The sequence below is a fragment of the Bacillus sp. WC2507 genome (assembly GCF_052656125.1).
In genome coordinates, this window is the sequence record NZ_JBQXPN010000001.1 from 2,627,400 (window position 1) to 2,685,070 (window position 57,671).

At 35.0% G+C, this 57,671-nt stretch carries 58 protein-coding genes, 2 pseudogenes and 1 riboswitch (2 of these 61 cut by a window edge); of the genes and pseudogenes, 46 read left to right on the top strand and 14 right to left on the bottom strand.

The window, feature by feature from the left end; all coding sequences use genetic code 11:
• The 5 genes from ACUN28_RS14015 to ACUN28_RS14035 all read left to right on the top strand — a co-directional run.
• Nucleotides 1-1,538, top strand: partial view of a DUF2309 domain-containing protein gene (locus ACUN28_RS14015; RefSeq protein WP_016136767.1) — the 3' portion only. It extends 1,087 nt beyond the left edge of the window; 1,538 of the gene's 2,625 nt are visible here — the last part of the coding sequence; its start codon lies beyond the left edge, outside the window; the stop codon is at nucleotides 1,536-1,538.
• Between the two features lie 72 nt (nucleotides 1,539-1,610).
• Nucleotides 1,611-2,123 carry a carbonic anhydrase gene (locus ACUN28_RS14020; RefSeq protein WP_016087264.1) on the top strand — a complete coding sequence of 171 codons (513 nt, stop codon included), beginning with the start codon at nucleotides 1,611-1,613 and terminating at the stop codon, nucleotides 2,121-2,123.
• A gap of 85 nt (nucleotides 2,124-2,208) precedes the next feature.
• Complete coding sequence (locus ACUN28_RS14025) at nucleotides 2,209-3,639, top strand: cryptochrome/photolyase family protein (protein ID WP_016136766.1); 1,431 nt, start codon at nucleotides 2,209-2,211, stop codon at nucleotides 3,637-3,639.
• A gap of 131 nt (nucleotides 3,640-3,770) precedes the next feature.
• Entirely contained in the window at nucleotides 3,771-4,226 is a 456-nt protein-coding gene (locus tag ACUN28_RS14030; RefSeq protein ID WP_016087267.1) for a TspO/MBR family protein, read from the top strand.
• A 103-nt stretch (nucleotides 4,227-4,329) separates the two neighbouring features.
• Entirely contained in the window at nucleotides 4,330-5,040 is a 711-nt protein-coding gene (locus ACUN28_RS14035) for an alpha/beta hydrolase (protein ID WP_016136765.1), read from the top strand.
• Between the two features lie 119 nt (nucleotides 5,041-5,159).
• On the opposite strand, the gene ACUN28_RS14040 is transcribed toward ACUN28_RS14035, so the two are convergent.
• Nucleotides 5,160-6,517, bottom strand: a protein-coding gene (locus ACUN28_RS14040) for an IS3 family transposase (RefSeq protein ID WP_154214475.1) whose coding sequence is annotated in 2 segments (ribosomal slippage) — nucleotides 5,160-6,061 and nucleotides 6,061-6,517 — 1,359 coding nt in all. Because the reading frame shifts where the segments join, the coding sequence is not laid out codon by codon here.
• 70 nt (nucleotides 6,518-6,587) lie between these two features.
• Complete coding sequence (locus tag ACUN28_RS14045; RefSeq protein WP_016136763.1) at nucleotides 6,588-6,953, bottom strand: YxeA family protein; 366 nt, start codon at nucleotides 6,951-6,953, stop codon at nucleotides 6,588-6,590.
• A 195-nt stretch (nucleotides 6,954-7,148) separates the two neighbouring features.
• Between ACUN28_RS14045 and ACUN28_RS14050 the strand changes: the two genes are divergently transcribed.
• Together ACUN28_RS14050 and ACUN28_RS14055 are read left to right on the top strand one after the other, a co-directional pair.
• Nucleotides 7,149-8,414, top strand: coding sequence for a Y-family DNA polymerase (locus ACUN28_RS14050; RefSeq protein WP_016087273.1), 1,266 nt, complete (start codon nucleotides 7,149-7,151; stop codon nucleotides 8,412-8,414).
• A complete protein-coding gene (locus ACUN28_RS14055; protein WP_016136762.1) occupies nucleotides 8,411-8,752 on the top strand; it encodes a YolD-like family protein in 342 nt (113 codons plus the stop codon). The genes ACUN28_RS14050 and ACUN28_RS14055 overlap by 4 nt, the downstream gene beginning before the upstream one ends.
• A gap of 282 nt (nucleotides 8,753-9,034) precedes the next feature.
• On the opposite strand, the gene ACUN28_RS14060 is transcribed toward ACUN28_RS14055, so the two are convergent.
• Nucleotides 9,035-9,694 carry a DUF1796 family putative cysteine peptidase gene (locus ACUN28_RS14060; protein WP_033660090.1) on the bottom strand — a complete coding sequence of 220 codons (660 nt, stop codon included), beginning with the start codon at nucleotides 9,692-9,694 and terminating at the stop codon, nucleotides 9,035-9,037.
• Nucleotides 9,695-10,140: 446 nt separating this feature from the next.
• On the opposite strand from ACUN28_RS14060, the gene ppsA reads away from it, so the two are divergent.
• Together ppsA and ACUN28_RS14070 are read left to right on the top strand one after the other, a co-directional pair.
• Entirely contained in the window at nucleotides 10,141-12,747 is a 2,607-nt protein-coding gene (gene ppsA, locus ACUN28_RS14065) for a phosphoenolpyruvate synthase (RefSeq protein ID WP_016136760.1), read from the top strand.
• Nucleotides 12,748-12,971: 224 nt separating this feature from the next.
• Entirely contained in the window at nucleotides 12,972-15,356 is a 2,385-nt protein-coding gene (locus ACUN28_RS14070) for an immune inhibitor A domain-containing protein (protein ID WP_016136759.1), read from the top strand.
• A gap of 96 nt (nucleotides 15,357-15,452) precedes the next feature.
• Here ACUN28_RS14070 and ACUN28_RS14075 read toward each other — a convergent pair whose 3' ends face one another.
• Entirely contained in the window at nucleotides 15,453-16,070 is a 618-nt protein-coding gene (locus ACUN28_RS14075) for a TetR/AcrR family transcriptional regulator (protein ID WP_016087278.1), read from the bottom strand.
• 150 nt (nucleotides 16,071-16,220) lie between these two features.
• Here ACUN28_RS14075 and ACUN28_RS14080 point away from each other — a divergent pair, with 150 nt between their 5' ends.
• From ACUN28_RS14080 to ACUN28_RS14130, 11 genes and pseudogenes are all read left to right on the top strand, one after another.
• Entirely contained in the window at nucleotides 16,221-17,423 is a 1,203-nt protein-coding gene (locus ACUN28_RS14080) for a YhgE/Pip domain-containing protein (protein WP_176539388.1), read from the top strand.
• 159 nt (nucleotides 17,424-17,582) lie between these two features.
• Nucleotides 17,583-18,017: a ferritin-like domain-containing protein gene (locus tag ACUN28_RS14085; protein WP_016087280.1), complete on the top strand. Its 435-nt coding sequence runs from the start codon at nucleotides 17,583-17,585 to the stop codon at nucleotides 18,015-18,017.
• A gap of 165 nt (nucleotides 18,018-18,182) precedes the next feature.
• Nucleotides 18,183-18,695 (top strand): GNAT family N-acetyltransferase, encoded by a 513-nt coding sequence (locus ACUN28_RS14090; protein WP_016087281.1) that lies wholly within the window; start codon nucleotides 18,183-18,185, stop codon nucleotides 18,693-18,695.
• Between the two features lie 4 nt (nucleotides 18,696-18,699).
• Nucleotides 18,700-19,578, top strand: coding sequence for an aminoglycoside phosphotransferase family protein (locus ACUN28_RS14095; protein ID WP_016087282.1), 879 nt, complete (start codon nucleotides 18,700-18,702; stop codon nucleotides 19,576-19,578).
• 113 nt (nucleotides 19,579-19,691) lie between these two features.
• Complete coding sequence (locus ACUN28_RS14100; RefSeq protein ID WP_016087283.1) at nucleotides 19,692-21,020, top strand: YjiH family protein; 1,329 nt, start codon at nucleotides 19,692-19,694, stop codon at nucleotides 21,018-21,020.
• Nucleotides 21,021-21,736: 716 nt separating this feature from the next.
• On the top strand, nucleotides 21,737-22,324 hold the full coding sequence (locus tag ACUN28_RS14105; RefSeq protein ID WP_016087284.1) for a GNAT family N-acetyltransferase: 588 nt from the start codon (nucleotides 21,737-21,739) through the stop codon (nucleotides 22,322-22,324).
• Between the two features lie 329 nt (nucleotides 22,325-22,653).
• The gene (locus ACUN28_RS14110; RefSeq protein WP_000662227.1) at nucleotides 22,654-23,286 is read left to right on the top strand and encodes a YdcF family protein; all 633 of its coding nucleotides are present in this window, start codon (nucleotides 22,654-22,656) and stop codon (nucleotides 23,284-23,286) included.
• 152 nt (nucleotides 23,287-23,438) lie between these two features.
• Nucleotides 23,439-24,146: pseudogene (locus tag ACUN28_RS14115) on the top strand (acyl-CoA dehydrogenase family protein); the annotation flags it as partial.
• Between the two features lie 512 nt (nucleotides 24,147-24,658).
• Nucleotides 24,659-24,787, top strand: a complete 129-nt coding sequence (locus ACUN28_RS14120; protein WP_000672785.1) for a hypothetical protein — start codon at nucleotides 24,659-24,661, stop codon at nucleotides 24,785-24,787.
• Nucleotides 24,787-25,917 carry an RNA-guided endonuclease InsQ/TnpB family protein gene (locus ACUN28_RS14125; RefSeq protein ID WP_016136757.1) on the top strand — a complete coding sequence of 377 codons (1,131 nt, stop codon included), beginning with the start codon at nucleotides 24,787-24,789 and terminating at the stop codon, nucleotides 25,915-25,917. Before ACUN28_RS14120 ends, ACUN28_RS14125 begins: the two co-directional genes overlap by 1 nt.
• Before the next feature lie 141 nt (nucleotides 25,918-26,058).
• Nucleotides 26,059-26,502: pseudogene (locus ACUN28_RS14130) on the top strand (acyl-CoA dehydrogenase family protein); the annotation flags it as partial.
• Between the two features lie 197 nt (nucleotides 26,503-26,699).
• Here the strand turns inward: ACUN28_RS14130 and ACUN28_RS14135 are convergent.
• Nucleotides 26,700-27,170 (bottom strand): DinB family protein, encoded by a 471-nt coding sequence (locus tag ACUN28_RS14135; RefSeq protein WP_016136756.1) that lies wholly within the window; start codon nucleotides 27,168-27,170, stop codon nucleotides 26,700-26,702.
• A gap of 69 nt (nucleotides 27,171-27,239) precedes the next feature.
• Between ACUN28_RS14135 and ACUN28_RS14140 the strand changes: the two genes are divergently transcribed.
• The 5 genes from ACUN28_RS14140 (at nucleotide 27,240) to ACUN28_RS14160 (ending at nucleotide 31,776) form a co-directional block, all read left to right on the top strand.
• On the top strand, nucleotides 27,240-27,944 hold the full coding sequence (locus ACUN28_RS14140; RefSeq protein WP_016136755.1) for an ArsR/SmtB family transcription factor: 705 nt from the start codon (nucleotides 27,240-27,242) through the stop codon (nucleotides 27,942-27,944).
• Between the two features lie 202 nt (nucleotides 27,945-28,146).
• Nucleotides 28,147-29,277 (top strand): stage II sporulation protein P, encoded by a 1,131-nt coding sequence (spoIIP, locus tag ACUN28_RS14145; RefSeq protein WP_016136754.1) that lies wholly within the window; start codon nucleotides 28,147-28,149, stop codon nucleotides 29,275-29,277.
• Between the two features lie 116 nt (nucleotides 29,278-29,393).
• Nucleotides 29,394-30,071, top strand: a complete 678-nt coding sequence (locus ACUN28_RS14150) for a copper homeostasis protein CutC (protein ID WP_016087291.1) — start codon at nucleotides 29,394-29,396, stop codon at nucleotides 30,069-30,071.
• A 166-nt stretch (nucleotides 30,072-30,237) separates the two neighbouring features.
• Nucleotides 30,238-30,789, top strand: coding sequence for a signal peptidase I (lepB, locus tag ACUN28_RS14155; protein WP_000662489.1), 552 nt, complete (start codon nucleotides 30,238-30,240; stop codon nucleotides 30,787-30,789).
• A gap of 153 nt (nucleotides 30,790-30,942) precedes the next feature.
• Nucleotides 30,943-31,776 (top strand): DNA alkylation repair protein, encoded by an 834-nt coding sequence (locus tag ACUN28_RS14160; protein ID WP_016136753.1) that lies wholly within the window; start codon nucleotides 30,943-30,945, stop codon nucleotides 31,774-31,776.
• 196 nt (nucleotides 31,777-31,972) lie between these two features.
• On the opposite strand, the gene ACUN28_RS14165 is transcribed toward ACUN28_RS14160, so the two are convergent.
• On the bottom strand, nucleotides 31,973-32,383 hold the full coding sequence (locus ACUN28_RS14165) for a hypothetical protein (protein WP_000735607.1): 411 nt from the start codon (nucleotides 32,381-32,383) through the stop codon (nucleotides 31,973-31,975).
• Between the two features lie 250 nt (nucleotides 32,384-32,633).
• Between ACUN28_RS14165 and ACUN28_RS14170 the strand changes: the two genes are divergently transcribed.
• From ACUN28_RS14170 to ACUN28_RS14205, 8 genes are all read left to right on the top strand, one after another.
• Nucleotides 32,634-33,386 (top strand): IclR family transcriptional regulator, encoded by a 753-nt coding sequence (locus ACUN28_RS14170; protein WP_016134848.1) that lies wholly within the window; start codon nucleotides 32,634-32,636, stop codon nucleotides 33,384-33,386.
• Nucleotides 33,387-33,400: 14 nt separating this feature from the next.
• The gene (gene pxpB / locus ACUN28_RS14175; RefSeq protein ID WP_016134847.1) at nucleotides 33,401-34,114 is read left to right on the top strand and encodes a 5-oxoprolinase subunit PxpB; all 714 of its coding nucleotides are present in this window, start codon (nucleotides 33,401-33,403) and stop codon (nucleotides 34,112-34,114) included.
• The gene (locus ACUN28_RS14180) at nucleotides 34,105-35,094 is read left to right on the top strand and encodes a 5-oxoprolinase subunit C family protein (RefSeq protein ID WP_016136752.1); all 990 of its coding nucleotides are present in this window, start codon (nucleotides 34,105-34,107) and stop codon (nucleotides 35,092-35,094) included. The genes pxpB and ACUN28_RS14180 overlap by 10 nt, the downstream gene beginning before the upstream one ends.
• A gap of 17 nt (nucleotides 35,095-35,111) precedes the next feature.
• On the top strand, nucleotides 35,112-35,873 hold the full coding sequence (gene pxpA / locus ACUN28_RS14185; RefSeq protein ID WP_016136751.1) for a 5-oxoprolinase subunit PxpA: 762 nt from the start codon (nucleotides 35,112-35,114) through the stop codon (nucleotides 35,871-35,873).
• Nucleotides 35,874-35,894: 21 nt separating this feature from the next.
• Entirely contained in the window at nucleotides 35,895-36,590 is a 696-nt protein-coding gene (locus tag ACUN28_RS14190) for a DUF969 domain-containing protein (RefSeq protein WP_000593388.1), read from the top strand.
• Nucleotide 36,591: 1 nt separating this feature from the next.
• On the top strand, nucleotides 36,592-37,554 hold the full coding sequence (locus ACUN28_RS14195) for a DUF979 domain-containing protein (RefSeq protein ID WP_016087297.1): 963 nt from the start codon (nucleotides 36,592-36,594) through the stop codon (nucleotides 37,552-37,554).
• Between the two features lie 16 nt (nucleotides 37,555-37,570).
• A complete protein-coding gene (gene pcp / locus ACUN28_RS14200) occupies nucleotides 37,571-38,218 on the top strand; it encodes a pyroglutamyl-peptidase I (RefSeq protein ID WP_016136750.1) in 648 nt (215 codons plus the stop codon).
• A gap of 75 nt (nucleotides 38,219-38,293) precedes the next feature.
• Entirely contained in the window at nucleotides 38,294-39,022 is a 729-nt protein-coding gene (locus ACUN28_RS14205) for an NAD-dependent protein deacylase (protein WP_016087299.1), read from the top strand.
• A gap of 55 nt (nucleotides 39,023-39,077) precedes the next feature.
• Here ACUN28_RS14205 and ACUN28_RS14210 read toward each other — a convergent pair whose 3' ends face one another.
• Nucleotides 39,078-39,659 (bottom strand): hypothetical protein, encoded by a 582-nt coding sequence (locus ACUN28_RS14210; RefSeq protein WP_016136749.1) that lies wholly within the window; start codon nucleotides 39,657-39,659, stop codon nucleotides 39,078-39,080.
• A gap of 289 nt (nucleotides 39,660-39,948) precedes the next feature.
• On the opposite strand from ACUN28_RS14210, the gene ACUN28_RS14215 reads away from it, so the two are divergent.
• Complete coding sequence (locus tag ACUN28_RS14215; RefSeq protein WP_016136748.1) at nucleotides 39,949-42,102, top strand: peptidoglycan D,D-transpeptidase FtsI family protein; 2,154 nt, start codon at nucleotides 39,949-39,951, stop codon at nucleotides 42,100-42,102.
• Nucleotides 42,103-42,184: 82 nt separating this feature from the next.
• Entirely contained in the window at nucleotides 42,185-42,706 is a 522-nt protein-coding gene (lepB, locus tag ACUN28_RS14220) for a signal peptidase I (RefSeq protein ID WP_016087302.1), read from the top strand.
• Nucleotides 42,707-42,739: 33 nt separating this feature from the next.
• Here the strand turns inward: lepB (ACUN28_RS14220) and ACUN28_RS14225 are convergent, their stop codons facing one another.
• Entirely contained in the window at nucleotides 42,740-43,372 is a 633-nt protein-coding gene (locus ACUN28_RS14225) for a cephalosporin hydroxylase family protein (protein ID WP_033659717.1), read from the bottom strand.
• Between the two features lie 192 nt (nucleotides 43,373-43,564).
• Here ACUN28_RS14225 and ACUN28_RS14230 point away from each other — a divergent pair, with 192 nt between their 5' ends.
• Together ACUN28_RS14230 and ACUN28_RS14235 are read left to right on the top strand one after the other, a co-directional pair.
• Nucleotides 43,565-44,089 (top strand): NUDIX hydrolase, encoded by a 525-nt coding sequence (locus ACUN28_RS14230; RefSeq protein WP_016136747.1) that lies wholly within the window; start codon nucleotides 43,565-43,567, stop codon nucleotides 44,087-44,089.
• 140 nt (nucleotides 44,090-44,229) lie between these two features.
• Nucleotides 44,230-44,415 carry an antitoxin VbhA family protein gene (locus tag ACUN28_RS14235; RefSeq protein ID WP_016136746.1) on the top strand — a complete coding sequence of 62 codons (186 nt, stop codon included), beginning with the start codon at nucleotides 44,230-44,232 and terminating at the stop codon, nucleotides 44,413-44,415.
• 90 nt (nucleotides 44,416-44,505) lie between these two features.
• Here ACUN28_RS14235 and ACUN28_RS14240 read toward each other — a convergent pair whose 3' ends face one another.
• Complete coding sequence (locus ACUN28_RS14240) at nucleotides 44,506-45,267, bottom strand: class I SAM-dependent methyltransferase (RefSeq protein ID WP_016136745.1); 762 nt, start codon at nucleotides 45,265-45,267, stop codon at nucleotides 44,506-44,508.
• A gap of 467 nt (nucleotides 45,268-45,734) precedes the next feature.
• On the opposite strand from ACUN28_RS14240, the gene ACUN28_RS14245 reads away from it, so the two are divergent.
• Complete coding sequence (locus ACUN28_RS14245) at nucleotides 45,735-46,715, top strand: hypothetical protein (protein ID WP_016087307.1); 981 nt, start codon at nucleotides 45,735-45,737, stop codon at nucleotides 46,713-46,715.
• Between the two features lie 110 nt (nucleotides 46,716-46,825).
• Here ACUN28_RS14245 and ACUN28_RS14250 read toward each other — a convergent pair whose 3' ends face one another.
• From ACUN28_RS14250 to ACUN28_RS14260, 3 genes are all read right to left on the bottom strand, one after another.
• The gene (locus ACUN28_RS14250; RefSeq protein ID WP_016136744.1) at nucleotides 46,826-47,596 is read right to left on the bottom strand and encodes a DNA alkylation repair protein; all 771 of its coding nucleotides are present in this window, start codon (nucleotides 47,594-47,596) and stop codon (nucleotides 46,826-46,828) included.
• A 33-nt stretch (nucleotides 47,597-47,629) separates the two neighbouring features.
• On the bottom strand, nucleotides 47,630-47,935 hold the full coding sequence (locus tag ACUN28_RS14255; protein ID WP_016134839.1) for an iron-sulfur cluster biosynthesis family protein: 306 nt from the start codon (nucleotides 47,933-47,935) through the stop codon (nucleotides 47,630-47,632).
• A gap of 113 nt (nucleotides 47,936-48,048) precedes the next feature.
• Entirely contained in the window at nucleotides 48,049-49,515 is a 1,467-nt protein-coding gene (locus tag ACUN28_RS14260; protein WP_016087310.1) for an amino acid permease, read from the bottom strand.
• A gap of 112 nt (nucleotides 49,516-49,627) precedes the next feature.
• Nucleotides 49,628-49,820, bottom strand: a riboswitch (Lysine riboswitch).
• A gap of 386 nt (nucleotides 49,821-50,206) precedes the next feature.
• Between ACUN28_RS14260 and ACUN28_RS14265 the strand changes: the two genes are divergently transcribed.
• Nucleotides 50,207-50,656 carry a GNAT family N-acetyltransferase gene (locus ACUN28_RS14265; protein ID WP_000764612.1) on the top strand — a complete coding sequence of 150 codons (450 nt, stop codon included), beginning with the start codon at nucleotides 50,207-50,209 and terminating at the stop codon, nucleotides 50,654-50,656.
• Nucleotides 50,657-50,695: 39 nt separating this feature from the next.
• Here the strand turns inward: ACUN28_RS14265 and ACUN28_RS14270 are convergent, their stop codons facing one another.
• Nucleotides 50,696-51,598: a sulfite exporter TauE/SafE family protein gene (locus ACUN28_RS14270; RefSeq protein WP_016136743.1), complete on the bottom strand. Its 903-nt coding sequence runs from the start codon at nucleotides 51,596-51,598 to the stop codon at nucleotides 50,696-50,698.
• Nucleotides 51,599-51,804: 206 nt separating this feature from the next.
• Between ACUN28_RS14270 and ACUN28_RS14275 the strand changes: the two genes are divergently transcribed.
• The 6 genes from ACUN28_RS14275 (at nucleotide 51,805) to ACUN28_RS14300 (ending at nucleotide 56,382) form a co-directional block, all read left to right on the top strand.
• Nucleotides 51,805-52,602, top strand: coding sequence for a VOC family protein (locus ACUN28_RS14275; RefSeq protein ID WP_016134836.1), 798 nt, complete (start codon nucleotides 51,805-51,807; stop codon nucleotides 52,600-52,602).
• Between the two features lie 14 nt (nucleotides 52,603-52,616).
• Complete coding sequence (locus tag ACUN28_RS14280; RefSeq protein WP_016136742.1) at nucleotides 52,617-53,555, top strand: aminoglycoside phosphotransferase family protein; 939 nt, start codon at nucleotides 52,617-52,619, stop codon at nucleotides 53,553-53,555.
• Nucleotides 53,556-53,568: 13 nt separating this feature from the next.
• Nucleotides 53,569-54,312, top strand: a complete 744-nt coding sequence (locus ACUN28_RS14285) for a metallophosphoesterase family protein (RefSeq protein WP_016136741.1) — start codon at nucleotides 53,569-53,571, stop codon at nucleotides 54,310-54,312.
• Between the two features lie 174 nt (nucleotides 54,313-54,486).
• Nucleotides 54,487-54,612, top strand: a complete 126-nt coding sequence (locus ACUN28_RS14290; RefSeq protein ID WP_016087316.1) for a hypothetical protein — start codon at nucleotides 54,487-54,489, stop codon at nucleotides 54,610-54,612.
• Nucleotides 54,613-54,738: 126 nt separating this feature from the next.
• Complete coding sequence (locus ACUN28_RS14295) at nucleotides 54,739-55,281, top strand: GrpB family protein (RefSeq protein WP_000358205.1); 543 nt, start codon at nucleotides 54,739-54,741, stop codon at nucleotides 55,279-55,281.
• Between the two features lie 276 nt (nucleotides 55,282-55,557).
• Nucleotides 55,558-56,382 (top strand): DUF2785 domain-containing protein, encoded by an 825-nt coding sequence (locus ACUN28_RS14300; RefSeq protein WP_016087317.1) that lies wholly within the window; start codon nucleotides 55,558-55,560, stop codon nucleotides 56,380-56,382.
• 136 nt (nucleotides 56,383-56,518) lie between these two features.
• Here ACUN28_RS14300 and ACUN28_RS14305 read toward each other — a convergent pair whose 3' ends face one another.
• Nucleotides 56,519-57,391, bottom strand: a complete 873-nt coding sequence (locus ACUN28_RS14305) for a hypothetical protein (RefSeq protein WP_016087318.1) — start codon at nucleotides 57,389-57,391, stop codon at nucleotides 56,519-56,521.
• 244 nt (nucleotides 57,392-57,635) lie between these two features.
• Here ACUN28_RS14305 and ACUN28_RS14310 point away from each other — a divergent pair, with 244 nt between their 5' ends.
• A protein-coding gene (locus ACUN28_RS14310; RefSeq protein ID WP_016087319.1) for a DUF3892 domain-containing protein crosses the window boundary here: on the top strand, nucleotides 57,636-57,671 show its start. 279 nt of this gene lie beyond the right edge of the window; the window shows 36 of its 315 coding nt (coding positions 1-36); its start codon is at nucleotides 57,636-57,638; the stop codon falls past the right edge of the window.

Sequence of the window (57,671 nt, forward strand, 5' to 3'; positions counted from 1 at the left end):
TGGAAGCTTGGGAACAGACGCATGCAGAGCAATTAAAGAAGAAGATTTCTTCTAAACAACGTGCAACTAATGATAAAAAGCGTGTAGTAGCTCAATTAGCATTTTGTATTGATGTACGTTCAGAACCGTTTCGTCGCCACCTTGAAAAATTAGGTCCGTTTGAAACATTTGGAATAGCTGGTTTCTTTGGGTTACCAATTGCGACTAGTGAACTAGGCAGTAATAACAGCCACCCTTCTTTGCCAGTTATACTAAAACCGAAACATCAAATAAAAGAGCTCACAAATGAAAGTGAACTTAAATCTTATGAGCAACGTAAGAGGGTAGGTAGTTCGGTGCGTTATACATTTAAAACGATGAAACAGAACGTACTGACAAGTATGGCGCTACCTGAGTTAAGTGGTCCTTTACTTGGTCTACAGATGGTGACAAGAAGCTTTGTCCCAAGAGGAGTTGGTGGTTTCATTCGTAACCTTCGCAAAACGATGTTACAAAAACCGGATACAACATTCTCGCTTAATCATGTTCATGACACAAAAGGTGAGATACCTATCGGTTTTACGAAAGAAGAAAAAGTGAACTATGTGCGTCAAGCTTTAAAAATGGTGGGACTGACAGAAAAATTTGCTCCTTTAGTTGTAATGTGCGGACACAGTAGTCAAAGTACGAACAATCCTTATGCTGCAGCACTTGAGTGTGGTGCGTGTGGGGGAGCAGCGGGAGGATTCAATGCAAGAGTTTTCGCTACTTTATGTAACCTTCCAGAAGTAAGAGAGGCGTTGTCTGCTGAAGGAATTAAAATTCCTGAGGACACCATTTTTGCAGCAGCTGAACATAAAACAACCGTGGATGAATTGGAATGGATTTACGTCCCAGAACTTTCGGAAGCTGCGCAAGAAGCATTTGATTGTATTGAGTCGATTATGCCAAATGTGAGCCAAGAGGCAAATAGAGAGCGTTTAACGCAATTACCAAATTTTAAAACGAAAATAAAAAATGCGAGTAAAGAGGCACATCGATTTGCAGAAGATTGGAGTGAAATACGTCCGGAATGGGGATTAGCTTGTAATGCATCTTTTATTATCGGGCAGCGTGAATTGACTCAGGATTGTGACTTAGAAGGTAGGGCTTTCCTTCATAATTATGATTGGAAACAGGATGAAAGTGGTGATATATTAGCTAACATTATAGCGGGACCAGGAACAGTAGCGCAGTGGATAAATCTACAATATTACGCTTCAACTGTAGCTCCTCATTATTATGGTAGTGGAAACAAAACAACCCAAACCGTTACGGCAGGTCTCGGTGTTATGCAGGGAAATGCAAGTGATTTGTTATCAGGCTTACCTTGGCAATCCGTTATGCAGTCAGATAGTGAGACGTATCACTCACCACTTCGTTTACTAATTGTAATTCAAGCGCCTATTGAATATATAGAACGCTTGCTAAATAATGATTTCACATTTCGAGAAAAAGTTCAAAATGGATGGGTCAGACTTGCAAGTGTTGATCCAGAGGGACGTTGGAAAAACTGGTAACAATCATGTAATGAATCATTGTTACTAGCTTAAAAGTTTTATAAATACAATCATGAAGAAGGAGTGCTATATATGAATGCAAAGAATAAAAAGGTTTTATTGTTAACAGACATTGAACACGGAATAGAGCCTATTATCCAACAAGTAACTAACATTCAACAAGAAAACATGTTGACTATACACAGCTACGATTCTGTAATTGTACATCCTTATGGAGATATAATGAGATCTATCATTATTGCTATTTATCAAGAAAATGTGGAAGAAATTTTTATTGTCGGAATAGAGGATAAAGAAACTGATGCAGTTAATCTACAAATTCAACGTGATTCCATAAAAAATAACAGGGAACTAGACTATCTCTTTGAAAATTGCATGCCTGAATTTTCAAGTGGTAGCCTTGAGGAATGGCTAAGTGGAAAAGAAAATGTTAGTGAAAATATTGAAAAGAGTATAGATATGATTCGTCATCATCCACTAGTACCTTCTAATGTTAAAGTTCATGGCTTCATGATTGATAAAACAGGTGGAAAAGAAACGGTTATTAAAATTCCTACTAATAAAATAGTTGAAAAAGTTAACTAATTTATTAAGGACAAATAAATTCTTATCTATGAATTGCTGTTGTATAATAAAATTTATTATGTTTTAAGAATCAGAAGGGGTAGCCATGCAAAATAAAATTATCGTTATGTTTCAAAAAGATTTTCGTTTATATGATAACCCAGCTCTATTTGAGGCTGCTCAGTCTGGTGAGGTCCTTCCAGTATATGTACAAGATGAAGCTTTTTCAATGGGGGAGGCATCAAAGTGGTGGTTACACCATGCAATAATAGATGTAAAGAAGCAACTTGAGGCATTTGGCTCTACTTTAATAATTCGTAAAGGAAATACGCAGGAAGAAATACTTTCTCTCATAGAGCAATTAAATATAACGGCTGTATATTGGAATATTTGTTATGATCCGGACAGATTACAATCTAATCAAAAAATGAAAATGATGTTAGAAGATAAAGGTATGATCTGTAAGGAATTTAATTCACATTTATTATTAGAGCCTTGGATTATTAAAAAGAAAGATAACACTGAATATAAGGTTTTTACGCCCTTTTATAATGCATTTCAAAAGCAGGTAATACCTAAACCTACTAGTAAAGTGCAGAGTATAAAGGGGGTAAGCACTTTACCAGTGAACTTACCTGTTTCAGCGCTGCACTTGCTGCCGACTATACCGTGGACATCTCATATGGAATCAATATGGGAGCCTACAGAAGAAGGGGCATACAAAACATGTAAGAAATTTTTCTCTAGCAAATTAGTCTCTTATAGTGAAGGAAGGGATTTTCCAAATCAAAATGCTCATTCGATGTTGGCACCGTATCTTTCATTTGGTCAAATATCAGTAAAGCTAATGTATCATTACTTAATAAATAAAAGTAACGAAAAACAATGTAGTCTTTTTGAACAAAAAGTGAATAGCTTTATACGTCAATTAATTTGGCGAGAGTTTTCTTATTATTTGCTATATCATTATCCATTTACAGTATATAAACCTCTTAATAAGAACTTTGAACATTTTCCGTGGAATAATGAAGAGGAGTTATTAAGAGTATGGCAGAAAGGTGAAACTGGTTATCCGTTTATTGATGCGGGGATGAGGGAATTATGGCAAACAGGTTTTATGCATAACCGAGCAAGAATGGCTGTAGCCTCTTTTCTTGTAAAGCATTTGTTAATTCCGTGGCAAGAAGGAGCAAAATGGTTTATGGATACACTATTAGATGCTGATATTGCAAATAATACAATGGGGTGGCAATGGGTTGCTGGAAGTGGGGCAGATGCATCACCGTACTTTCGTATTTTTAACCCAATCACACAAGGGGAAAAGTTTGATAAAGATGGGGAGTATATAAGAAAATGGGTACCAGAATTAAGAGATATACCGAATAAATATATACATAAACCGTGGGAAGCACCTGAGCATATTTTACAAAAAGCCAATATAAAGCTAGGAGATACATACCCTTTGCCAGTTGTTGATCATAAGGCAGCACGAGAGAGAGCCCTTTGTGCATATAAAAGTATGAAAGAATTTATATAAAATACACGAGTCAATATGAATTTGATATGTAAAGGTTATAATGTCTATTTATGTATTAAAGTTGTATTCATTGAAAGAGCATACGAATCATATAGAGTTTCTAAAACCTTCTATTAAAAAGGAGAATGTTTATGAAAAAATCTAGTATTATAGTATTTTTACTAACATATGGTTTGTTTTATGTTTCTAGTATTGTATTTCCTATTGATCGCACTTGGTACGATGCGCTAGAAAAGCCGTCTTGGACGCCTTCTGGCATGACAATCGGAATGATTTGGGCTGTATTATATGGACTCATTGCATTATCCGTTGCAATTATTTACAACAAATATGGATGTAAGCCAAAAACATTTTGGTTTATATTCCTTTTAAATTATATGTGCAATCAAGCGTTCAGCTACTTTCAATTCAGTCAAAAAGATTTATTTTTAGCAACAGTAGATTGTTTACTAGTCGCTATTACTACGTTGATTCTTATTGTGTTTTCTTCTAATTTATCTAAAGTATCGGCATGGTTGCTAATCCCATATTTTTTATGGGCTGCATTTGCTACATATTTATCTTGGACAATTTACAGTATAAATTAAAGAAGTAAATAAAAACTTGAGCATAATAAAAATGCTCGAGTTTTTATGTTTATTAATGATAATCTAAAATATAGAATATATACATCTTAGGGAGGTCGTCTTTGTGAAGAAATGGATAAAAATTACGCTGTACTCTTTACTTGGTATTTTACTTATAGGAAGTATTAGTTTTTTTGTTTGGTCTCAGTTTAGTTACAAACCGACGAAAGAGGCTTTGTCGTTAGTGGAGGATAAAAAAGATGAAGATCATATAGTTTTTGGAGAGAAAGATGCTAAAATAGGGGTTATTTTTTATCAAGGAGCTAAAGTAGAAGCTGAGGCTTATAGTTACTTAGGGGAAGCACTTGCAAAAGATGGATATTTTGTAGTAATGCCTAAGTTACCATTAAACTTAGCGATACTTGGAATCGATGAGGTAGACAGTGTAATTGAAAAGTATCCTGAAGTTCAAAAATGGTATGTTGCTGGGCATTCAATGGGAGGAGCTATGATTTCTAAGTATGCCTTTCAACATGAAGAAAAAGTAGGCGGAATCATTCTCTTAGGTTCTTATCCCGCAGATGATTTCTCTACGAAATCGATTCCGATGCTATCTATTTATGGAGAAGTAGATGCTTTAGCAACTGTAGAAAAAATAGAGAACAATAAAAAGTTCATGTCAAAGAATACAACTATGCATATGATAAAAGGGGGAAACCATGCTAATTTTGGCATGTATGGTGAGCAAAAGGGTGATAATGCGAGTTTAATTACTTCAAAAGCACAACGAGATGAAACAGTGAGAGTAATTGAAGAATGGTTATTAAAACAATGAATTTGATAAATTTATCAAAAGAATGCTTCACCCTTAAGTTAACACAGTGATAGACGGGAGAGGTAATAAAAAGCCAACTCATATGAAGTGACCCCTAAAAGTTAGGCACGGTTAGTTCATTAGGCAGCTTGATAAAAGTGAGTCCGGTATTGTACCGGACTCACTTTTAATTTTGCCTTTATCCGTTTGGTATTATAATAATCTATATATTTTTCTAATCCTATTTCGAAATGCTCTACACTTTCAAACTCTTTTATGTAGAGAAATTCAGACTTCATGATTCCAAAGAAATTCTCCATTACTGCGTTGTCATAACAGTTGCCTTTACGAGACATACTTTGTACGATACCTCTTTCTTGTAATGCGTGACGGTACTGTTTCATTTGATAATGCCAACCTTGATCTGAATGCATCAATAGTTGGTGACTTTCAGGTAAACATTCTAATGCTGTCTCTAACATTTCTGAAACAAGTGAGTATGTTGGTCTAGAGCCAATTGTATAAGTAATGATTTCACCATTATACAAGTCCAATACAGGGGATACATAAAGTTTCTCACCGAATAATTTAAATTCCGTAATATCGGTTACCCATTTTTCATTTGGCGCATCTGCCGTAAAATTACGCTCTAAAATATGGGGTGCAATTTTACCAACCGTTCCTTTATAAGATTTATATTTTTTCATACGTACAAGGCATTTTAAACCTAACTCTTTCATAATTCGTTGCACCTTTTTATGATTCACTATTTGATTACGGTTGGCTAATTCATCACGAATACGACGATATCCATAACGACCTTCGTGTTCATCATAAATCGCTTTAATTTCTACTTTTAAATCCGCATCTGGATCGATTCTATCCATTTGTTTTACATAAAAGTAATATGTGCTTCGAGGGATACCCGCTAACTTTACTAATTCTTTCACTTGAAACTCATGCCTTAATTCATAGACTACTTGTGCCTTATCTTGTTTGGTGATTTTTCCTTGTTTTGAACTAAGGCATTCAACTTTTTTAAATACGCGTTTTCCATACGTAAGCGTTCTAATTCAGCTTGTAACGCTTCAACTGAACCTTCTGCCGGAATTTTTTTCGTATCCTGTTTTGTGTTTTTATTTTTCATGGATGGACGCCCCTTTTTCTTTGGTTCAAGGGCATCTAAGCCACCTAATTCAAATTGCTTCTTCCATTGATAAACCGTTGTAAAAGAAGGAATCATGAATATAGCCGCTGTATCCATTAACGATATACCCGATTGAGCCATAAAATTTAGTACGTTTAGTTTAAACTCTACGGTGTAATTTGTATAGACCTCGTGTAAACCTTCTTCTCCATGGAGTTCGTATAAGCGCAACCAGTATTGAAATTGCGCCTTTGTAATATGCATCTGTTTTGCATATTCTGCTTGAGAAATTGTTTTTGGATTAAATCCTTGAACGAGCTTTAACCTTGAATCCTTCGTAAATTTTGTCATAAAAAAACTGCACCCCAATTGTTAGACTGTGTCTAACAATTGGGGTGCAGTTCAATACGAGTAGGCTTTTTTATTTATCTGCTATTTCCAATCGCCCTCGAATTTTCTCCGGAATATCCTCTTCAGTGATAATGTCGTAAGAATACACATACTTTCCTTTTACATGAATTTTTAAGTAAGTTTTTCTTATAAAATCATTAGGGGTGTTCGTCCCCACTTTATATTCTCTCTCATTCCTTAATTCATCAACACCGTTTAGCGAGTACATAGCTCTTCCTTTATGATGGTAATCCGGAACGCCATGTCCTTTCGCAATGGCGTATACATTTTTTTCTTCAGCAATCGGATTAAATCTGTCTAAATCCCCGCGTAATATGAAGGGTAGTAAGTATATAGGAAGACCTATTCCTACTATGCAAATTACAAATTTCTTCATGATCGTTTCTCCTCTTGTTCATTTACATGCTTCAGTATAGAAAAAAATTCTTATGAATAAAGGGAGATTTTCTTAAGTTTTTCTTAAAAAGAGTTGTAAGGTTATTTTAACCAAAATTTTCATAGAAATACCTTTAAAAAGAACGTAAGTTCGTATATAATAAGAACAAATGTTCTTTTGTGAGGAGTGATAACCTTGTATGATTATTCTCTTTTACCGAATCGTATTATTTTATGTGTAGATCTTCGTAGCTTTTATGCAAGCGTGTCATGTATTAAAAAAGGACTTGATCCACGATATACAAAATTGGCTGTCGTAGGAGATGTAAACCGGAGTGGATCAATTGTATTAGCGGCAACACCACCATTAAAAGCGTTAGGAATTAAGAAGATGGCACGGTTGTACGAAATACCGAAGCGGCCGGATATTATTATTGTGAATCCGATTATGCATACGTATATGAAGTGTTCAACTTATATAACAGGCTTAGCTTTACAGTATGTTGCGCCGGAAGATTTTCATCAATATAGTATCGATGAGTTTTTCATGGATATGACCGCAAGTATTCATTTGTTTGCGAGTAATCCGCGTGAGTTTGCATTAAAATTTAAGAGAGAAATATATGAACGTACGCGAATTGAAAGTACGATTGGTATTGGTCCGAATTTATTATTGAGTAAAGTAGCGATGGATGTGGAAGCAAAAAAGAATCGGGATGGAATAGTGCAGTGGACATATGACGATATACCCGAGAAGTTATGGGGTATTAGACCGCTCAGTAAATTTTGGGGTATATCGTATAAAACGGAAATGAAATTAAATCGAAAAGGTATACATACGATTGGGGATTTAGCAGAGTACCCATTGAAGTATTTAAAACAATCATTTGGTGTAATAGGAGAAGAATTACATTTACATAGTAATGGGATTGATTTTAGCAGAATAGCAGAGAAATATGTTCCAGCGACAACATCTATAGCAAAAAGCCAAATATTATTTCGTGATTATGCGATAGAAGAGTTCACCGTTATTTTATTAGAGCATATAGAGGAAGTTTGTTACAGGTTGAGACGAGAAAAGAAATGCGCGCAAACGATCCATTTTTCAGTCGGATATAGTAAGGAATACGGAGGAGGAATAAAAAAAGCACATACGTTAAACAGAGCAACAAATGTAACGATGGATATATATAATGTTTGTACCTATTTTTTATACGAGAGACATACAGGAGAACCGATACGATCAATAAGTATTTCGCTAACTAATTTAATAAATGAAGGAGAAGAGCAAATTTCACTTTTCGATAACATTATACAAAGAGAAAAAGAAATGCGATTAACGAAGGTCATGGACGAAATTCGAACACGATTTGGTAAGAACAGTATTTTACGTGGGATTTCCTACACAAGCGTCGCAACAGCAAGATATAGAAACACATTATTAGGAGGGCACAAATCGTGAAGAATGCTAATATGCCAAAAGGAAGAGGTATGGTAAAGTGGCAACCGTTTGCTAGTATGCCAGAGCAGTTCGCCTGTATTAAAGAAATGATACAGGAGCAAACAAAGGTTTCGCGTCCAATCTTAACACAAGATGCAAAAGAAAGAATTGAAAATAAACTGTTAATTTCATATTTAGGTGAGGAAGAGGTTTTACTTACATATTATAAAAATGGCTATCTATATAAAAATTACATAACAGTAGCTGATATAAATCCATTAAATGAGACGATTATTTGTACTGATGCTTTTCATAATCAAAGAATATTTAAGTTTGGTGATGTAATTGGGGTTGATTAAAGTATGTTTCTAGGCAATAGGCTCATTTTTAAACTTATTGCCTAGAACGATTCGTTCATCTACCAATCATTCTGAAGGGGAAAATCTGGAACGTTTAGCATTTGTATTTTCTAAGAGAAAGGTTAATAATCTTATCTTTAACGAATGTACCGAAAGAAATTTTTTCCTCAAGCATGTGAAAGATGATAGCCCAATGGTGGGGCGGAGACGAAAAGTTACTTTCGTCGTGGAACTGAGAAGCCCCACTGTTCATGATTTAAATTGCATAGTATTAGCTACTTATTATTTTGAGTGTAAGTGTATATCTTTTAAGAGGATATACCAAGTTCTTTTATTTAGATAATTACTTGAAACTTGAATGGGAAAAACATGATCAAGCCCCCATTCTAATTCGTTTATTTCATTCTCAAGTCCTGTTGGATAGAGTAAAAGGATCTTAAAATTATTTTTAACAATATTTGATAAAATTGTTTGTAATTTTAGCGCTTCAGTCAAGCTTCCACCCCATCTAACAAATAAAATAGATTGAGAATTATGAAGTTTTTCGTAAAAATTATCAATTCTTCGATCTAATTTTTGTTTAAAATCATGGTATGTGATGAACCAATCTTCATTTGGAATAACAGGGAAATCGTGATAAGATGTTACGTTATATTTTGTGTCTTTTATAATATGAGAAAAAACAGGTTGTATCACGCCATCATTAAACACAACATTTTGATCCGGCATTGCGTGCATGTTTTTTAAATCCATAAAGTCTACAAAATTATTTTTCAATAATTTGTTGATAGAAGAAAGATTCGGTGATACAAACCAATCTAGAGGACCTGAAAATTTCCGCAGCTTATATTTTTTTAGATGGATAGCAGTATAACAATTTTCCCCTAAACTAATAACATCATCATACATTCCTTGAAGCCCATTCATTTCCAATACAATCATCCTTTTTTAGAAAAATTAGAAGGTATATATAAATTCTAAAAAGCGTTATTATGACACAGAATATGCTTCTGAAAAATAGGAGAAATGATTCATTATAAATAATATATGTATGAATAAAAGCTCCTGTGAAAAGGCTCACAGGAGGATAAAATAAAGCATATTTCGGGTTGTATACCATTTGTTGAGGTAAGAATTGTGTGTGACAATTCATGGCGTTTCTATAATAAAGCGGGAAAACAGAAATACATTGAAGTTAGTTGTGAGTAAATAATAATTTAAAATTAAACGGAAATAAGAAGCCCCAGTTGCTTCATTATGCAACTGGGGCATTTTTTAATCTCTTCCTAACTTAATTATACCACGTAAATAAAGTTCGAAATAGACTGTTTCTTCTCATGTACTACTGCTACAATCAAGAACACATGCATAGTAAGGAGAGGTGCCAAATGAGTTCTTTCGTTCTCGATTTTCAGGAAATAGAAAAAACACAGCTTTCACTTGTTGGTGGAAAAGGATTGAATTTAGGAGAGTTATCCAACATGCATGGTATACAAGTGCCAGAAGGATTTTGTGTTACAACGGTAGGATATGAAAAGGCCATCGAGCAAAATGAAGAGCTTCAAACTTTGTTGCAGCAGCTAACAAAGTTGAAACGTGAAGACCGAGCTCAAATTGGTGAAAGTAGTAAGAAGATTAGAGAAGTTATTATGGCAGTAGAAATCCCTTCTGATGTAGTGGAAGCGGTAGCTCATTATCTCTCACGTTTTGGAAATGAACATGCGTATGCCGTGCGTTCTAGTGCTACGGCTGAAGATTTACCGTATGCCTCGTTCGCTGGTCAACAAGATACGTATTTAAATATTATCGGGAAAGAAGCGATTTTGCAGTATGTAAGAAAGTGCTGGGCTTCTTTATTTACAGAGCGAGCAGTCATGTACCGTATGCAAAATGGTTTTGAACATAACCAAGTTTCTATAAGTGTTGTCGTTCAAAAAATGGTATTCCCACAGGCCTCGGGCATTTTATTTACTGCTGATCCGATTACTTCTAACCGGAAGGTGTTATCAATCGATGCCAGTTTTGGACTTGGTGAAGCGTTAGTATCAGGACTCGTCTCTGCCGATAATTATAAAGTAAAAGAAGGCGAAATCGTCGATAAGGTGATTTCAACTAAAAAAGTAGCTATCTATGCCTTAAAAGAGGGCGGAACAGAAACGAAACAGATTGATCCAGCTCAGCAAAAACTTCAAACATTGTCTGAACAACAAATTTTACAACTAGCACGGATCGGAAGACAGATTGAAGCTTATTTTGGCTGTCCGCAAGATATCGAATGGTGTTTAGCTGGGGATACATTTTATATTGTCCAAAGTCGCCCAATCACGACTTTATATCCAATACCAGAAGCAAATGATGGGGAAAATCATGTGTATGTATCGGTTGGTCACCAGCAAATGATGACCGATCCTTTGAAGCCATTAGGAATGTCCTTATTCCAGTTAACATCTTTTGGACAGAGGTTTCATGCTGGGGGAAGGTTGTTTGTTGACGTTGCACAAAGATTGGCTTCGCCTACTAGTAGAGAACTTTTATTAAATACGATAGGGAATTCGGAACCACTTATTAAAGATGCATTAACGACTGTAGTCGAGCGAGATGATTTTATTACATTGTTACCGGATGGTGAAACAGGAAAGAGTGTTGGTAAAAGTGGGTCACCTGTAAGCTCGCAACCAGAAATCGAAAATGATCCGGCAATCGTTACGAATTTAATACAGACTAGTCAATCGTCAATCGAAGAGTTAAAACAAAACATGCAAACGAAATCAGGGGTGGATGTACTTGATTTTATTTTGGAAGATATTCAGCAATTAAAGAAAATACTATTTCATCCGCAAAGTATGGCTGTCATTATGGCAGGTATGAATGCTTCAACATGGATCAATGAAAAAATGGAGCAATGGCTAGGTGAAAAGAATGCAGCAGACACGCTTTCTCAATCGGTACAAAATAATATTACGTCTGAAATGGGGCTAGCATTACTCGATGTTGCTGATGTGATTCGGCCTTATCCAGAAGTCATTGCGTATTTACAATGTATAGAAGATGATAGCTTTTTAGATGAATTAGTTCAATTTAAAGGCGGGGAAAAAGCTCGAGAGGCAATCGATGCTTTTCTAAATAAATACGGAATGAGATGTAGCGGAGAAATTGACATTACGAAAACGCGCTGGAGTGAAAAGCCAACTACAATTATCCCGATGATTGTAAATAATATAAGAGACTTTGAATATGGTGCGAGTAAGCGGAAGTTTGAAGAAGGACTACAGGAAGCTTTGAAAAAAGAAGAAGAATTATTAGATCGATTGCAGCAATTGCCGGATGGAAAACAAAAAGTAGAAGAAACGAAGCGAATGATTCGTAATATCCGTAATTTTATCGGTTATCGTGAATATCCAAAATACGGCATGATTAATCGTTATTTCATATATAAGCAGGCGTTACTGAAAGAAGCTGAGCAACTTGTGAAAAATAAGGTTGTTAATGAAATAGAAGATATATACTATCTAACTTTTGAAGAGCTTCACGAAGTTGTCCGCACAAATAAACTAAATTACGAGCTTATTCATAAACAAAAAAATGATTACAAATTATATGAAAAACTAACGCCTCCGCGTGTAATGACGTCTGATGGAGAAATCATTACAGGTAAATATAAACGAGAACACCTCCCAGCTGATGCGATTGTAGGTTTGCCTGTTTCTTCAGGAGTTATAGAGGGAAGAGCACGCGTTATTTTAAACATGGAAGATGCGAATTTAGAAGAGGGCGATATATTAGTTACTGCTTTTACTGATCCGGGCTGGACACCGTTATTTGTGTCTATAAAAGGGTTAGTCACTGAAGTTGGTGGACTCATGACACATGGAGCAGTGATTGCACGTGAATATGGATTACCAGCAGTTGTTGGGGTAGAGAATGCTACAAAATTAATAAAAGATGGGCAACGAATTCGGGTACATGGAACAGAAGGGTATATTGAAGTGTTGTAGTTGTGTTTAAAATGAAAGATCATCCGCTATATGTAGTGGATGATCTTTTTATGTTTTTAAACCAGTTGTTACTACGTGAAACATTGATGAATCAGAATGTATGTGAATTTAAAACAAAGAATATTTTCAAAAATATTACAAATTCAGACAACACCTTGTAAATTATCTGAATTTTCATTATTATATAAACGTTATAACGTATTTAATATTGGGGAGGAATAGGGATGAAGAAAAAGCCTTTTAAGGTGCTGTCTACGCTGGCGGCGACAGCTGTGCTTAGTTGCACATTTGGATTTGGTAGTCAATCTGTTTATGCGGCAACGCCGTCTAATACAGGAACTGTAAGTCCAATTGATGAAAATGTAGTTCAAGAGGATCGTTTAGCAGATGCGCTCAAGAAACGTGGGGTAATTAGTGAATCTGCATCGAAAGAAGACACATTAAAAGCTGTTGAAAAATACGTAGAGAAGAAAAAAGGTGAAAATGCTGGAAAAGAACCAGCAGGGGATAGTGTCTCAAGAGAAGCTTTTGACTTTTTGAAAAAAGTTAAAGATGCAAAAGCAGATGCGAAAGAAAAAGTTGATCAACCTGCTAGTGGCCCAGTAGTAGGACAAGCGCCGGTTAAAGGGGGATTAAACGGCAAAGTACCAACTACTCCAGCGAAGCAAAAACAATATAATGGTGATGTTCGTAAAGATAAAGTTCTAGTATTGCTAGTAGAGTTTGCTGACTTTAAGCATAACAATATTGATCAAGTACCAGGTTATATGTATTCAAATGATTTTAATCCAGAACATTATCAAAAAATGTTATTTGGGAATGAGCCGTTTACACTATTTGATGGTTCAAAAGTTCCAACATTTAAACAATATTATGAAGAGCAATCTGGTGGCAGTTATACAGTCGATGGGACAGTAACAAAGTGGTTGACAGTTCCTGGTAATGCGGCGGATTATGGGGCAGATGCTGGAGATGGTGGTCATGATAATAAAGGACCAAAAGGACCACGTGATTTTGTAAAAGAAGCATTAAATGCAGCTGTAGAAAGTGGCATTGATTTATCTGAATTTGACCAATACGACCAATATGACAATAATGGTGATGGCAATAAAAACGAACCAGATGGTTTGATTGATCATTTAATGGTCATTCACGCTGGAGTTGGACAAGATGGAGGCGGTGGTAGACTAGGTGATGATGCAATTTGGTCACATCGCTGGAACCTTGGAACACCATATCCAATTGAAGGAACAAAAGCAAAGGTTGATAACTGGGGCGGTAAAATGGCGGCATACGACTACACAATTGAGCCGGAAGATGGAGCAGTTGGTGTATTCGCACATGAATTTGGTCATGATTTAGGCCTTCCAGATGAGTATGATACGAAGTACTCAGGAGCAGGTGAGCCAATTAACTCTTGGTCTGTTATGAGCGGCGGTAGTTGGGCTGGTAAAATTGCAGGTACAACGCCACCGAGTTTCTCTCCGCAAAACAAAGAGTATTTTCAAAAAAACATGGGTGGGAACTGGGCAAATATTGTAGAGGTTGACTATGATAAATTAAATCGCGGTATCGGTTTGGCGACGTACTTAGATCAAAGTGTAACGAAATCAAATCGTCCTGGCCTGATTCGGGTTAACTTACCAGATAAAGATGTGAAGGGTATTCAACCTGCATTCGGTAAGAAATATTACTATAGTACAAAAGGCGATAATCTTCATACAACATTAGAAACACCAATGTTTGATTTAACAAATGCAACACAGGCGAAATTTGATTACAAAACATTGTATGAAATTGAAACAGAATATGACTTCCTTGAAGTACATGCAGTGACAGAAGATGATAAGAAAACGTTAGTGGATCGCATTGGTGAAAAGAATGTGAAAAATGGTCTAGACACAACGGATGGTAAATGGGTAGATAAGTCATATAACTTAAGCCAATTTAAAGGTCAAAAAATAAAACTAGTATTCGAATACATTACAGATGGTGGTTTAGCACCGAACGGTTTTACGCTTGATAACGCTACATTAACTGTAGATGGAAATGTCGTCTTCTCTGATGATACAGAAGGCGAAGCGAAATTAAAATTAAATGGTTTCGTTGTATCAAATGGTTTTGATAAGAAGAAACATAACTACTATTTAGAGTGGAGAAACTACGCTGGCGCTGATCAAGCGTTAAAATATAGTAGCGGTGTACCATATAATACAGGTCTTGTAGTATGGTATGCAGACTCAAGCTTTACAGATAATTGGGTTGGTATGCATCCAGGCGAAGGTTTCTTAGGAGTTGTTGACTCTCACCCAGAGGCAATTGTTGGAACGCTAAACGGCAAACCAACTGTAAAAAATAGTACACGATACCAAATCGCAGATGCTGCGTTCTCCTTTAACCAAGCGCCAGCATGGAAAGTTGTATCTCCAACACGTGGAACATATGATTACAAAGGATTACCAGGTGTAACGAAGTTTGATGACTCTAAATCGTATATGAATGATTTAATCCCAGATGCAGGACGTAAAGTACCGAAGCTGGGACTGAAATTTGAAGTAGTTGGACAAGCAGATGATAATTCTGCAGGTGCAGTTCGTTTATATCGTTAATAATGGAGAAGCTGTTGAAGGGGATATCTTTCAACAGCTTTTTTCATATGGCAATTTGTTCAGATTTATTAAAACATGTTTCCGTGCAGGCTTGGCTTATTTCTTTAAACCAGCCGCATAAAAAGGTCCATGAACTGCGATTGTTGATAAAATATGAGCAATTTCCTCCGGTGTTTCTTTTTGCCCGTTATTTAACCATTGCTGAATGACACCTATATGAGCAGATGCCATATAGGAAGCTAAGTATTGGCTTGGAACAAGTAAATTTTCCTTATTAATGAGAGCACCATTTGTATCCTCAAATAATGTTTTCCACATAAACTCTTTCAGTTTTGTTTGGAATGATAAATCTCCTTTCGGGCTAAGTACAGCTTTTATAAAACCACTATTTTCATTTAGAAATTCAAGAATAGAAGTGATAAGTAGAAATGGCATTGTTGGGGAAGGGTTTGATCCAAGATCCGCAATCACTTCTGGAAATTTCTTTTTTGCAATGCTAGACATCTCATGCATAATTTCTTCTTGGCATTTTGTCATTAAATCAAATTTATCTTGATAATGCGTATAAAACGTACCACGATTGATGTTTGCTTTCGTTGTAATATCTTTCACTGTAATGGCGTCAAAACCTTTTTCTTCAATTAACTCAACCAATGCGTTTCGTATGGCAGTTTTCGTACGAACAACACGTAAATCTAAATTACTATCGCGCAAAGCATGTACCTCCTTAATTTTTTTCAACACTTTTTAAGAATGTGTCTTATAACCGACACATTCACGATTTTTGATTATTGTATAAGGTTCAACTCAAACATATAATTCAAAATATAAATAAACAACACGTTGTTGGTTATTATAAATCAAATGATAGGAGGAGAAAAGAAAATGTTTAAAAATAAACTTTTATTGTTATCACCAGTTATTGCACTACTTGTTGTTTTTATTTTTTCATTAACATTATTTCCAACCGTTCAACCTAAGCCGAAAAACTTGCCAATCGCAATTGTAAATGAGGATCAAGGAGTAGAAATTCCGAATCAACCGAAAACGAATATGGGGCAAACGATTGTTGATAATATGAAAAAGACATCAAAAGCAGAGGAAGAACCTGCGGTGAAGTGGGTAGAAGTAAAAAATAAGGAATCCGTGCAAAAAGGTTTAAATAATCAAGAGTATTATGCAGCATTAGTCATTCCGAAAGACTTTAGCACAAAACAAGCATCATTACGAACACCACAGCCATCTTCGCCAGAGGTAGAAATATTCATCAATCAAGGAATGAATACAGCGGCATCAACTATGGCAGGACAAATGTTAAATGCGATCGTTGATAATATGAACAATACTGTTCGTACACAACTATTAGATGGATTGAAAGCGAAAGGTGCTACTTTAACAGCAGACCAAGTTTCGAATGTAGTAACACCGATTATGAAGAAAGTGACAAATGTAAATGAAATCGGAAAAAATAGTGCGAACGGTAACTCACCAATTTCTTTATTCCAGCCGTTATGGATTGCAAGTTTAGCGAGCGCAGCGCTTATCTTTATTGCGATAAGTAAAATGCCGCTTCGTACAAGAAACGAAAACTTTGTATTAAAACTAAAGCAAATCGGAACAGGCGCCATTGCCGCGCTTGTCATTGGGTTCGGTCTTACATGGAGTGCAGATGGTATGGTAGGACTAAACATTTCAAATTTCACTGATACGGCCTTATTTTTATCCATTACATCGTTTAGTTTCTTCTTCATGATATCGGCGGTACTTTCATTAGTTGGACTAAAGGGAATCAGTGTATTTGCTCTCTTACTATTCTTCGGGGCACCGTTATTATCGTTAGCACCTGAAATGTTGTCGCCATTTTATCAAGATTGGGTGTATGCATGGTTGCCAATGCGATTTATGATTGAGGGGCTTAGAGAAATATTCTTCTTCGGAAAAGGGTTAAGCTGGAGTACACCTCTTACTGTACTCGTTTGGATTGGCGTAGTAAGTATGATTATTATTTTAGCGACTGCTTTCAAACGTAGTATAGTAAAGGAACATAAAACGGAAGTGAATGCATAAGAGATAAAAACGTTTCACTAAGAGTGAAGCGTTTTTATTTCTTATTAACTTATAGGTTAAAGAGAATAGAAGCGTTCGAATTTGCGGTTCCTTATTTTATACATGCTCCTGTTATTTCAAATTGCATAAAATGTTATGCGGAATAACGGAGGGGATAGGATGTATAATTCGAATTATTATGATTGGTATAGGCAAAATGATAAGCTGATTCGTGATATTGAGAAAGCAATTAATGGAGAGTTTAGTGCTATAAATTGCTATGCGAAATTAGCTAACATGGCTCCAAATGCGGCGGAACGAAATCAAATTCTTGAAATTCGTAACGATGAAATAAAGCATTTTCATCAGTTTGTACAGATCTATACAAATTTAACTGGTCAGCAGCCGAAACCACAAATTTCAGAAGAATGCCCGAATACGTACTTACAAGGATTAGAATTCGCTATACAAGATGAACAGAAGACAGTAGATTTTTACTTGGAAATTTCAGATGAAACATCGGATGCACATCTGAAAGAGTTGTTGCGCAGAATAGCTGCCGATGAACAAAATCATGCGGTGTGGTTTTTATATTATTTTGTGAAGATGAAGTGAATATTGAAGGAATTAAAACCGTTTCACTAGTAGTGGGACGGTTTTTTGATGGAATACAAGTTGTAAAATAGATATCTTGAAGGTGTAGTGAGTAATCTTGGTATATAATGTATAAAACGTAAATTAATAAAGAGAGAGGTAAGTATATGAAAGGGGAACGGCAATATGGAGAGAAACACAGTTGAAGAATACACAATTCGAACTGCTACGGAAGAGGAAAGTGATAGCATTATCACTCTATTAAAAGAAGTAGCAGAGTGGCTACAGCATAAAGAAGTGAATCAATGGCAGTATCTGTTAGGGGGAGAGGCTACGGCTGAAATATTAGAAGGTATAAGAGAGAAATATACATATGTGGTTATGAAAGAAGATGAAATTATCGGTACGGTTACCGTATCTCCTAAACAAAATGAATGGGATGAGCGTATTTTTGGTAAGGAGGAAGTTTCTAATTCTTTATACATTCATAGATTTGCAGTGAAACGGAAGTATAAGGGGAATGGAATCGGAGAATGGATTTTACAGTGGGTAGAAGAGAATGTACAACATGAAAAAGAGTTTTTGAAACTAGATTGTGTAGGGCATAATCGTACGTTGAATGATTTTTATAAGAAAAATGGTTTTGAATATGTCGGGAGTACAGATGGACTTAGTAAGTTTCAAAAAAGAAGGGGGTAAGTGAATGAATCAAATTCATACGGATTTAGTTAAAAGGTTGATAGGGGAACAGTTTCCTAAATGGGCACATTTAGAAGTGAAACCTGTAAAGTTTAGTGGGCATGATAATAGAACGTTTCATCTAGGGGATGAGATGAGTGTAAGATTGCCAAGTGATGCAGCATATGCACCACAAGTAGAGAAGGAAAATAAGTGGTTACCTATATTAAGTAAGGAACTTTCTTTACCGATTTCTACACCACTTGCGAAAGGAAATCCATCTGAATCGTATCCGTGGCCATGGTCTATCAATAAGTGGATAGAGGGAGAAACAGTTACGAAACAAAATGTCCGTGACTTAAATGAATTTGCGGCGGACTTAGGATCGTTTTTAGTAGAATTGCAATCCATTGATGCGAGTAATGGACCGGTAGCTGGAGCACATAATTTTTACCGAGGCGGGCTTATAACTGTATATGATGAAGAGGCGAGAGGTGCTATCGAAAATAATAAGGACGTTTTTGATGAAACAGTAATAAAGCATCTTTGGGATTTAGCACTTCAGTCAACGTGGGAGCGTAAGCCAGTTTGGGTTCATGGGGATGTTGCACCAGGAAACTTACTCGTTAAGGACGGGAAGCTTTGTGCCATAATTGATTTTGGTATTTTAGGAGTGGGAGATCCGGCTTGTGATGCAGCGATGGCATGGACATTTTTTGATAAAAGTAGTAGAAATGTTTTTAAAGAAGTATTACGCATAGATGAAGAAACGTGGAATAGAGCAAGAGGATGGGCACTTTGGAAAGCGTTCATTACATATGATGCGAATAAGACTAGTAATAAGAAAATGGCAGAAGAATCGTATCGTGTCATTCAAGTGATTGTTGATGATTATAAGAGGTAGTAGAAAAAGCCTATTTTAAAATAGGCTTTTTCATATGATTAAATATTAGAAATGGAAAGAAGGAATGTAACATTATTATACAGAATATTTAGATAAATAGGAGGTGTCGAATTTTGAGTGAAATTGAATTAAAAAGGAATGTAATTAAGACAGGGAGTGAGAAGAGGATCATTCTTCGGTTTATACTCGCTAGTCTAGTTGGAGTGTTTATGTTTTTCGTACCAGTTACGATAAATGGTGCTTCGTCCATTATGATTGATCATATCGTATCATGGATTCGTACTTCAGTTCCGAGCGTAGTACCTTATTACGCACTACTTGTTATGGTAATGGGTGCGATTTATCCATTTTATACGAAAAAATGGAATGCATCTATCGTAGACATTTGTTTTTCTATTTTAAAGGTAGTTGGCGTCGTTTTTGGTGTATTATATTGTTTGAAAGTAGGGCCAGCTTGGTTCTTTGCACAAGATGTAGGGCCATTTTTGTATGAAAAATTAGTAATATCAGTAAGTTTACTCGTTCCAATTGGCTCGGCTTTTTTAGCGTTATTAGTTGGATACGGATTACTTGAATTTATCGGTACATTTTGCCGTCCAATTATGAGACCTTTATGGAATACACCAGGACGATCAGCAATCGATGCGGTTGCCTCCTTTGTGGGGAGTTATTCGCTTGCACTTCTTATTACGAATCGCGTGTATAAAGAAGGAAAGTATACGACAAAAGAAGCAGCCATTATCGCTACAGGTTTTTCTACAGTATCCGCAACATTTATGATCATCATCGCAAAAACATTAGACATTATGCATTTATGGAATGTTTATTTTTGGACTACTCTCGTTGTAACATTCATCGTAACTGCTATCACCGTAAGAATCCCACCACTTAGCAGAAAACCAGATACATATGTAACAGAAGAAGGGTTCCCAGAGCCAGTTTATAAAGAGAAAATGTTAGAACGCGCTTGGGAAGATGCGTTAGAAGTATCGAAAACTGCACCGAGTATTATGAAAAATATCGTAGTAAATTTAAAAGATGGCTTTATTATGACGATGGGGATTTTACCATCTATTATGTCTGTAGGATTAATTGGTATCGTCTTAGCGAAATTCACGCCAATATTTGATTGGATCAGTTATATCTTCTATCCTTTTACATGGCTATTACAATTACCAGAAGCAGATTTAGCTGCTAAAGCGGCATCTGTTGGTATTGCGGAAATGTTTTTACCTTCACTTTTAGTTGTAGGTGCACCGCTCGTAACAAAGTTTGTCATTGCGGTTGTTTCGGTATCATCTATATTGTTTTTCTCAGCTTCCATTCCTTGTATATTATCGACAGATATTCCGTTAAAAGTATCGGAACTTATTATTCTGTATGTACAGAGAACGATATTAACGTTGCTTATAATTACGCCGATTGCTTATTTGTTGCTTTAAAAGGAAAGGCGGGAATAGTTACTTTAAAGTTTTAAAAAGATACAATTATAAAAAAGAATCCTTCCATTTACAGAAGGATTCTTTTGTTTGGTATTTTTATCAAGTAGATACTCTAAAACGAAAAAGGTGTACACTTTCAGGTGAAAATGTACACCTTTTTGATGTTTTATTTATTTTTCGTATATGATGTAATACTTCTTAAGAAAATTCCTAATCCTGCAAAAAAGAATCCTAAGCATAATAAGCTGCCAGGTGTTCCCCAGGTAATTTGATCTAGCATTTTTATATCCTCCCATTTATCCCATATTAATTAACCATAAAACGTTCATCGATTAAAGTTTCACTTCATTATCATATAGTATTTTTCGGTTTTCATCCATATTTATCCAAACTATCAAACTGAAAAATTGATCCATAAATGAAAAAACAATAATCTTTTATAGAAATAATAGCGCTTTTTATATGCAAAACTTTAAAGAACGTACACTAGACCTTTAGAAAAAGAAAGATCTTACATGAAATGAAACCAATATAAATTTAGCTTGATGCAATGGGATTTACACGGTATTTGTTAGAGAGTTTTGCGGATGATTATGTGAGAAGGTATCAAAAATTAAATTAAGTGTAAGGGCATATACAAATGGGTTTTAATATTTTATTATTTATATAATGGAATATTGTTTTGTGTGATATAGTAAGAAAAAGGGGGCTTACAAATGGAAATCATTCACGAAAGAGCAAAGTTACGGTTAATAGATAGTGATGATGTCGAAAGTTTGTTTTCGATTGTAGAAGGAAATCGGGATATTTGGGCGTATTTAATCTCTAAAATGGATACTGCGCAAGATATGCAGCAATATGTGCAAAAAGCGATACAGGGTTATGGGAAGGGGACTCAAATACCTTTCGTTGTAGTGGATCAACAGACGAATACGATTGTAGGAAGTACACGTCTATATAATATTTCAGTAGAAGATAAAACAGTCGAGTTAGGCCAAACGTGGTATCATCCAAGTGTGCAACGTACGAGTATAAATACTGAGTGTAAGTATTTGCTTCTCCAGTATGCTTTTGAAAAATTGCATATGCTGAGGGTACAAATTAAGACAGATGTAAGAAATGAAAAAGCACAGCGAGCAATTGAAAGGTTAGGTGCAGTTAAAGAGGGTGTGCTTAGAAATGAAAGAAAATTGCCGAATGGCTATGTGAGAGATGCGGTTGTGTATAGTATCATCTCGAGTGAATGGCCAGGCGTAAAAGAACAATTGTTAGAAAAATTAGAGTTGTATAAAGAAAAGTTATAATTCGTGTTTTGAAAGGTATATTGTTCGTGAGGTATGAAAAATATACCTTTTTTCTTACAAAATGCTACTTTATTTTAATTCCTTTTGTTTCATCGTTCCCTTCTGAGAAAAAATTCGTTACAATGTAGTTGTATGGTAATAAACTTATGAATTTTAAAATGTAATGAAAACCGCAAATGAAAATGAATTGATAATCCTCAATTTTAAATGAAAACCCTTTTATATATAAATAACAAGTAAAGTTCCTTCTTTTAAATAAATTCAAACAAAACGATTTGATATAAATGTTTTTTTATAGAAGTATGGATGATGTACGGAGGCAATTACAAATGAAAGAAAATAAGAAGAGTAAGAAAAGACGAATCTTTCAAGTATTTTTACTAATGATTTGTTCTGCTATTTTATATGTAAGTTACGCAGCTTACGATATTTGGAGCTATCGTTTTAAAACAGATGATAGCGTGAGAACAGATGCTGGTATCGTACTAGGAGCAGCTTCATGGAATGGAAAGCCATCTCCTGTATTTAAAGAAAGAATTAATCATGCGATTTCTTTATATAAGAACGGAAATATTAAAAAGATTATTTTTACAGGTGGTACAAAGTTTGAGGCAGAGCTTGAGGAAGCGCGTACTGCAAGAGTATATGCAATGAAACAAGGTGTAAAAGAGGAAGATATTTTAATTGAAACAAAATCACTTTTCACTGAAGAAAATTTAAAGAATGCGAAGGAAGTTGGAATAGAGAACGGAATACGCACATACACGATTGTAAGTGATCCACTTCATATGAAACGCGCAATGAGAATCGCAAAACATATTAATATTGAAGCGTATGCTTCACCAACGCCGACATCAGCATATAAAACGTTAGATACAGAAATACCATTCTTCTTTAAAGAATTATTCTCGTATATTGGATATGTAACCTCTTTGCCGTTAAAGGCATTGAAGGGAGACTAATAAGAAAAGAACCTATCTTTCAATAGGAACTTTTCTTATTAGTCAAAAACATTGTATTTTTATCGGAATAGTGAAACAATAGAGAGGTAGCTTCATATAATCATAATGACAAAATGAACGGTTTATGAATCGAACATAAAGGAGATTATAGTATGGCACTCTCATTTGTTGAAACAGAAGAACAATCTTTCATTATTGAACAAATAAATACATTGATTCCGAAGTTCATGGAAAGAGAGCATCAATTAAGTGAATTAGGATCATTTCCGTATGAAAATATAAATGATTTGAAAGATATCGGATATACGAAATTAACGTTACCGAAGGAATTTGGTGGTAGTGCGATTTCTTTATATGACTTCGTTTTATTTCAAGAGAAAATCGCGGAAGGCTGCGGAGCTACTGCATTATCGATTGGCTGGCATCTTGGCATTGTGAAAGAGCTAGCGGAAAATCGCTCTTGGAATGATGAGATGTTCAAATGGTTTTGCGAAGAAGTACGTAACGGGGCGCTCTTTAACAGGGCAGCAACAGAGCCGAAAACAGGGAGTCCGACGCGTGGTGGAAAACCAGAAACAATAGCGGTTCAACAAGGCGAGAAGTGGGTAATAAATGGAAGGAAAACTTTTACAACGATGGCGCCAATACTTGATTATTTTATTATTTCAGCGAGTATGGAAGGCCGAGATGAAGTTGGTGAGTTTGTTATTCCAAAGAATACACAAGGCGTAACGATTGAAGAGACATGGGATAGTATCGCAATGCGAGGAACTGCGAGCCATGATCTCGTTTTGCAAAATGTAGAGATTGAGGACTGCTTTTTTACGGACATAAAAGGAGGGAAAGTGAAACAAAAGGGTAACTAACTGTTACGATTTATTTAACCAATTATAACGAAAGTTAATTAAATATATCAGTAAGCCCTGCTAGTCAAGTGATTGGCTAGTAGTGAGGGTTAACTGCGGGCAATCCCTAAAGCTGGTTGAACTACAACGTGGCTAGAAATGGCGAGCGTGAATGTTGCGAAAGCAGAAAAAATCAATCAGATGGTGCAAGGTTAAATCCTAAACATTAGAACAATGGGTCTTCCGCATCGAATCATCTAAGTTAAAATGGATAAGATGAACGTTCAACGACTATCTCGTATAACTGACGAGAGTACACCACAAGCCTATGGTGGTGGAAAAATCCTCTATCTCTAAGGAGATAAACATATAGTCTGCGCTCATGTGAAAACATGAGAAGTTCATAAGAGAACTGGCTAAGGAATTGCGCCCTTAGTTGAACAAGATAAATTTTATTAAATCTATCAAACTTCATTGAAAATATCGAACGTACGTGCTATGTTGGATTCAATGAGGTGAGAATAATAATGAAATTTTCACGAGTTAGTCAAGTATCAGAATTAACAGGTTTGCATCCGAGTAGTCTAAGGAGAATGCTGGTGGAACACGCTACGATTCAGAAGAACAAATCTTTCATTAAAGGAGTTACATTCTGATGATATTGGCGAAGAAAGTCAGACTGATTCCAACGCCTGAACAAGAACAAGTGCTTAGAAACCATGCTGGAGCTGCAAGATTCGCTTATAACTATTGTAAAAGAATGAGTGATAGATACTATAAGCTATTTGGAAAATCTGTTTCACAGTTAGCTTTACAGAAACGATTTACAAAGATCAAGAAGCGAAAGAAATATGAGTGGTTAAAAGACATCAATGCACAAGTTCCTAAACAGGCTTCAAAAGATTTTGATACGGCGAGAAAATATGCGTTCAAAAAGTACAAAAATGGTTCTCACACTTCTTATAAATCCAAAAAAGATTTAATCCAAGGATTTTATGCCAATTATGAAAGACTGACTATAGGAAAGAAAGTAGTTCATATTCAGTCCATTGGAGAAGTGAAAACAAGCCAACAACTACCAAGAAACAAAAAACCATCCAATCCAAGAGTTACCTTTGATGGTCGTCACTGGTGGATTAGTGTAGGATTCCAAGAAGACTTTGAATTACAAGAACTAACGAATGAGTCGATTGGTGTGGATGTTGGTTTAAAAGAGCTTTTTGTAGCTTCTAATGGTATGAAAGAACGAAATATAAACAAAGATGCCAAGGTTAAAAAACTTTTGAAAAGGAAAAAGTCAGCACAAAGAGATATGTCTAGGAGATTTAAAAAAGGTGCAAAAATTCAATCTGCCGGATATGAAAAAGCGAAAGCTGAGCACCTGCGGTTATCTAGGAAAATTACGAATATCCGAAATAACCATATCCATCAAGCAACAGCTAAATTGGTGAAAACCAAACCAATGAGGATTGTTGTGGAAGACTTATCTATCTCAAACCTGTTAAAAAACAAAAAGCTATCGAAAGCATTTTCATTCCAAAAATTAAACTTCTTCTTTCAATGTTTATCATACAAGTGCGAGAAGTATGGCATTGCGTATGTAAAAGCTGATAAATGGTTCGCCTCAAGCAAGATTTGTTCATGTTGCGGAGTGAAATACGACCATTCAGTTCAACCAGAAGGACAGTGGAGTTTAAAAATACGTGAGTGGCGTTGTGCTTCATGCAATAGCCATCACGATAGGGATGTAAATGCGTCGACAAATTTATCAAGATGGGTAAAATAAATGCTTGATAATAGGAGGTAACGATACTGCCTCGTGTGGAGTGTTATACCCCTCGTCCCTTCGGGGTTGCGAGAACACGATGAAGCACTAACTTGTGTAAATTTGATTGAATTGTATAGATTTAGTTAAGTTTATCGTATCGGTATTGGCTGGTTGCTACATATACCAGCATGTTATTTAGGAATTGCACAAGCAGCAAGAAATTATGCAGTTCAATTTGCGGGATCATACAAACCAAATAGTTTAAATCATTCTATTAGTTTATTGCCGAATGTTAGAAGATTAGTTGGAGAATTAGAACTTGAGCTTATGCAAGCTCGCGTCTTTTTATATCAAATTGCGAAAAAGTACGATGAGGCAGAGGATAAACTATCATTACAAGCTGAACTAGCAGCAGTAAAATATGCCGTAACGAATGCGGCAATATCTATTGTAGATAAAGCAATGCGCATCGTAGGAGCAAAAAGTTTATCAGAAAAAAATCCACTTCATCGCTACTATTTAAACGTCAGAGCAGGATTGCACAATCCGCCGATGGATGATGCAACACTGTCTATATTAGCGGATGCGGCGTTTCGGTCGTAGGTTTTTAGCTTGAATTTTATTATTTATGTGCAATATAGTTGTTTTGAAAGCACGTGTTTGATTAATAATCGAACACGTGCTTTTTATGTGTGAGAACTTACCAAGTTGAGATGTAGGTTTTTAATATAAATGGTTATCATAATTTTGGAAGTGTTCCTGACTAAAAAATATTTATTACAATGTTAGTTTGGCAGCTTTTAATCCCAAATTAAAGGTCTTTCCAAATCTACCATTCGCAAATATTGTAAAAATTGACCCGCATGGACCGCATCATGATAGGCAATTCGTAATAGCATGTCGCCTAAATACCGTTGATAGCCAACATCGCTTCGATCAATAAGTCTTGAATCTAGCTCTGCTATGCTTATTGATTGAACATATTCTATGAAATCGGCAAAACATGATTGCGCTGATTCAATCTCTTTTTTAACACAAGTAATTGGCTCGTCATCATACGGGATATGTATGTCGTTTATTGAGCCGTTGTTTTTTAAAATCATATGATAGTAAAAAGTTGAGCTCCATACGTGACGAATCATTTCACCAAAGGACATAGCCTCATGATCAGGCTTCCAATTAAGAAAATTATCGGGAAGAGAATTCCATAATTTTTCTGAGCGCCTTCTCGTTTCTTTCAAATTTAATATACTAAGATCAATTGCATTCATAATACATTCTCCTTTACTATTAAACTTAAAATAATTGTATCAATTTAATAGTTAGGGTATCATCGAAATATGAATGTATATCCGAATATCTCATATATAGCTAAACTAATTGCTGAACCTACAAGAGCAATCATCTTAGATTGTCTAATGAATAATCAGGCACTACCTGCTAGCCAATTGGCTTATATGGCAAGAGTGTCACATCCAACAATTAGTTCTCATCTTTCTAAATTAGTAGAGGGGAATTTACTTACAGTTGAACAACATGGTAGACATCGTTACTATCGACTTGCTAATCAAGAGGTAGCAGAAGTTATTGAAAAGTTAGGAACAATCGCACCAACAGTCCAAGTTCGTTCTTTAAAACAATCGGATCAACTAAAACAAGTTCGTTATGCTCGAACTTGCTATGATCATCTTGCAGGCAAACTCGGTGTAGAGATAACTGAAAAATTACTAGATAGGAAATTTATAATTTTAGAGGAAGGAGAATACATTGTAACGGAACAAGGTAAGCAATGGTTTTTGAATTTTGGAATAAATATTGAAGTGGCAGAAATAAAGAGGAGGGTATTTGCAAAACCTTGTCTTGATTGGAGTGAAAGACGCTACCATATTTCTGGTTGGTTAGGATCTGCAATAGCAACACTATTTTTTGAACAGGAATGGATTACAAAAACGGATAAGAATCGGGCTGTCCATCTTACCAAAAAAGGTATAAAGTTATTGAAAGACCAATTAGGCATTGACATGGAAAATAAAGAAATTAAATAACCTGGGTCTATACAATTATAGACTCAGGTTATTTAATTTCTTTTAAAATCTTTGGTGATATTTACGCGCGGCAAATGAATCTCGTTTGCTTTACGGAAAGAGGTTAACTGAAAAAATAGTAGTTGAGGCGATTCTATTAAATTATTAATCATATTACTTAAAAATTAAGCGTAAGAATATAGTAAATGAAGGGAGATATAAAATGAATAAAGTGAAACTGAAAGTATTTAATATAAAGTATGTAGTGATATGTATTTTATTCACGATTATATGTATCCTCACTTCATTCTTCATTTCTAGTAATTCAAACGTATTCAAATCGTATTATGTTAATCAATTATTAGGAAGTAATTCTACTAAAGGCCTTATGTATATGATAGGAAGTGAGAATCGATATTTTGCAGAAGAATTTCATAAAGAAAAAGGAAGAGCGTCTTTGGAATCTTTTTTACTTTCACTTTCTACAAATATTAATGTCAATGATCTCCGAAGTTTATTAACTCGAGAACTTCCAAATATGAATCAATTTTATTCGGAAATATTAATTGCTGGGGAAGGAACAGATTATACGAACATTCCTGAAGAATCCAGCATTCCTTTAGAGAATATTAAAGATAAAGGTTCTGCTATTGAACACCCAAAGAGTGAGAAAGAAAACAATTCAAATACACAAAATAACGGTGAAAATAAAGTTTTTATTTATCATACACATAGTTGGGAATCGTTTATTCCTCTTATTCCAGGTGCTACTATACCCGATGATGCTTCCAGTACAAATAATGAAGTGAATATTACGTTTGTTGGAAATTATTTAAAACAAAAGTTAGAAGAAAAAGGAATAGGTGTCTCACATGATACGACAAATATGAGGGATTTTCTGCGAAATAAAAATTTGAATTGGGCCCAATCTTACAAAGGATCCCGTCAAGTATTACAAGATAAATTAGCACAAGATAAAAATATTATGTTTCCAATGGATCTTCATAGAGATGATGCACGAAAAAATATCACAACAAAAAATATTAATGGAAAGAATTATGCTCGGCTTTATTTTATTTTAGGACGAGAGAATCCTAACTATGAAAAAAATAAAAAAATAGTAACGGCAATAAATTCATATTTAGATGAGAAGTATTACGGTTTAAGCCGGGGGATTTTTATTAAAGATCGTAAAAGCGGGAATGGAGTATACAATCAAGATCTTTCTCCAAATGCATTACTTATTGAAATGGGAGGCGTAGATAATACACCAGAAGAATTATATGCTTCCGTTGATGCATTAGTAGACGCATTTAGCCACTATTATAATGAAGTAACTAAGAAAAATAACTAAATATAATTGAAAAAATCTTTCTTTTCATTCTTCTTTTTATCGTTTTATTGGAGAATGCTATGCTTCTTATTTCACCTACTGTATAATAAGAAAAAAGCACGAAAAGAGGTTATCTCATGCTAGAGGTTATTGCAACATGTTTAGAAGATGTGAAACGAATTGAACGAGCTGGCGGGAAGCGAATTGAATTAATTTCATCTTATACAGAAGGCGGTTTAACGCCGAGTTATGCATTTATAAAAAAAGCGGTAGAAGCAGTACATATTCCAATTCACGTTATGATTCGTCCGCATGCGAAGTCTTTTACATATACGGAAGAAGAAATTGAAATGATGAAAGAAGATATTATAGTTGCGCAGGAATTAGGAGCAGCTGGTGTTGTATTAGGTGTACTAAACGAACAAAATGAAGTGGATGAAGAGAAACTAGCAGATTTATTGTCTGTTGTAGATGGAATAAATGTAACGTATCACCGTGCGATAGATGATATAGAAAATCCAGTGGAAGCGATGAAAACTTTAAAGAAATTTCATAAAGTGACTCACGTTTTAACTTCAGGTGGACAAGGAGATATAGTTGATAATATTCCGGTGCTTACAGAGATGCAAAAGGTAAGCGATGGTCAAATTCAACTTGTTGCTGGAGCTGGCGTGACGAAAGAAAATATAAAGCAATTGCTAGATGAAACTGGAATCACGCAAGCTCATGTCGGTACAGCGGTAAGAGAAGGGAAATCATGTTTTGCTGAAATTGATCTTAATATAGTACAAGAATTAGTTCGAATGATAAAGTGAAACTTTAATCAGTGGGGGCATCCCCCATTGATTATTAGTTGAACCAATCGGGCTTTTACGGGCAGTTGATCCCCACCTAGCTTCTTTGTTTTCGCTGAATTTTGAGGTGGGGTCTTACTGCCCGTTAATACGGGATAAAATAAACACGTAAGAAAGAGGAGAAACGATGAAGGAAAATACGAAGAAAGAATTATTCTCATGGGCTAAAACGATAGGATTTACCCTTGTATTAATCGCAATTATTCGTGGTGTTTTATTTACACCGTCATTAGTACAAGGCGAATCAATGATGCCCACTTTAGAAAATAACGAACGAGTTCTTGTGAATAAGATTGGTTATAGTATAAGTGGATTAGATCGCTTTGATATTATCGTCTTCCACGGAAAAGAAGGATACGATTTAGTAAAACGAGTAATTGGTTTACCAGGTGATACAGTTGAGTATAAAAATGATGTTTTATATGTAAACGGAAAAGCAATGGAAGAACCATATTTAAAAGAGTTTAAAGAAAAAGCAGCAGGCCGTGTATTAACTCCAGACTTTACGTTAGAACAAATCACAGGAAAAACGAAAGTGCCAGAAGGCCAAGTGTTTGTTTTAGGGGATAATCGTGAAGTTTCTAAAGACGGTCGTATGTTTGGATTTATTTCAGAAGATGAAATTGTCGGAAAAGGACAAGCTGTTTTCTGGCCGTTGAAACAAGTAAGAGCGTTATAAAGCAAGTATGGGAGAAATATTCTTCCGGCGGATTTAAATCACATTTTTTGTGAAACTGAATGTTCAGTTAAGAAAGACAGAGGTCATTTTGATTATTATTTTTCAAAATGGCCTCTGTTTATTTGAAGATAATATTGAAAGGAGGGAATTAAGATGACAACGAAAGAATCAAAAGTTATCTTAAACAGGAAAGGAGCCAGGAAAGTAAACGAAATTCCTAAAGAGGTCTTACAGTTACTACAGCAAGGGAAAATAGAAAGTGTTAATCTAACAGAATGGCTAGCTATAAATCATATTGAACTACTTAAAAATGTCTTACCTTCAATAGGACTCAAGAATAGTTTGGAATATATAGTAGGTGAATTGGAAAAACAGAACGTTGAAACAGGAATGAAAGTCATACGAATAACAGGCACTTTACTAGATGAAATTATAATCAAAGAGAATGAAGGAAACAAGGAAGACGTACTGTTAAAATTATCTAAGCATATTTCAGATAGTGTACGATGTTGGGCAGCGTTTATGAATAAAAAATCAAATAACACATTAAAAGATACATTAACGTATATTCGACCTTTTGCGGCGGATCATCATTTTGGTGTTCGAGAAATTGCTTGGATGTCAATTAGAGAAGATCTTTCACAAAATATAGAAGAAAGTGTGGAATTGTTAGTAGAATGGGCAAAAAGTGAAGATGAGAATATTCGCAGGTTCTCTGTAGAATCTATTCGTCCTCGAGGTGTATGGAGTAAACATATTGAAATATTAAAACAAGAACCAGAAAAAGCACTTCCCATTCTTAATTTACTTAAATCAGATCCATCAAAATATGTACAAGATTCGGTTGGAAACTGGTTAAATGATGCAAGTAAAACGAAACCGGATTGGGTAATGAACCTGTGTGAAGAATGGGAAAAGGATACTGACATAAAATCAACTAGTAGAATGATTAAAAAAGCTAAAAGAACGATTTTGAAAAATAAGTAATATGTAACTAATAGACTTGTTAGTTCTACGAAGGAACAATCAATCATGTTAAAAAAAGAATACTTTGAATAACTATGAGAAGAGCATGTATTGAACAATACATGCTCTTTATATTTTCTTTTATATCAGTGTTATTAATGAAAGGTGATCAAATTTTATTTCAAATCTAAACTTCCGTACTTTTTTATTGTAACTTTTATTCAAATAGTTTTGTAGCAACATGTACTTTGGAAAGTGAACCGTCTCTATTTCTAAAAATAATTTTATATTCACCGTCAGGAAGCCAATCACTCCAATTTATACTAAATTCACTTATCGCTTGTTCCCCTGGTTTTAAAGTTCCGTCAATCATCCAAGCACCTTTAGCGTTATATAAAGTATAACTAAAAGGAGAATCACCAGTATTTTGTACAAGAACGCTTAAGTTATCTCCATTAAAATAGTTGAAATTATAAGTGGTTGATCCGAAAAATGCAACGTCTTCGTTAGTTATGGCACGTTGTTCAATTTGAGAGTCTAGCTTAGTATCTTCGTTTGTAGCAAATGTCACATTATAACCTATACAAAAAGATAGCATAATAGCAGGAATCACTAGCAACTTTTTCAAAAGAAACACTCCTTATATTTCGTATTATGTATATGATAATTGAAAAATATTGAAATGTAATAGTTTAATGTGAAAATTTACAAATGTATATAATTATTTACGCTTATTTTAAATTACTGACAAAACATAAAGATTAAGTAATTGAAAAAAATATTGATAGAATTGAAAGAATATTTTATAATTTTAAATTATATGTTTGTTTCGAAAAACGGAATTCAAGTTCCGAAATTCGGAACAAGAGGGAGATAGAATGAGTATAAATAAAACGGCAGTTAAGACAATGGATATTTTGGAATTGTTTTATGAGCATGAAGAACTAAGTTTAACAGAGATGGTTCAGCTTACGAGTATGCCGAAAACATCTGTTTATCGTTTAATCGGCTCGTTAGAAGAAATGGAGTTTTTACAAAAAAACGAGAAGGGAAGATATCGTCTAGGAGTCGTTTTTTTACGATTTGGTCAACTTGTTTCACAAAGGTTATCAGTAAGAAATATTGCGATTCCATATATGAAAGAGCTTAGGGATAGTTTAGGGCAGGCAGTTAATTTAATTATTCAAGATGGTAATGACGCGATTTATGTGGAAAAGATGGAAGGAGTTCAGCCGGTACGTGTGTATACGGCGGTTGGAAGACGAGCTCCACTTTATGCCGGTGCTTGTCCAAGAATTTTACTATCGTATTTCTCTGAGGAAGAGAAACGAAAATACATAGAGGAAACGGATTTAAAGCAGTTTGCAGATGGAACAATCGTGGATAAGAAGCAATTGCTAGAAGTGTTACAAATGGCGAAAAAGGAAGGACATACCATTAGCTACTCTGAGTTAGAAAATCATACTGCGGCTATAGCAGCGCCTATTTTTGCAAGCGATGGAACGGTTGTAGCAGGTATTAGTATTTCGGGATTAGCAATTGAGTATAGCGAAAGTAATATTTCATATTTTATCGCGAAGGTGAAAGAAACAGCACATCGCATTTCGAAAGAACTCGGCTTTTTGGCATAGAAAGAGGGAGTAGGATGAAATTTTCTGCATTAGGGGATCAAGCAATTATTGTTACATTTGGTGAAGAAATGGGGATGGATGTATACGAAAAAGTGCAACGACTATTTCAAGCACTACAGCAACATCCGTTTACAGGAATGATTGAATGCGTTCCGTCGTTTACTTCCTTAGCGGTCTACTACAATGTATACGAAGTATGGAAGCGAAATGAGAGAAGTGAAGGGTTATATAATTACGTTTGCCAATATATAAAAGAGCTGTGTGATTCGTATAAAGAAGAATTGAACCGAGATGTGAAACAGATTTCTATACCAGTTTGTTACGGGGAAGAATATGGACCTGATTTAGAAGAGGTTGCACATTATCACGGTTTGCAAGTAGAAGATGTGATTCGAATACATAGTGAAACAACATATTTTGTGTATATGCTAGGTTTTACACCAGGGTTCCCGTATCTAGGAGGACTATCAAAAGAACTAGAAACACCTAGAAAAGAAACACCACGGCTGCAAATCTCTCCTGGTTCAGTAGGTATTGGCGGTAATCAAACAGGTATTTATCCGCTTGAAACACCAGGTGGATGGAATATTATTGGCCGAACACCAATCTCCTTATTTAATCCGGAAGAAGAAACACCAACTTATATTCAAAGCGGTATGTATTTACGATTTATTCCAATAACGAAAGAAGAGTACGTATCACTTGAGGGGGCTAAGGAATGGATGTAGAGGTTTTGCATGCAGGAATGTTTACAACAGTCCAAGATTTAGGGCGATCTCATTATCAACAATACGGCGTACCTGTTGGCGGGGCTATGGATCAAAGTGCACTTCGGATGATCAATATGTTAGTTGGTAATGAAGAGAATGAAGCGGGATTCGAAATGACGATTATGGGACCGAAAATGTTAATAAAGAAAACGACGTTACTTGCGATTGGTGGTGCGGATATGGAACCGCTACTAAATGGGGAGCGTATTCCATTATGGTGTCCTATTTTAGCGGAAGAAGGTAGCATGCTTTGCTTTGGAAAAGTGAAAAGCGGTTGCAGAACGTATGTGACTTTTGCAGGTGGTATACATATTGATCGTACAATGGGAAGCAAAAGTACTTACATACGTGCTGCGATTGGTGGTATTGAAGGAAGAATGCTGAAAAAAGGGGATTATTTTCAACTTGGTACGCACTCAGAAATGGCGAATCGTTTCATTCAAGACTTACAAAAGGATGAGCGAATGAAAACGAAATGGGCAATTAGCAGCAGCGTACGACCAAAGTATAAGAAACATCCTAAGCTTCGTGTCATCACTGATTTTGAATATGATCAATTTACAGAAGAAAGTATACAGGCATTTTTTACGAAAGAGTATAAAGTATCTAATTACGCTGACCGTATGGGCTATAGAGTTGAGGGAGAAGTTTTAAATAGGATGGAAGAAAAAGAGATTTTATCGAGTCCGGTTACATTTGGGACCATTCAAGTTCCAAACGGTGGACAGCCTATTATATTAATGGCAGATAGGCAAACGACAGGTGGCTATCCGAGAATGGGAAATATCATTTCAGTAGATTTACCTCTTCTTGCCCAGCTAAAACCGGGGGACTATGTTTCTTTTGAGAAAATTAAGCTTGAAGAAGCGGAACAATTGTACATAGAAAAAGAAATAAATATGAATCTATTAAAGAAATTCATCGCTTTACGAAGCTGAAATTAGGAGGAAACATTGTGACTACAATCGATTTAAACTGTGATTTAGGAGAAAGTTTTGGAGCTTATAAAATGGGGAATGATGATGAAATTCTTCCGTTCGTTTCCTCTATAAATATTGCTTGTGGTTTTCATGCGGGTGATCCAACTGTAATGAGAAAAACGGTTGAGAAAGCACTGCAGCATAATGTAGCAATAGGGGCACATCCTGGTTTTCCTGATTTAATTGGATTTGGGAGAAGGAACATGAACGTTTCAGCAAATGAAGTATACGATTATGTTTTATATCAAATTGGTGCATTAGACGCTTTTGTGAAAGCAGCTGGCGGGAAAATGCAGCATGTAAAACCGCACGGTGCTCTATATAATATGGCGGCGACTGATTCGGAAATTGCAGATGCGATTGCAAAGGCAATTTATCATATGAACCCCAATCTATTACTTTACGGATTAGCGAATAGCGAGGCGTTTATACAGGCCGCGGAAAAATACAATATAACTCTCGTACAAGAAGCTTTTGCTGATCGTACGTATCAGCAAGATGGGACGTTAACAAGTCGTACGGAAGAAAATGCACTCATAAAAAATGAAGAAGAAGCGATAAAGCAAGTGCTTGAAATGGTGAAAGAAGGCTATGTAAAAGCGGTGAACGGAGAGAAAGTAGTAGTTCAGGCGAAAACAATTTGTTTACATGGTGATGGAGAGAAAGCAGTGCAATTTGCGAAGAAAATATACGGAACATTCGAACTTAATGGTGTTTCTATTTGTGCACCAAAATAAAAAATAGGGGGAAGTGCTGGAATGATTAAATTAATCGGGATACTACTTGTTGCAGTTGGCTTTTTATTTAGATTAAATACACTGTTAGTCGTTATGGTTGCAGGTATTGTTACTGGTATGGTTTCAGGATTAAGTTTTTATGATGTGATCAGTATGTTCGGTAAATTTTTCATAGAAAATAGATATATGTCTATGCCGATTATACTAACTTTACCGGTAATCGGAATTTTAGAGCGTTACGGTTTAAAAGAAAGAGCAGAAGCACTTATAACGAAATCAAAAGGCGCAACAACTGGAAGAGTCTTAATGTCGTATTTTACGATAAGAGAATCATCAGCAGCACTTGGATTGAATATTGGTGGTCATGCACAAACAGTAAGACCGCTCGTTGCACCGATGGCAGAAGGAGCAGCACAAGGTAAATACGGTAAACTGCCTGAAAAATTAAGAGAGAAGATTAAAGCAAACGCAGCAGCTGCGGAAAATACAGCTTGGTTTTTCGGAGAAGATATATTTATCGCGACTGGTGCGATTTTATTAATGAAAGGATTCTTCGATTCAGTAGGTATGCATGTCGGTGTGTGGGATATGGCGCTTTGGGGTATTCCAACCGCAATATCAGCACTTATTGTAAGCTGGATCAGGTTTAGAAGATTTGATAAATATATAGCGAAAACGATGACATCAAAAGAAAAAGAAGAGAAGGAGGCAATATAAAATGAACATCATTACAATGGATACAATTTATTACGTATTAGGTATAATCGTTGCCTTTATCGCTGTTCGTATCGCATTCGATCGTGAACATCCAAATCGATTTGGTTCTAGCTTATTTTGGGCGTTATTTGCAGTTACGTTTTTATTCGGAAATGTAATCCCTTCGTTTTATGTTGGCTGTATCGTACTTGCTATGGTCATGTTAGCTTCACTAAATAAAGTAACAAAATCAGAAGAGAAAGAAGTTCCAGTACAAGAACGTGTAAAACATGCTGAGAAATTAAAGAATAAAATTTTTATGCCTGCACTATTAATACCAATTTTTACAATCATCGGTACGTTAACGTTAGGAAAAATCAAATGGGGGAATGTTTCGCTTGTTGATCCAGATAAAGTAACGCTAGTCGCATTAGCGCTTGGGGCATTACTTGCATTTGTTGCGGCAATGCGTATCACAAAATCGAAAATAACAACGCCTGTGCAAGAAGGAAGCAGACTACTACAAGCTGTCGGCTGGGCTGTGATTTTACCACAAATGTTAGCAGCACTTGGCGGTATTTTCGCGAAATCTGGCGTTGGGCAAGTCGTTTCTGATTTAGTCGGCCAAGTATTACCGACAGAGTATCCGTTCGTTGCTGTTATGGCGTATTGTTTAGGAATGATGCTCTTTACAGTCGTAATGGGAAATGCATTCGCAGCATTTGCCGTTATTACTGGCGGAATTGGCTTACCTTTAATTGTACAAATGCACGGAGGAAACCCAGCAATTATGGCAGCACTCGGGATGTTTGCTGGATATTGCGGAACGCTGCTTACACCAATGGCAGCAAACTTTAATATCGTTCCGGCGATGCTTTTAGAGCTAAAAGATAAAAATGCAGTTATTAAAGCGCAAGTACCAATTGCTCTTTCAATCTTTATTATCAATATGTTTATTATGTACGGACTTGTATATCGTTTCTAATTAGGAGGGTAAAACTATGAAAACAGTATTACTAACAGGATTTGATCCGTTCGGCGGAGAAAGCATCAATCCAGCTTGGGAAGTCGCAAAAAGTTTGCATGAAAAAACAATCGGAGAATACAAGATTATTAGTAAACAAGTACCAACTGTATTTCATAAATCAATACAAGTTTTAAAAGAATATATAGAAGAACTAACACCGGAAATAATTATATGTATCGGACAAGCTGGGGGCAGACCAGATATTACGGTAGAGCGTGTCGCAATTAATATTGATGATGCAAGAATTGCTGACAATGAAGGGAATGAGCCAGTAGATGTGCCGGTTATAGAAGAAGGACCGGCTGCTTATTGGTCTACACTTCCGATGAAAGCAATTGTAAAAAGACTTCACGAAGAAGGGATACCAGCTTCCGTTTCACAAACAGCAGGTACATTCGTTTGTAATCACTTATTCTATGGTCTTATGTATGAAATAGAGAAACATGATCAGAAAATAAAAGGTGGATTTATTCATATTCCGTTCTTACCAGAACAAGCGAGTAATTATCCAGGGCAACCGAGTATGTCACTTTCTACTATTAGTAAAGGGATAGAATTGGCGATTGAGGTAACGACGATAGTTGAGGTGGATATTGTGGAAGTTGGAGGTACGACGCATTAAGTAGAATGAATTGTACAACACCTCCTGTAAACAACTGGTATAATAAGAATAGGAAAATACATAGAGGTGATTGTTGTGCAGCAATTTGAAGAAGTACGTTCAATTTTAGAGCAAGCGAAGAAAATTACAGTGTTAACAGGTGCAGGAGCAAGTACGGAAAGTGGTATCCCAGATTTCCGTTCAGCAAATGGATTGTATGCTGATGCGAATGTCGAGATGTATTTATCAAGAGGATATTATAATAGAAGCCCGAAAGAATTTTGGAAGCATTATAAAGAAATCTTTCAAATTAATACGTTTCATCAATATAAACCAAATCGTGGCCATCGCTTTTTAGCTGAATTCGAAGAACAAGGGAAAGATATTACGATTTTAACGCAAAATATTGACGGTTTACATCAATTAGGCGGTAGTAAACATGTCATTGATTTACATGGAACACTTCAAACAGCACATTGTCCGAAGTGTAAAGCGGGATATGATTTACAGTATATGATTGATCATGAAGTGCCTCGTTGCGAGAAGTGTAATTTCATCTTAAATCCAGACGTCGTTTTATACGGAGATACATTACCGCAATATCAAAATGCAATAACACGTTTATATGAAACAGATGTACTTATCGTTATGGGAACGTCATTAAAAGTACAACCTGTCGCTTCATTCCCAGAAATTGCAAAGAGGGAAATAGGGGCAACAACGATCTTAGTAAATGAAGAGTTAACTGGGCAAGAATATAACTTTGATTTTGTTTTTCAAAATAAGATTGGTGAGTTTGTTGAAGGATTGTCTTCGATTAAATAAGTTATCGAAAAAACTGAGGTATCCACCTCAGTTTTTTATTTGAGTAATCGCTGTATTAAACAACATGAAAACATTTCGATAATGTAGTAATTACATCTTTATAACCCATAAAAAATGTTTTGGTTGGCAAAATAGCAGAATAGGAAGAAATGTTTTCTTTAGCGAGTACACAGTCGTCATAAAGTAAGCTAATATGTAGCTGTTGTAAAGGTTCTATTTGGTTTTGATTTAGGTATAAAACTAAGTCATTATAAAGTTGCTCACTATAATCACTTACAGAATGTTCTAATGAAAGCTGACCTGCTATGCTAGTCCACCATACTTTAAAACTACATATTAACTCTTTAAAGGATTCTTCATTACATAAATGAGTGTCAAAAAACTTCTCATAAAAGATATGATTTTCTTCATAGAAAATTTGTAAATCATATTTGTCGTTAGCAATTTGTTTGCGAAGTGTATGCCATAATTCTTTGAAATTCGCTTCAAAGTCAGTAGAGAAGTTTAATTGTCTTGCTATGTAAGGAAATCTCAAATTTTCTTTTTTCTCTTTTTGGTTGAGATACATATTTTGAATGTAAATCATAAAATTTAAACAATGTGACGTATTAGTATGTATTGTAAATGCATCTGTCATTTCGTTTTCTCCTTAGTAATGTCTTTTATTGATTTATTTCTTAAGTATACAAAGAAATGAAAACGAGGGGTATAAAAAACCAATTATTACGATATTTCTTTCAGAATAAAATTCATGTTATGACGTATTAAGGGGAATGGTAATAAATAGGATGTAAAATTAAAATACTGAAAATTAAATCTTTTATTTCTTTTATAATTAATATAAAATTCTATATATATCATATAAATAAATTTGATACATAATGGTTCTGTGTAGAAATGTTAATAGAATGAAGCGAGGGAGCGAAATGAGACAGAAAAAGGAGCAGAAGAAACAATCGAAAAAGAAAAAGACTCATATTCCTTTTCGGTTAAATGTACTATTTTTTATCGTCTTTCTTTTATTTTCAGCTATTATAATTCAATTAGGTAAAGTACAAATCATTGATGGCGAAACGTATAGAAATGAAGTGAACAAAAAGGAAGATGTAACGGTAAGCACGCCTGTTCCTAGAGGAAAAATGTTTGATCGGCAAGGTCAAGTGATTGTAAATAACAAACCGCTACGAACCGTTACATATACGAAAATGAAAGGAGTAGATTCGAAAGAAGTTTTACAAGTCGCAAGACATTTAGCGCAGCTAATTGAAATGTCACCAGAAGATATAGGTAAGTTAACAGAAACAGATAAAAAAGATTTTTGGATGCAGTTAAATGAAAAGCGTGCCGCAGCAAAAGTAACGAAAGAAGATGAGAGTACATTTAGGAAGCAAGAGATAGAAGGGAAAGAATTAGATGGAAAAGTAGAAGAGTTGCGCCGAGAAAGAATTACACAAGAAGAATTAAGTGAACTTTCAAAAGAGGATCTAGAAGTACTAGCAATTAAAAGTAAGATGAATGCGGGATATAAAATGACGCCGCAAATTGTTAAAAAGGATGTAAGTCAAAATGAATATGCAGTCGTAAGTGAAAGATTGGCAAGTTTGCCAGGAGTGGATACGACAGTGGATTGGGAACGTGAATACCCAAATGATAAAATACTTCGTTCTATTCTTGGTAGCGTTTCTACTGAAAATGAGGGGTTGCCAAGAGAACAATTAGATTATTATTTAGTACGTGATTATAACCGAAATGACCGTATTGGTAAGAGTTACATCGAGAAACAATACGAAGATGCATTACATGGAACGAAAGAACAGACTAAAAATATTACGGATAAAGCAGGAAATATTATTCGGACGGAAAAAGTGACCGAAGGAAAAAGTGGAAATAATTTAATGTTAACAGTAGATATGGAGTTACAGAAAAAAGTAGAAGAAAGTCTTGAAAAGAATTTACGAGCATTTCATTCTGCAGAGCCGATGATGGATCGTGCGTTCGTAGTAATGATGAACCCGAAAAACGGCCAAATTTTATCAATGGCAGGAAAGAAAATTGTAAATAAAGATGGTGGGATGCAAATAGAAGATTTTGCTTTAGGAACGATGACAAGTTCTTATGAGTTAGGCTCAACTGTGAAAGGGGCTACATTATTAGCCGGATATCAAACGGACACAATTAAGCCGTATACGCATTTCTTTGATGCACCAATGTATTTTAAAGGAAGTACGAAGCCGAAGAAATCGTGGAAAGAATTTGGTGATATTGATGATTTAAGAGCTTTACAAGTATCATCAAACGTTTATATGTTTAATACAGCATTAAAAATGGCTGGTATAAATTATGTACCAAACAATCCGTTAGACATTAAACAAGAGACATTTAATAAAATGCGCTACTATTTTAGACAGTTCGGGTTAGGTGTACCAACGGGTATTGACTTGCCGAATGAATCGATTGGTCAAATGGGTAGAACTGATAACATACCAGGTTTTTTACTTGATTATGCGATTGGACAGTACGATACATATACGCCGCTTCAACTTGCTCAATATATTTCAACGATTGCAAATGGTGGTTACCGAATGAAACCACAAATTGTACAAGAAGTGAGAGAGCAACCACATAGACCAGAGGATGTTGGAAAAGTTGTCCGGTCTATTGAACCAGTTATTTTAAATCGAGTGGATATGGACACTTCATACATTAATCATGTAAAAGAAGGATTTAGAAGAGTTTTTCAAGAAACTGACGGAACAGGTACTGCAACGTTTAAAGGATTACCGTATAAACCAGCTGGAAAAACAGGGACAGCTGAGACTGTATATGGTGGAGAAAGTGATATTGGAAGAGATGAAAACTATAACCGAAAAAAATGTTATAATTTAACTCTTGCCGGTTATGCACCATATGATGCTGATCCGGAAGTAGCTTTTTCAGTTGTTGTACCATGGGTGAATGATGACAAATCAGGAATTAATTCCGCGATTGGTAAAGAGATTTTGGATGCGTATTTTGAATTGAAAACGAAAAGAGCGGGTGGAAATCCAGTCCCAGTAGAGCAGCCGAACAAGGCCCAGTAAAAATAGTATCACTGCATGGAGACATATTGTGCAGTGATATATTTTTTGAGTTAAAAAGCGTTTAAATAAGGTGGGAATGGATATGAAAGAGGAGATTAAAAGAGGCTGGGGAAAATACATACTCTTCGTGTTTGTTTTGGTAGTAGCCTATCATTCTTTTACTTTATGTAAAGTGGAAGGGAAATCAATGCAACCGACTTTATATGAAGAAGACTACGTATTTGTAAATAAAGCAGCAGTACATTTTTCTAACTTAGAGCACGGAGAAATTGTCATTATAAAGGAAGAAGATGAGTCGAAATATTATGTAAAACGAGTAATAGGACTTCCTGGTGACGTAATTAACATAACGAATGGAACAGTATATGTGAATGATAAAAAGCAAGAAGAACCGTATACAAATAAAGATTTATTCAATAATACGCAAGTGTTTTATAACTTTCAAAAGACAAAAATCCCGCCAAATAAGTTATTTGTAATGGGAGATAATCGTGAACTTAGTAGAGATAGTCGAAATGGTTTAGGATATATTGAAGAAGATAATATAATAGGCAAAGTGGAATTTGTATATTATCCTTTTTCAAAAATGAAGATCATAGAATAAGTGGGGTAATACAAAACCCCACTTATTAAAGTTTCACTTTATCTTCTTTAAAAAACCTTTAGGGTTAAATGAAATGAAAAACTTATGCTTGGATTCATCGATTATGAAATTATTATTTTTAGCTAAAAACTCTTCAACAGCTTCCATTGGGCCAGGCCCCCAATCGGGAGAAACAGGATTTCCATTAATAGATGTATCCTCTACAATAATATAACTGCCAGTAGTAACGATAGATTTATAAAGTAAAAGTTCTTTTGCTACATGCTCTTTACTATGATCTGAATCTAAAATAACTAAAATCACATCATCAGGTTTACGCATACTTAATATTTTTTGCACAGCGGTTACTGAAACAGAAGAAGCTGTTAAATACGTAATACGATCATGGGATGGACGATTTGGTTGTGGAAATACATCGATAGTCAGAACGTGTCCTTTTCCAATTAAATCTAATATAGAAGCTAAATACAGTGCACTACCACCGTAAAAGGTCCCACATTCAATAATTAAATCAGGTTTTAATTCGTAAATGATTTCTTGATATAAAAAGAGGTCAGAGGGAAGTTTGGAAATGGGAACCCCGAGCCAATGTGTATCATATAACCAGACTCGACTATCGTAATATTGTTTTAAAAATTCGCTACTTAAGTTATCCATCTTGAACACTCCTTTCTGAAACGAAAGTTGTACAATATAATATGTAAAACATAATTATAAGGAGAATGTTTTTGAATAAAAATGAGCAAAACACCTCATTAAAAACCAATTGTGTGTATAATGAAAAATCTTTGTACAGCAAATTTAATCAAAATGCAGTGTAAATCTGTAGATGAGGAGGAAAGGAAATGAAATGATCGTATGTATAAGTACACAATTTGCTTCATTAGAAAAGGAAATGAAATACTCTTATTGAATAGAAATAAAAAGCCGAATATGGGAATGTGGAATGGTGTTGGAGGAAAAATAGAAGCTAATGAAACGCCATACGAAGGAATCATTAGAGAAACGTTTGAGGAAACGGGAATAGAGCTTCCAAGTGTAACGTATAAGGGGAATGTTATTTTTAAAGATAAAGACGAGTCTTGGCATAGTGAGGGAATGTATGTATTCCTTGCTGATTTGCCAGATGGAGTACATATGAATACACCGTTAAGTACGGCGGAAGGATTATTAGAATGGAAAGAAATTGATTGGATATTAGATGGTGATAATAGAGGTGTAGTTAGCAATTTACAAAGATACTTACCAGTAGTATTAACAGAAGAAAATCAGTTAGAGCATATATTCACATATGACAACCGGAATATTATTAATTATACAACTGTATTTTTGACAGAAGATGATGCGAACAAAAGGTATGAAAAACAACTCGTTTCTCAATAGGAAAAATATGAAAACAATCACTCTTATAATCTAGTAGATAATATTGTAATAGAGCAATCGGCTAGATAAGAATTGGGATGATATTACTTTTCTTATATTAACAGAGTAAATAAAATGATTTGAAGGGGGGAACTCAAATTATGGCATTCAAAAACGAGGACGAACAAAATAAAGCTTTCGAGGCAACTAAAGCAAGTTTAGCAATAGAAGGCATGACCGTTACAAAAGAAATGGAAAAAGTTATAAAAGAAAAGTTAGCCGGAAAGATAACGCACGAGCAACTTATTACATTAGCTGATGCGATTGCGAGACGTGAACGTACTTAACAATCTAGAAGCCACCACAAAATTTTGTTAAATAAACGAGAAAAAAGAGATGGCAGAACCCTCTCTTTTTCATTTTCGTATACTCCATGATTAGCCACGAATCGCTTTAATAATAAAACGATGTTGCTTCACATCAAAATAACCTTTTTGTAAGATGATTTCATGTATACGATATAATTCTTCAAAATAACCTTCGACAGTAAAATCAGGAATTTGCCAAGGAATCGCTTTTAAATAATAGACGATAGCGCCAATATCATAAAAACGTTGAAAAGGAAATTCTTCTTTTGCTTCTAAAATAGTAAATCCATTTTCATTTAGTTCATTACATGCAGTTTCCAGAGACCAACTTGCAAATTCGCTATTTAGATGTATACCAAACTGCTCATTAAGTTCCGCACAATCGAGACCACCAACTTGTTGTGTAAGAAATATTCCATTAGGAGAAAGGATTCTTTTTACCTCAAAGGCAGCATATGATTCATGTTGATTCACAATGAAATCAAACTGACCATCTTGAAATGGTAAAGCAGTATCCTCAGTTACCTCTACAACAGTAACCCCTAAAGGCTCTAATTTCTTTCGAGCAATTGGCACGTTTGGAGCGTAACCCTCAGTCGCATAAATAGTTGACGGGAACGGTTGTAACATAGACAAAAACTCTCCGCCGCCAGTCCCCATATCAAGCATTGATTTTGCACGCTGCATAAGCTGGAAAGCAGTGCTGCCGTACGACCACGATAAAGGTTCGCTATTCATTCGACCAGTTTCTGAAATGAAAGAAAAATCCCAGCCGCTAAAATGTGTATTTGCACTTTCTAATAAAGTTAAAAATAATGGATCACGTTTCATAATTTTGTCCTCCTATTTTTTAACAAATGATATGATGAGAAAAGAAAAAGGGAGGACCTCTTATTAAAGTGAAGCGGTTTTACGTTTCGTGTTCGAATAGATTCATATAAATTTGCTCCTTGTGAGAATAGTTATTTATATATTCGGGATAATCGAGTGGAAATCCTTTGAATTTATTAGGGAAGGTGAGCGTACGATCAAATTTTGGATAGGGTATACAGTAAATCTACATTGTGCCAAGATATTTCACATTTCTATTACATAACAATAAAGTCGTACTGTTTATAAAAAAGTGGCACCGTTTTATCCCTTTGGATGTACTTATCTATGGGGATATTTTTATTAATAAAAGAAATAGATATATATACTGAATATAAAAACGTTTTAATTCTTTGAAAACATTCGATAATTTAGTATTGTTTATATATGGAATGTTTTATTTGTACGAAAAGAGGGTAATGGGCTAGATGAAAAAAATGAAAAATGTAATGTTGCTAGTGTTGTGTTTCTTATGTTTAAGTGGTTGTAATTATGAAGATGAAGATCAGGTGAAAAAATATGTGAAAAAAAAGCACGGAATTGATGTGATTGTAACACATTGGGGTGCTATACATGAAGGGAATATGGGACATACATATCATACTGTTCAAGCAAAAAACAATAAAAATATTCAATTTAGAGTAGAGGTAGATGGTTTCTTATATTCAAGAATAAAAGGGGATGAATATCAATACGGAAAAAAAACATATGAGGAATATAAGAAATTTAAGCCAATGCTAGAGGAAATGAAAAAATTAGGTTACGTAGAACCTGAAAATAAAAATGTTTTTCAATATATAGTGGATGATGATATAGAGGAGAAACCAACTGATGAGTTATTATTAACTTTAAAAACGAGTGACAAGATTGATTACAGTCAATTTGAATCAAAAGAATTAGATCGTTTATATGCTCTAATCCAATTCATTCAGAAGAGTAATAAAAAGATAACAAAACTTGAAATTGAGGATTATAATGGTGAATCTATAGGCCTCCCTTTTCATAATGTGCAAAAAGCTATAACGAAAGAAGAACTGCTTTTAACAATGAAAAACACCGTAAGTGGTTATTGGACATATTTGATTCAAACTGAAACAAAAGTAGGCCAAAGGTTAAATGAAATTCAAAATGATCGTTTTGTAATTGAAGATATTACTTGTTCACACCCGAAAGACGGCAATTGTCTAGAGTATGAATTGACTTTAGTTTTCAATGACAGTGAGATAAAATATAGAAATGATTCCTATGTAATAGAGGATTTGAGAAAGGTAGTCACTATTCTTAAAGAAGAACTATATAATAAGGAATTTAACATATTTTTAAGGAACAAGGATGGAACAAGTTATTCACTCTGGCTATCATCAGAAAAAATCAAGAAAAGTAATAACATAGAAGAGTTAGTAAAATAAAGGTATAAAGAAGAATTTTAAAGCACTTTTTACGTTTATAATTGCTTTATATAAAAGGAAAAAACGCTTATACTTCATTTTTGAAGCATAAGCGTTTTTGTTTAAAATACTTAAAAAGAAAAATCTTTTGGTAAAGTACCATTTTTAAGCACCGTTCGTAACCCATGTTTTATAATCCAAGGGTTAACAGGATACTGGTTATCGCGTAATTGCTGCAACCATTGAAAAACGAGTTCTTTATCTTCTTTCGTAATATCGTTAATATGATTGGCTACTGATTTTTGGACATATTTAGAAGGGTCATTCATTAATGACTCTAAAAGTTTTAAATTGTTCTTAAAGTCACCTTTCAGAGCTCCTATTTTTTTAGCCCAAGGAAGTCTTGGTCTTGTACCTTCGGAAACTAATCTCCTAATGTGGCTGTTTTCGTCATGAATCCACTGTTGTAATATGTTTAGTGTATCTTCATGATATGTTTCAAGAAAAGGCCGAATGGCATATTCAGCAGTATTCCTTTTTGTTATTTCATACATTGCGTTGAATGAGGTTTCAAAATCGTTAAGCCCATATTTTTCAACGTATTTTGCAATAGGCATGTACATATATCCGTTTGTAAATGTGCCTACTTCTGTTGTATTTTCTGGTCCCAATGTTTTCAGTAATATATGTATTGCTGCATGAAAATCTTTTTGTAAAGCATTGTGTAATTCATCTGCAATTACTTCAATACGCTGCTTTAACTCTAAACTTTCAACTTTACATGTTACGGAAGATACGAAGTTTCTTTTCGAGAAAGTAGGATCGTGTTTACAAATAGAATCAGCCATACTTTCTACTAATTCTTCATTAAATAAAAATTTCAACGGAACATATTTACCCATGTTTTCACCTCGGTGGTCAAATAAAAACAATTTTTATTTTTTAATCGACAATCCATAAACCAAAGTCTCACTCGGAGTCGTAATACTAAAACCAGTCGTCTTATAATCAAGTTTCACCGTATCACCAGTGTAGTCTTTCGTGAATGAATCCATTTGTACGATAAGCTCTGCATCTTCATATACAACGTCATCTGCATCATATGTATCCCAAATTAAATCCACATCAACGAAAATACTACAAGAGTTTGTCATTGTTCCTCTAATGCGAATGATCTTTTTGTCTTCACGTTCTAATCTATGTATAGCTGCTTTTGCTTCATCAGTAATACGAATGTTCATGGTATCCCAACCTTTATTTATATTTCCTTTATTATTGCAAAAACAGGAGCAATAGGGAAGGGAGAAGCATTGGAATAAAAAACGAGCAAACAAATTTGTTTGCTCGTTTTACTTTATTTTAGTTCACATTTATCAAGCGGAATCACTTTCGTTTTCTTCGTAAATTTATATCCTAACCATAGTACTAAGAAGAGTGGTAAACCGATATAAGAAACGAGTACACCGTTCCAATCGATTGATTCGCCCATAAATGCGCCGTAGTTTTGACCTAAAATTACGATGACACAAAGTGCAAATGCGAAGATTGGACCGAACGGGAACCATTTCGCTCTATATGGTAAGTCTTTTAAATCTTTACCTTGAGCGATATATGCTTTACGGAAACGGTAATGACTAATTGCGATTCCGACCCATGCGATAAAGCCAGACATTCCAGATGCGTTTAATAACCAAATGTATACAACACCGTCACCGAATAATGAGGCAATAAAAGCGATACTACCGACAATTGACGTTACGATTAATGCGTTAACAGGTACACCGCGGCTATCTAATTTACCAAGAAACTTTGGTGCTTTTCCCTGGCGAGCTAGATCCCAAAGCATACGAGTTGATGCATACATACCAGAGTTACCAGCAGACAGTACTGCCGTTAAAATAACAGCGTTCATAACAGAAGCAGCAAAGGCAACGCCCGCTTTTTCAAAAATAAGTGTAAATGGACTTACTGTTACATCGCTTGCAGCAAGGCTTTCAGTCGTATAAGGAATTAATAAACCGATAACGAGAATCGCAAGGATATAGAATAAAAGAATACGCCAAAAGATCGAGCGAATTGCTTTTGGAATGTTACGCTCTGGATCAGCAGTTTCACCAGCAGCTACTCCTAATAATTCAGTTCCTTGGAAGGAGAAACCAGCAGCCATAAATACACCGATAATTGCCATAATGCCGCCATTAAATGGTGCATCTGCAACAGTGAAGTTTTTAAAGCCAACAGATTCGCCGCCCATAATTCCAAAAATCATCATGAAGCCGACAATTAAAAAGATAATAATAGTAACTACTTTAATAAGTGCGAACCAATATTCAGATTCACCAAACCCTTTAACAGATAAATAGTTTAAAAGGAAAATAATAGCTAAACATAATCCACTCCAAATAAGAGAAGGAGTATCTGGGAACCAAAATTTCATAATTAATGTTACAGCAGCTAGTTCAGCAGCAATTGTAATGGCCCAGTTATACCAATAGTTCCATCCAAGTGCAAAGCCAAGTGATGGATCAACAAACTTTGTTGCGTACGTACTAAAAGATCCAGTAACAGGCATGTAAGCTGCGAGTTCAGCTAAGCTTGTCATTAAAAAGTAAACCATAATTCCAATTGCGGCGTATGCAATTAATGCACCGCCAGGACCAGCAGAATGGATAACACCACCGCTAGCAAGAAATAGTCCGGTACCGATTGTACCACCGAGAGAAATCATCGTAAGGTGACGAGATTTTAATCCGCGTTTTAATTCACCTTGTCCTTGTGTAGTTTGCGTTTTAGAGGTAGATTGATTTGTTGCGCTATTCATGTTCAACACTCCTTTTCTTGTAGGTTAGGAAGGAGCGGGGGAGAAAAATACAAAAAACCGCCAAAGGAATTTGGCGGAACGTTTCACAAATAACCACCCCATCATACCCTTCCGTTAAGATAGCACCCCACGTTTACACGGTAATTTTGTAAACGTGACAGTTCTGTTCCTTTCGGAGACAGCCCCAGCTTATACTTCCAGAGAAGAAATATAAACTTCGGCAACTTTTCCTTTCAAACGAAGTCAGGGACATTCTCTGTGTCTCGTCCGTTTTACTTTTAAAAGTCGCAACCTCTACCTCATCGGATTGATGAGGATTTTATATATTGCTAAGATTTTTAATATATGGCAATTGTAATGAGTTTCTGAATATATTGCAAGATATTTTGTTAGGAAAAGTCAAAAAATATCGGTTATTGTATAGGAAACGCTTGCAAAACTCCACCCGAACCTACTGTTATGTAACAAAAAATAAAGAAAGAAATTGTTATACAAATGTTTCGCAAAAAATATTGGAAAACCCTTTAAAAATAAAAGAAAATTCTGAAAATATAATTCGACATAACTATTAAAAGAGGAATATTCCTTAAATTCGTTTCAAAGAATAAGTATAAATCTGATAAATAGAATGAATATTCTTTTTATTTCTGATAAAATTGAGGTATTGTTTAATTGAAAAGGGGAAATCAACATGAAATTAGAAACAGAAAGGCTCTATATAGTGCCGTGTACAGAAGAGAGTATTCACGTTGCTAACGAGCAAGGGTATAATAGTGGTCCACATATTGTAGGGCATGTAGAAAATATAAAGCAAGATAAGGATTTATTACCTTGGGGCGCGTGGTATGTCATTCGAAAAGAAGATGACATCGTTCTAGGTGATGTAGGGTTTAAAGGGAAACCAAATGAGGAACATACAGTAGAAATTGGTTATGGATTTATTGAGAAATATTGGAATAAAGGGTATGCAACAGAAGCTGTAAGAGAATTAATAAATTGGGCTTTTCAAACAGAACAGGTAGAAACAATTATTGCAGAGACACTTCTAGAAAATGATGGATCGATTCGTGTATTAGAGAAATTACATATGAAGAGAATTGGCAATACAGAGACAATGATTAATTGGAGAATGGAAAAATAAAAAATACCGCTCGAAGTATATCGGGCGGTATTTTTATCGTTATGGTAGCATTTGCTTTTGATCATTCGGATATCCGGCGGTCGATGCGTTAGAATGTTTGGAATGATTGCGAACAGCAATGAAAATAGAAATAATAACGACAAGACCAACTGCCACGTAAGAAAGTGAAATAATAGTTGGATCCACTTTAAATGTAGTAAGCAGTGTACGAATGTTTGTAAAGATAATAAGGCCACCAACTAATACGCCAAGTAAATGAGAAGGTACGATGCGCACTAACCACGCGGCGATTGGTGCCGCAACGATACCACCGAGCATGAGAGAAAATACCCAAACCCAACTTACTTGTTCCCAGCCAAGTGAAATGAAAAATCCAATTGTTGCAGCGAGTGAAACAGGAAATTCACTCGTATCTACAGAGCCGATAACTTTTCTAGCTTCGTTTCCTCTTGCTAAAAGTACAGGTGTCGTAATTGGACCCCAGCCACCACCACCAGTTGAATCAACGAATCCAGCGAATAAGCCAAGCGGAACAAGCTGTTTAGCAGACATACGTTTCTTTGAAGTGACAATTTGTTTTTGAATGATGAATCGTAATAAAATATAAACCCCTAAAGTAAATAAAAATACGGAAATGTACGGTTTAATTACATCGCCAGGTAAATTACTTAAAAAACATGCCCCAATAAATGCGCCAACTGCTCCTGGCAATGTAAGCCTGGAAACGGTATATTTATCAACGTTTCCAAATTTGATGTGGGATGCACCAGAAGCGGCGGTTGTAACGACTTCAGCTAAATGAACAGATGCGGAAGCGACAGCAGGTGCGATACCAAACATTAGTAAAAGTGAGGTAGATGTTACCCCATACGCCATTCCAAGTGCTCCGTCAATCAATTGAGCGAAAAATCCAATAATAGCAAAGACAATTAATTTCTGCATAAATAATCCCCCTGTAATAGTAAATGAAAAAGGCACTTTTCCCGTATGAGAAAAGTGCCTTTGGTTTTTCCAATCAGCAATAATTAAATTTGTTTCATTATAATACACATTAATCGTATAAATCAACTAGGTTTTAAAGTTTTTTGAATTGAACGAAATAAAAATAAAATATACAATAAAAGGATGGAGAGAAAGGGGAGAAAGACATGTTACGATTTGATCATCTCGTACACGCAGTGAATTGTACACCGGAGGAAGCGGCAAAGCAAATGCAGGAACTTGGATTTCATACTGTATTAGGCGGAGAGCATACTACTTGGGGTACTTGGAATAGTTTAAGTTATTTTGATTTATCATACATAGAATTTCTGGCAGTTCAACATGAAGAAAAAGCGAAAGAAGCAGAAAATCCATTAGTACAAGAAACAGTGGTGAAATTACAAACTGGAGAAGGTATGTTACAAATCGCAATTCGAACAGATGCCATTGAAGAATTAGCAGATCAGTTTAGTAAATACGGTTTACAAACGATAGGGCCATTTGAAGGGAAGCGTATGAGAAAAGATGGCCGCCTTTTAGAATGGAAAATGTTATTTGTAAAGCAAGAAGAAAATGGACCGAAATTACCTTTCTTTATACAGTGGAATGAAACAGACGAAGAAAGAAGAAATGATTTACGCAACATAGGGACAATCACTGAACATAAAAACAAAGTACAACAAATTGAAACGATTCATTACGCAGTGAAAAGCGTTCGAGAAACGGTGCGGAAATGGAAAGAAGTAATGGGGCTAACAGCAAGCTCAATCATACAAAATGAAGAATGGAATGCGGAGTGTCAAAGCGTATCATTCGGTGACATTCATGTGCAGTTTTGTGAACCGGTTGGAGAAGGGCTAGTACAAGAATGTTTGAAGCATCATGGCGAATATCCATTTGCAGTGGAGTTTAAAGGGGAAAATAAACGAGAGCATGAAGTGTTAGGTAGTTTGTACATATATTGATAGAGGTGAATGCTTTGGAAGAAATGCTTAGAGAGATAGAGAGAAGACTAGAATGGCCTCGTATTATAAAGTGTACAGCTATTTCAAAAGGTTTTTCACATGAAGAGAAATATAAAGTTGAATTAGAGAATCGAGAAACATATTTTGTAAAAGTATGTGATGCTGTTCATTTTGAGCGAAAACATGAAGAATATACGTATATGAAACAATTAGAGTTATTACATATTCCAACGCCCAAGTTGATTCATTTCATAAAACTTGAGGAACTAAATAAATGTGTTCAAGTATTTGAATGGACCCAAGGTGTAAATGGTGAAGAAGGTTTAGGGAAGTTATCGGTGGAAGAACAGTATAATGCAGGAAGAAAAGCAGGGGAAGTATTAAAGAGGATTCACTCAATTGAAAGAGAAAGTGCAAGTAATAGATGGGAAACAATTAGATGGAATAAGTATGAAAGATATATAGAGGCATTAGCAGATTACGAGGTGAACTTTCTGGATTTGAAGCCCGTATTAACCTTTGTAGAAAATCATAAGTATTTATTGGAGAATCGTCCAATCACATTTTTACATGATGACTTCCATCCAGCAAATAGTATGATTCATAATAAGGAATTTATCGTTATCGATTTTGGTGGATATGATTTTGGCGATCCAATACACGATTTTTATAACGTAGCGATTTTTACTACAAGAATAAGCAAACCATTTGCGGTTGGACAAGTTCAAGGTTATTGCGGAGGCGAACCATCGCTTCATTTTTGGCAACTGTACTCATTATATGCAGCAATGACATTCCCAGCTGATATCGTATGGACAAACCGAAGCACGCCGCATTTAGTAGATGATATGAAGGAAAGATTGAACGGAATTTTAGAAGATCATAATCATTTTTCATCCTATATTCCAAAATGGTATCAATCACAACATGAGGATATAATAAACAATAAGTAATGGAGGGATTTATATGGATAAAATAGCGGTAATTTCAGATATTCACGGTAATATTCCAGCATTAGATTCTGTACTGAAAGATATTAAAGTAAGAGGAATTGAGCACATCATTTGTCTTGGAGATCTAGTTGGAAAAGGTCCTCATTCTAGTGAAGTGATTGAAATCATTCGTAAAGAATGTGATGGAGTTGTAATGGGGAACTGGGATGATTTTATTACAAAACCGACTGAATTTCAGGCGTTAAAATGGCATCAAAAACAACTATCGGAAGAACACAATGACTATTTAAGAAACTTACCATTTTCAATCGAATTTTATATGAGCGGCAAACTCATTCGTATGTTCCACGCTTCGCCGAGAAGTTTATATGAAAGAATTCAACCACATGCCTCAAGAGAAGAACGGATTAGTATGTTCGAAAACAGTGAGCTCACAGAGAATATAGAAGGGGAAAGAAAACCAGATGTCGTTTGCTACGGTGACGTTCACCAAGCGTTCGTTCAAAATTTCAGAGGGAAAACGTTATGTAATGCTGGTAGTGTAGGTAATCCTCTTGAAATTACACAAGCGTCCTATTTAATATTTGAAGGAACTTACGATAAAAAAGAAGCAGCGAGCTTTTCCATTCAACTCGTACGTGTACCGTATGATATTGAATTGGCCATCAGGCTAGCAGAAGAACTCAATATGCCAGAGATTGAAGAATACAAACAAGAGTTACGCACTGCTTTATATCGAGGATTTAAGGGAAAGTAAGCCAATCATAATATATCAACGATTTTTCAAATATATCTATCGTAACTTAAAATATATCAACGTTTTTTTCGATATATCAACGATTCGACAAAGGATATCGACTTACCGACAAATAGTGACACATAATTTTACTCATAATAATATTATGTAAACAGGTTGTGTGGAGGAAATATCATGAACCGAAAACAACGTATGAAAGAAATTGTAGATCATATTTTAAAATTAAACGTAACCCATCCAACAAGAGTTGGAGTAAGTGGTATTACAGCGTCAGGAAAAACAACATTCGCAAACGAATGAGCATAATCCGAAAGAGTGTGCGGATGTTGTTTTTCAGAATAGCAATTTTGACGATCCGTTAGTTATATGTAAAGGAATTTAATATCGTTTATATAGCAAAAAATTTGTGAAAGGGTGATGTTTTGGGTGGATAAAAAAGATAATCCGAACGAATGGCCTGTGTGGGCGAATGAGTCAGTAGAGATAGTTAATGCAAATCCTGATTGGCAAGATAAAGGCCGATGTGAAGAACAGCAACTATATGAACTGCTTGCTCCTCACGGTATAAGCAAAGTAATACATATAGGAAGTACATCCATACCTGGTTTACCAGCAAAACCTATCATTGATTTAATGGCTGAAATAGACTCATTTGATAGAGTACTACATATTTCAGCGAAATTGGGCATATATAATTGGCATTATGTAAGCCCAGAATTAGATGAAAGACCTTGGAGAAGGTTCTTTGTGAAAGTTAAGAATAATAGGCGTGTAGCGCACCTGCATTTGATGGTTAAAGGAACTGAGCGATGGGAGCAACAACTTTTATTTCGTAACCGCTTACGAGAAAATCCACAATTAGTTTATGAGTATTCAAATCTTAAACAAGATTTAGCTAAAAGATTTAACCAAGATAGAGAAGCATACACAAAAGCTAAAACAGAATTTATTAAACAAGTTCTAAAATGATTTAAATTTTGATTGTAACTACGTTTGAATATAAAAGAAAAAACATACTTTATTTTATAACTTAAACTTACATGAAATGCATGTAAACAAAGTGAGAGACTACGATGCTCTAATGTATTTCCTTTTATTTATCATGATAAATTTTATATAATTGAATCAAGTTCATAGAAAGATAGGTACTAAAACGATTCTAAAAATCGACTTGATTTTATGAAAAAAATTAAAGGGAATAAGGAAAAAATAAGTTAATAAAGTACAAAGGGGACAGGAAATCTAATGAATGAAGTACTAGAATTAAAAGAAGAACTACTACAAATTAAAAATAATAATTATGCTGTACCAGAAGATGTAGATGCATATCCATATGCGCAGTGGATGTTAGATTATATCGGATCACCTGATGCTGAATTACGCGATGATTTAATTTATAGTACGCTTCATACATGGATTACAAGTGATGTGTTTAGACAAAAAGAATTACGAGGGTTAATGCTACAAGCGATTAGTCCTGATTATTTATTTTATAAAATTGGTGAAAAGGGCACAGACTCTGTATTTAAACGTGCATTCTCCGTATTAATTCCGCCACTTATTTTATCTGTTCATGAAAGAGAACCATTGTTATCTGAAGAGCAACTGTACAGTGTGGCAGAACAAGTGTTGGAATATGTATATTTAGAAGAAGATGTAAGAGGTTACGTAGAAGGAAAAGGTTGGGCACATTCTACAGCACACGCTGCTGATGCACTCGATGCGTTAGCACGTACTATACAAAATCGTGAGTTTTCATATGCGATCCTTGCAGCTGTTCGCCAGAAGGTTCGATTAAGTGATTACGTATATGTGCACTTTGAAGATGAGAGATTAGTAGCGCCAATTATGTCGTTACGCAACCAAAATATTTTAACTGAAGAAGAGTGGAGCAATTGGCTACATAGCATAGCAACTGTTGAAGACATCCGACATCCGCAGCATGCTATTTTAGTACAAAATATTAGAACTTTCTTAAGAAGTTTTTATTTTAGAGTTTTAGAGGCGGAAGGTAGTACAGCCTTTACAGATGATATATTGGAGACTTTGAAGGGCTTGTGTAGGTATTAAAAAAGAGAAATATAAGAAAAGAATAAGCGTAAAAACCGATTATACATGTAGGCTCTCTACAAAAATAATCGGTTTTTTAGTTGAATTGAAATTTTCGACTTAACTATACATGTGCTTGTATGTAATAAGAAATGTATTAAATATGTAATTGTGGATTTTCTTCATATAAACTATTCATATACTGTTTTAAATTCTTAATGAACAATAAAATATTTTGACTAGCCATTCTAGCATGTTGAAGATGAAATATATTTCTTTTTCCAATTTCAAATTCATCTGAAGTTAAAGTAATAGGGATATTTTTAAAGACATGCCATGGGAAATATAAGTGTACAAAGGTTTCTCTAAAATATATACCTGATTCACAAATTAATACTCCATCAGATCCTTTCCCCATATTCCCAAGGACAGATGTATCTAAAAAAGCGATGATTTGTTCTTCTTTTGAAACGATAAATCGTGCCTCAATTGATTTTAATTTTTTGTCTGAAATATGAGTGTCTACAAATAATCCGTTATCAGGTTCTAATAATTCATTGTATGTTTCAAATAATGAGCAAATTGATTTTATCTCATTAATTTTTATAACTGGATGTATATCATGTTGTTTAGAATTTTGGAATGAATTTGTAAGAGCTATAAGTAATTCTTTAAATAACAGTGGTGGATAATCACTCCCGCTAATATTAAAGCTTTTTTGTGCATCAAAAGATAAGAAACCATCTTTATCAATTTCAATTTGTTGCACTTCAATTAATTGATCCCATATCAATTTTCCTTTACCTAATAACCAATTTTTCCAGTATAAACCCGAACTCGTAAAGTAAACACCATACTTGCCTGATCCAAATAAATTACAACTTAAAAAAGCAATAATTTGATCATCCGTTGGTATAGAAAAACGTTTTTGGGCAATTGATAAGAAATCTTTAGGGATTCTAGTAACATAAAATCTAGATTGCTGATACTCTAAACAAATATCAGTTAAACGATTAATATCTATATTCATCTTAGCCATTCTCCATTTCAAATTTCGTTTCGACATAATCAATTATAAAGTTGTCAGGAAAATATTAACACTTAAATTTAGCTTAAATTAAGAAGGTAAGGAACTATAAATAGATTTGTATTAGGCTACAAAAAATGACCAGTATTCTTTATTTGGAGTAGTAAAGACTTGTTAAGGTAATAAAAAGGTACATAAAACCAACACCTCCCAACCATACTAATAAAATGAGTTGGAGGTGAGTTTTATGGACAAAAAAAACTTTGAAAAAGTTTATAATGAT

Coding starts and splice junctions, on each gene's coding strand:
- ACUN28_RS14210 (WP_016136749.1), bottom strand. CDS start 39,659: ATGACAGATGCATTTACAATACATACTAATACGTCACATTGTTTAAAT.
- ACUN28_RS14290 (WP_016087316.1), top strand. CDS start 54,487: ATGAACCGAAAACAACGTATGAAAGAAATTGTAGATCATATTTTAAAA.
- ACUN28_RS14170 (WP_016134848.1), top strand. CDS start 32,634: ATGAGTATAAATAAAACGGCAGTTAAGACAATGGATATTTTGGAATTG.
- ACUN28_RS14125 (WP_016136757.1), top strand. CDS start 24,787: ATGATATTGGCGAAGAAAGTCAGACTGATTCCAACGCCTGAACAAGAA.
- ACUN28_RS14305 (WP_016087318.1), bottom strand. CDS start 57,391: ATGAATATAGATATTAATCGTTTAACTGATATTTGTTTAGAGTATCAG.
- ACUN28_RS14110 (WP_000662227.1), top strand. CDS start 22,654: ATGAAAGAAAATAAGAAGAGTAAGAAAAGACGAATCTTTCAAGTATTT.
- ACUN28_RS14160 (WP_016136753.1), top strand. CDS start 30,943: ATGACAACGAAAGAATCAAAAGTTATCTTAAACAGGAAAGGAGCCAGG.
- ACUN28_RS14020 (WP_016087264.1), top strand. CDS start 1,611: ATGAATGCAAAGAATAAAAAGGTTTTATTGTTAACAGACATTGAACAC.
- ACUN28_RS14045 (WP_016136763.1), bottom strand. CDS start 6,953: ATGAAGAAATTTGTAATTTGCATAGTAGGAATAGGTCTTCCTATATAC.
- ACUN28_RS14250 (WP_016136744.1), bottom strand. CDS start 47,596: ATGGGTAAATATGTTCCGTTGAAATTTTTATTTAATGAAGAATTAGTA.
- ACUN28_RS14245 (WP_016087307.1), top strand. CDS start 45,735: ATGAAAAAAATGAAAAATGTAATGTTGCTAGTGTTGTGTTTCTTATGT.
- ACUN28_RS14255 (WP_016134839.1), bottom strand. CDS start 47,935: ATGAACATTCGTATTACTGATGAAGCAAAAGCAGCTATACATAGATTA.
- ACUN28_RS14070 (WP_016136759.1), top strand. CDS start 12,972: ATGAAGAAAAAGCCTTTTAAGGTGCTGTCTACGCTGGCGGCGACAGCT.
- pxpB (WP_016134847.1), top strand. CDS start 33,401: ATGAAATTTTCTGCATTAGGGGATCAAGCAATTATTGTTACATTTGGT.
- ACUN28_RS14095 (WP_016087282.1), top strand. CDS start 18,700: ATGAATCAAATTCATACGGATTTAGTTAAAAGGTTGATAGGGGAACAG.
- ACUN28_RS14060 (WP_033660090.1), bottom strand. CDS start 9,694: ATGATTGTATTGGAAATGAATGGGCTTCAAGGAATGTATGATGATGTT.
- pcp (WP_016136750.1), top strand. CDS start 37,571: ATGAAAACAGTATTACTAACAGGATTTGATCCGTTCGGCGGAGAAAGC.
- ACUN28_RS14085 (WP_016087280.1), top strand. CDS start 17,583: ATGTATAATTCGAATTATTATGATTGGTATAGGCAAAATGATAAGCTG.
- ACUN28_RS14090 (WP_016087281.1), top strand. CDS start 18,183: ATGGAGAGAAACACAGTTGAAGAATACACAATTCGAACTGCTACGGAA.
- ACUN28_RS14135 (WP_016136756.1), bottom strand. CDS start 27,170: ATGAATGCAATTGATCTTAGTATATTAAATTTGAAAGAAACGAGAAGG.
- ACUN28_RS14230 (WP_016136747.1), top strand. CDS start 43,565: ATGTATAAGTACACAATTTGCTTCATTAGAAAAGGAAATGAAATACTC.
- spoIIP (WP_016136754.1), top strand. CDS start 28,147: ATGAATAAAGTGAAACTGAAAGTATTTAATATAAAGTATGTAGTGATA.
- ACUN28_RS14180 (WP_016136752.1), top strand. CDS start 34,105: ATGGATGTAGAGGTTTTGCATGCAGGAATGTTTACAACAGTCCAAGAT.
- ACUN28_RS14080 (WP_176539388.1), top strand. CDS start 16,221: ATGATAGGAGGAGAAAAGAAAATGTTTAAAAATAAACTTTTATTGTTA.
- ACUN28_RS14120 (WP_000672785.1), top strand. CDS start 24,659: ATGAAATTTTCACGAGTTAGTCAAGTATCAGAATTAACAGGTTTGCAT.
- ACUN28_RS14235 (WP_016136746.1), top strand. CDS start 44,230: ATGGCATTCAAAAACGAGGACGAACAAAATAAAGCTTTCGAGGCAACT.
- ppsA (WP_016136760.1), top strand. CDS start 10,141: ATGAGTTCTTTCGTTCTCGATTTTCAGGAAATAGAAAAAACACAGCTT.
- ACUN28_RS14195 (WP_016087297.1), top strand. CDS start 36,592: ATGAACATCATTACAATGGATACAATTTATTACGTATTAGGTATAATC.
- ACUN28_RS14260 (WP_016087310.1), bottom strand. CDS start 49,515: ATGAATAGCGCAACAAATCAATCTACCTCTAAAACGCAAACTACACAA.
- ACUN28_RS14270 (WP_016136743.1), bottom strand. CDS start 51,598: ATGCAGAAATTAATTGTCTTTGCTATTATTGGATTTTTCGCTCAATTG.
- lepB (WP_000662489.1), top strand. CDS start 30,238: ATGAAGGAAAATACGAAGAAAGAATTATTCTCATGGGCTAAAACGATA.
- ACUN28_RS14025 (WP_016136766.1), top strand. CDS start 2,209: ATGCAAAATAAAATTATCGTTATGTTTCAAAAAGATTTTCGTTTATAT.
- ACUN28_RS14105 (WP_016087284.1), top strand. CDS start 21,737: ATGGAAATCATTCACGAAAGAGCAAAGTTACGGTTAATAGATAGTGAT.
- ACUN28_RS14285 (WP_016136741.1), top strand. CDS start 53,569: ATGGATAAAATAGCGGTAATTTCAGATATTCACGGTAATATTCCAGCA.
- ACUN28_RS14150 (WP_016087291.1), top strand. CDS start 29,394: ATGCTAGAGGTTATTGCAACATGTTTAGAAGATGTGAAACGAATTGAA.
- ACUN28_RS14265 (WP_000764612.1), top strand. CDS start 50,207: ATGAAATTAGAAACAGAAAGGCTCTATATAGTGCCGTGTACAGAAGAG.
- ACUN28_RS14215 (WP_016136748.1), top strand. CDS start 39,949: ATGAGACAGAAAAAGGAGCAGAAGAAACAATCGAAAAAGAAAAAGACT.
- ACUN28_RS14030 (WP_016087267.1), top strand. CDS start 3,771: ATGAAAAAATCTAGTATTATAGTATTTTTACTAACATATGGTTTGTTT.
- ACUN28_RS14190 (WP_000593388.1), top strand. CDS start 35,895: ATGATTAAATTAATCGGGATACTACTTGTTGCAGTTGGCTTTTTATTT.
- ACUN28_RS14240 (WP_016136745.1), bottom strand. CDS start 45,267: ATGAAACGTGATCCATTATTTTTAACTTTATTAGAAAGTGCAAATACA.
- lepB (WP_016087302.1), top strand. CDS start 42,185: ATGAAAGAGGAGATTAAAAGAGGCTGGGGAAAATACATACTCTTCGTG.
- ACUN28_RS14275 (WP_016134836.1), top strand. CDS start 51,805: ATGTTACGATTTGATCATCTCGTACACGCAGTGAATTGTACACCGGAG.
- ACUN28_RS14300 (WP_016087317.1), top strand. CDS start 55,558: ATGAATGAAGTACTAGAATTAAAAGAAGAACTACTACAAATTAAAAAT.
- ACUN28_RS14140 (WP_016136755.1), top strand. CDS start 27,240: ATGAATGTATATCCGAATATCTCATATATAGCTAAACTAATTGCTGAA.